This is a genomic window from uncultured Winogradskyella sp. (genome assembly GCF_947495255.1).
Lineage (GTDB): Bacteria > Bacteroidota > Bacteroidia > Flavobacteriales > Flavobacteriaceae > Winogradskyella.
The window spans coordinates 346,029-403,699 of record NZ_CANLYI010000001.1 but is presented as its reverse complement, the minus strand read 5'-3'; the positions used below and the strand labels follow the sequence as shown (position 1 = coordinate 403,699).

Here is a 57,671-nt window from a genome sequence, read left to right as displayed (position 1 = left end):
GCAGCAGCTAACATACCACCTAAAGTAAACCATTGCATGGATATGCCTGTTTCACTTAGTTTCCATAAATAAGAAGTGATGGTTGCAATGATAATAATTCCAAAAAGAGATTTAAAAAAAATGCCAGTTACGGTCATTTTTTTTGAACTCGATTTTCTGTCATCCCAGAAATAACCATTAAAAACGGGATTAGAAGTTTTGAAATTTCGTAAGGACATTAAAAGAATTTAGAAGTTGTGTTGCAACAATATATGGCACGTGTTATAAATTAAACTTGTAGCCAACAGAGAAATCAGTTGAAAAATTACCTTGATTATCTATAAACAAAGCAAATAATTCGCCGTAAACTAGAGTAATATAACCATTTTTTCCAATTTTTATGTCAGTACCAATTCCAAAAATAAAAGGTGCATCAAACGATGTGCCTTTTTTGTGAAATTTTTCTCCGTTAGAATCTTCAAAATTTGAGGCAGAAATATTTACAGCTGCTAGTTTTACCTGACCGTAAATAGAAAAGGACGATTTATTAATAATTCTATAACGATAACCTAAAGCAATTTCATTAGTAGTGTAATTAAAATCTTCGGCATCAAATGTATGTCTACCTTGTAAAAATCCAGAATGACGAGGTAAGGAGTCAGCTTCAAAAATTTCAATTTCGCCACCAATAAGAAGTACTTTTAAATTTTCCGGATTTTCTACAAATGGACTGTTTGTTAAACCACCAAATAGACCCAAACGAAATCCGACTTTAGATTTTTTTATGGCACTTGCGTAACCTCTGTTGTTAGATATATTGTAAGCATCAACATAAGATTTTAGGTCGTATAATCTAAATTTTAAAGATTCCGTTGCCTTTCCATTAGTCAATTCTTTTAGTGTAGTTTTATACTCTTCAAGGTAGTTTTTATTTTCATCTCTAGAGTTTTTTAGTTCTGTAATGGTGTTATTATTAGACTTCACAAAATATCTAAATTCACCTTCATTAACGGTCCAAAGTAAATCTAATTCACCTTCAACTTCAGTTGTAAGTTCAAGTTTTTCTCCGTTAATAGTATAGTTCTCTTGACTGTAATTAATCTGAAATGCTAAACACAGTAAAATAAATAAGTATAAATTTTTCATGCAACGTTAGGATTTGGTTACAGTAAAACTATTATAAATATTTAGTATTACGTTATTTCTTCGATGTTCTACCTTTCCAACGGTATGATTTAAAGAAAGATAGGATGAAAACACCAATATTAAAGGCAGGATAAAGGAAACTCGATATGATAAAGGAAAGCAGATAAGTTTCCTGTTTAAAGAATCGAGAAGCTTTAAAAAGTAGTAAGAAATCGATACAAAACTTTATAATGAATAAAGCAATAGCGATTTTAACAGCAATCAGATTCAATATAATTGCAGGAATAAATGCCACACAAACAAAGTTGCCAAGTATAACAACTAAGCCAATAAATTTTGTGAACCAATTATTTAATTGACTTGTTTTTGAAGCCCAACGTATGCGTTGATGAATAAGTGATTTAAAATTTTCCGCAGGATTGGTGGTTACAATAACTTGTTTAGATTTTAAATAACGAACTTTTGATGCATCCTTTTTTAAGAATTTATCAAGTAGAAAAACATCGTCACCGCTTGCAATAGTGTCGTTACCTTTAAAACCATCTAGGGCATTAAATTCTGATTTTAGATAAGCGAAATTTGCGCCATTGCATAGTATTGGTTTTTTAATACCAAAACTACCAATAGTTGCACCTTGTAAGCTCAAAAAATCTAAAGTTTGAAATCTGTTAAAAAATGAAGTTTTACCATGATAAGTAACAGGAGCAACAATACAGTTGGTTGAACTGATTTGTATTTGTTCGTCAAAACAATCTAGCCAATATTTTGGTGAAATGCAATCTGCGTCAGTTGTCACAATCCAATTATATTTAGACACTTTTATAGCTGAAGTAATCGCATCTTTTTTTGGTGAATCTGAAATTCTTTGATTGTCAATAATCTTAATGTTTTTATTTCTAGTGAATCTCTTTTTTAAAGCTATAGAATTTAGAGTGTTTTCTATTACTGCAACCGAATCGTCGTTAGAGTCATCATTTACTAAAATCACTTCAAATAGGGATTTAGGATAATTCAACTTAGCCATAGCGTTTAATAACTTCGGAAGATTGCCTGCCTCGTTTCTGAATGGAATAATCACAGAAAATTTAGTCTTAGCTGGTAAATCTTGAAGCTTAAATTCTTCTACTTTGTCAAATCCGTAAACCAATAAGCCTATAACTAATAAGTAAATAAGAATGAAACAAATAATGATTACTGTTAGCATTGCGTAATTGGTTTAGGAAGTTTAAAATTAAGGACAAAATAACTACCAATAAGACTTGGGATTACAAAATTGAGTAACCACATTAACGTTGTAATAGATAAAATGGTTAATTCATCTACGCCAAGAAACCCAAATAAGTATACAGCAATACTACCTTTTACAACCACGTCAAAAATGGCAATGGTTGGGATTATTGAAGCCAATAAATACATACTTGTAATAACCACCATGGCATTGCTGTAATTGATATCCACTCCAAAAATTTTTAAGAGATAATAAAATTGAAATGAAAAAATAGCATAGCGAATAAGAGACAATAATATAGTGATACAATGCGTTTTTAAAGGAATCGATTTTATAAAATTAAGGATAGCAGAAATTGAAAACCCTTTTATTTTATATCGTTTTTGTTTCATGCCAAATAGTACAAACAGGCCAATGATTAAAATAACCAATGCAATTCGTGATAGTTTGTAATAATTGATTTCAATGCTATAACGTTTTGTAAATAGAATAAAACCAATACAACCAAGAAGTGTGGTAATTGCCATTTGAGCAAAATTACCAAGTAGGTTAAGCATTACAATTTTGGGTCTCAATGACTTTATGTAATACATCGCTTTTGCGCCATAATCACCAATTCGGTTTGGTGTAATTAAGGAAGTTGTGAGTGCAGCTAAACTTTGGGTTAAAGCAGATTTAATGGAAATAGGTTTAATTATTTTAACTAATTGTAGCCATTTTAAAATTTCGAAAAACCAATTAAAAAGGCTTAAAAAGACTAAAAAAAGAATAGTTTTTACTGAAAAATTGCTGTTTTTCTTTAAAAATGAAACAAAATCGATAAATTTTAAATTTTCGTTTTCAATAATTTTAGAATAAATAAAATAAAATGCACCAACTACAATGCTCAACTTAATAAGTACAAAGAAGAATTGTTTAGTTTTGTAATGCATATTAACGGTCATACTGCAAATAAAATCAAAAACTTAGAGATGAGATACAATTTTAAACAATACCTTTTCTTTTTTATCATCGTTTTTATAACGTTTAATAGTGAGGCGCAATTAAGAGATACTGCAAAGTGGAAAGCACTTTTTGCGGTTGGTGTTAATTACCCAACAACAGATGGATTTGTAACAGGTTCTTATGCGCAATCTGTAAATTTTCCGACGATAAATCTAGGGATTCAACACATGTTTAAAACACAATATGGCGTAAAATTAGATTTCGGATTTAATCGTTTTAAAAACCATAAAGACACACCAGAATTTAAAATTAATTATTCTAGAATCAACGCACAATTTGTGTTTGATCCATCTAATTATATTGGTTTTTTGCCAACACGATTTCGTACTGTATTACACGCAGGACCAGGAATTACTTTCGCTAAACCCTTAGGCACTTTAAGAGATAATAAACAAACGTTTTTAAATCTACTTGCTGGCTTAGAAGTTCATTATGCTATTAACGAAAAAGTATCTGTTTTTACAGATGTTGCTTATATATATGGTGTAACGTCTTTAGATAATTATAATCCTGCTCTAACAGGTTTAGGCGCTTTTAATGGTAGTGTTTTTAACCTTACCTTTGGTTTGGCAGTTTCACTAAGCGGTTGTCAATTTTGCGATTAACCAATAGTATACATGAGTAAGGAAAAAATTATTTTAGGTATTGATCCAGGAACAACGATTATGGGCTTTGGACTCATAAAAGTTGTGGGTAAAAAGATGGAGTTTTTGCAGCTCAATGAGCTTATGCTAAAAAAATACGATGATCATTATTTAAAACTGAAACTGATTTTTGAGCGTACTGTAGAGCTTATTGATACTTATCATCCAGATGAAATTGCGATTGAAGCACCATTTTTTGGGAAAAACGTACAAAGTATGCTTAAGTTAGGAAGAGCGCAAGGTGTTGCGATGGCAGCAGGTTTGTCTCGCGAAGTTCCTATTACAGAATATGCACCTAAAAAAATTAAAATGGCAATTACCGGAAACGGAAATGCCAGCAAGGAGCAAGTCGCTAAAATGTTACAAAGCATGTTAGGTCTTAAAACAATTCCTAAAAATCTAGATTCTATGGATGGATTAGCAGCTGCAGTTTGTCATTTTTATAATGAAGGCAGAGTTGAAGTTGGGAAAAGTTATTCTGGTTGGGCAGCTTTTGTGAAGCAGAATGAAGGACGTGTAAAGAAGTAGACCGTTTGCAGTCACAATATTCAGTAAAAAACAATACATGAAATATATCTTACTAGTTTTTGTTTTTTTTCAATCCTTTATAGTTTTTAGTCAAGGACAAGTTGAAGCCAATGATATTGCGCACCAAAATTGGTATCAATCTCAAAAGATTAAAGATTCGCTAGTCGTAGAATTAATTAAGATTAACCAAAACGATTCTACATTTATTTCAACTTTTAAAGTATCAGAGAAACTCTGGGAAAGTTTTGTGGAAGAACAGTTTAAACTAAAATTCCCAGCGTATGAATCTTGGGAAACAAGACGAGAAATTTATGGAAGTCAGTTTGATATGCTGAATTATCAGTTTATGAAATTGTATTGCGATTTAAGAATTGCTACTTTATATGATTTGTTTGAAGAACAATAAATATCAAATTGAATATTAAAAACTAAATGGCAGGCATTTACATACATATACCATTCTGCAAGCAGGCATGTCATTATTGCGATTTTCATTTTTCAACCTCTTTGAAGAAAAAGGATGAACTTGTTAATGCATTAACCAAAGAGTTAGGACTTAGAAAAGAAGAGTTTAAAAACACAACAGTAGAAACCATCTATTTTGGAGGAGGAACTCCAAGTTTATTAACTAATGATGAGTTGCAATTTATTATAGATGCGGTTTATAAATATTATCAAGTCTCTGAAGACCCAGAAATTACACTAGAAGCCAATCCTGATGATTTATCTAAAGATAGAATTGTCAAATTATCAAAAAGTAGAATCAATCGCTTATCTATTGGTATTCAATCTTTTTTTGAAGATGATTTAAAACTTATGAATCGTGCACACAATGCAAATGAAGCAAAAGCGTGTTTAGAAGAAGCCACAAAGCATTTTAACAATATTTCATTAGACTTAATTTATGGTATTCCAGGTGCTTCAAATGAGCAATGGTTAAAGAATATTGAAATGGCTCTGAGTTTTAACGTGCCTCATATTTCTAGTTATGCCTTAACGGTTGAACCCAAAACAGCTTTGGCATCATTCATAAAAAAAGGAGAGATAGACAACGTTAATGATGAGCAAGCACATGAACAATTTCATTTGCTGAAGGATAAACTTGAAGCTTCAGCCTTTGTTCATTATGAGCTGTCTAACTTCGGAAAAGATGGTTATTTTAGTAAAAATAATTCTGCTTATTGGCAAGGGAAATCTTATTTAGGCATTGGGCCTTCAGCACATTCTTTTAACGGAAAACAACGTGGCTGGAATGTAAAGAATAATTCAAAATACATTAAATCTATTGAACGAAATGAATTGCCAATAGAGATTGAAACCTTAACAGAAACTGATCAATACAACGAATATGTAATGACAGGTTTGCGCACCATTTGGGGAGTTTCTATTAAAAAAGTAGAAAATGACTTTGGTTTAGACTATAAAGATTACTTAATTGAACAAGCAGAAGTTTTTATAAATCAACAATTATTGTATATTGATAAAGCGCATTTACGTGTCACAAAAAAAGGACAATTTTTATGTGATGGTATTGCGAGCGAACTTTTTAAAATTAATTAAATTTGATAGCAACCATACAATACAATTCAAGAAAATTAAAAATAGATTTATTGCAACCATTAGATATTTCAATGCCTATTAAAGGCGACTCATCTAATGTAAATGCATGGTATATTGGTCCTCCTAAAATTGAGCCAGAAGTTATAGATGGTGAAATAGTCAGTGTAGCGAATGGAGCAGTAGTGAATTTTAATACTATTAGCTTTAATCCACATTCGCATGGTACACACACGGAAACTGTTGGCCATATTACAGAAAAAGTCTATTCTATAAATAAGCATTTAACTCAGTTTTTCTTTTTAGCAGAAGTGATTACCGTAGCACCAGAAAAGTTAGGTGATGATTATGTCATTTCTAAAAAACAATTACAATTTGCTTTAGGAAATAAAAAGCGAGAAGCTGTTGTGATTAGAACCATGCCAAATACAAGAGAGAAATTGTCTAAACAATACTCTAACACTAATCCTACTTATTTATTAGAAGAGGCAGCAGAATTTTTAAAAGCAAAAGGAGTAAAGCACTTATTAATAGATTTGCCGAGTGTAGATAAAGAGCAAGATGGAGGCGAATTATTAGCGCATAATGCCTTTTGGAATACTAAAGGTAAATTACGTTTAGACGCTACAATTACCGAGTTTATCTATGTGTCTAATAAATTTGAAGACGGTTGTTATATGCTTAATCTTCAAATTGCACCATTTGAAAATGACGCGAGTCCTAGTAAACCTATTTTATATAAAATTCTGAATTAATAAAGGCATGAAAACTCTTTTAAAGCTTGAAGAACTAATGATGTTTGCTCTAGGTGTTTACCTTTTTAGTTTATTAAGGTTAAGTTGGTGGTGGTTTTTTGGCTTACTACTATTGCCAGATGTTGGTGCGCTAGGTTACTTAGTAAATGCTAAAATAGGAGGAATAGCGTATAATTTTTTTCATCATAAAGGCATAGCAATACTTGTGTATTTTCTTGGCATATATTTTGAAATAGAACTGTTAAAACTAACAGGTGTTATTTTGTTTTCTCATGCTTCTATCGATAGAGTTTTTGGTTATGGATTTAAGTATTTAGATAATTTTAAAAATACACACTTAGAGAAATTGGGAAATTAAATATTTCACTATTTTGGTTAATAATTTATCTAACTAATAGTTAAGATGTGACAATAAAAAGAGCGCAGTGTCACAATATATAAGTAGAATAAAATAATTTAAATGGAAACCTTTTTTATAATCATCATTAGTATCCTTGTCACTTTAGGTATTGTAACTATTTATAAGCAGTGGAAGACTAAAAAAGTAACTAACGAACAATCTATTTTAATATTGGATAAAATAAAACGTGTCTGTAAATTTGTAACCGTAGAAGGTGATTTCGCTGAAATTTATCATTACGAAGACGTTAAAGAGAAATTTTTAAAACTTATTTCTAGTCGAAAAAAAGCATTAGTGATTATTAATGCTAAAGCACATGTAGGTTTTGATTTGGGGAAAGTGCAAATGGTTTCAAACCCAAAAACAAAAACCGTTAATTTAACACATTTTCCGCAACCAGAAGTGTTGTCTATAGAAAGTGATATCAATTATTACGATAAGCAAGATGGTATGTTTAATAAATTTGAAGCTTCAGATTTAACAGAGCTCCATAGTAAGGCAAAGGCACATATTATGGATAAAATTCCGGAAAGTGGTTTGTATATTATTGCAAAACAAGAAGCTTTAGAGGCTATTCATCTTATAGAGAATTTAGTAGAAACTATAGGTTGGAAATTAGATTACACAGCTTTAAAAATTGAAGCGTCTGAAGTTAAAAAAATTGAAGAGTGATAGAAATATCAACAGACAAAAGTAAACTTCAAGTTGAGGTAATTCACCAATTTTTAACCGAAACTTATTGGGCAAAAGGAAGAACCTTAGATGATGTTAAAATCTCTATTGAAAACGGTTTGTGTTTCGGCGTTTATATAGAAAACAAGCAAATAGGATTTGCTAGAATTGTAACGGATTATGTAATCTTCGCTTATGTTATGGATGTTTTTATTCTTCCTGAATATCGAAAAAAAGGATATTCAAAACAATTAATGGGAGCAATCAATCTAGAACCGCTATTACAAAAGTGTAAAGTCTGGATGCTAAAAACATCAGACGCACATAATTTATACAAACAGTTTGGTTATACAGAGCTTAAAAAGCCTGAGAAGTTAATGGAACGCCTTTTATAATGAACATAGAACAATACAGAGATTATTGCCTCAGTAAAAAAGCAGTGACCGAACATTTTCCGTTTGATGATGATACACTCGTATTTAAAGTTCTAGGTAAAATGTTTGCCCTATCTTCTCTAAAACGATGGGAAAACGGAGAAGGTTTTATAAACTTAAAGTGTGATCCAGACTACGCACAAGAGCTAAGATCCAAATACGATAGTATTAAACCAGGATATCATATGCACAAAAGATTATGGAATAGTGTATATATTCAAACAGGAGAACTCTCTCCAAAACTTATAATGGAATTAATAGACCACTCCTATAATTTGGTGGTAAATGGTTTGCCTAAGAAGTTGAGGGATAGCATTTAATGGTGGTTTTAAAATAGTCTTAATTTTTAATTAAAGAAGCTTTGTCTCCATTCGTCGCCTCAAAAAGTTGACTCACCGAAAAAGAAAAATTTCACTCATAAGAACATTTAGTTTTGTGGTATAATTAATTCATATAACCTCAAACTATGACTACTTTACTTATTTATGGAACACTTTTTTTAGGACATTTATGCGTTTACTTTTATTTTAGAAACAGCTTTAAAAGTTATTTAAATCCTTCAGAAAGAAACACAGAAAAACAAGCACAACTAGAATCTAATAATAATTTTAGTTCTCAAAACTTAAAAAACAATGCTGTAGATAACAAGCTCGTTTTGTTAAATAAAAGTCTTAGACAATTAGAATTTATTTCAGAATTTGAAATGTACTTAGAAGAAAAAACACTTGAAAATTGTTCGTTAGAATTTCTTCAAGAGTTTAGCCGAATAAAAATTGAAGCCCAATTGTCTACCCTTAAAACTACTAATATGTTAAACAGTCAGGTGAAACTTGCTGCATAAGGTTTATTTTGTATCGTTTTCCATTCGTCGACACCAATCTACCATCCGTCGACAGATAGCAACATCTAACCGAATTATAAAAATGACCATGCGAAATTGAGTTAATTTGGCTAAATAAATAAAATTAAGCTATTAATGAAAACCCTTAATATTTTACTGATAGAAGATGATATGATTGAAGTGATGAAGCTCAATAGAGCAACGAATTCACTTCAATTAAATCATAAAATCACAGAGGCAAATAATGGAGAAGATGCTCTAAAAATTTTAGAACAAAAAGACAATCTTCCAGACATTATTTTGTTAGATTTAAATATGCCTAAAATTAACGGAATTGAGTTTTTAAAAATATTAAAATCCGATGATAGGCTTAAGTATATACCAACAATCATCTTAACGACATCTAATAATCAACGCGATTTATTAGAATGCTATAAAGTTGGCGTTGCTGGTTATATCTTAAAACCCTTAAAATATGAAGAATATGTTTCCAAAATCGAAAAATTATTGTCATATTGGAGCATTAATGAATTAATTACAGTTTAAAAATGAAAGGAATTGTTTTTACAGAGTTTTTAGAACTCGTTGAAGATAAATTTGGTTTAGAAATGGTTGATAGAATCATTTCTAGTTCAGAGTTAGCATCCGAAGGTATTTATACTTCTGTTGGTACTTATAGCTTTTCTGAAATGCTACAATTGCTTCAGCACTTAAGTGAAAACACAGGCATTTCTATTGATAATTTATTGTTAGTATATGCTGAACATTTTTTTAGTGTTATAGAAAAGAGTTACCCAGGGCTTTTAGCAACTTACAAGGATCCTATTGAAATGATTTCGTCAATTGAAAATCATATTCACGTAGAGGTTAGAAAAATCTATCCAGATGCAGAATTGCCAACATTTGAGGTGATTGAAAAAACCAAAGATCATCTCGTAATGGATTACACATCTAGCAGAGCAATGCATCACTTTGGACTTGGATTAATGAATAAAACATTTGAACATTTTAATTCTACAGCAACTATAGAATTAGAAAAAATAAAAGAGGACGGTACTCAGGTAAGATTCGTAATTAACAGGAATTAATGAGTCAAGAACAAGTTGAAATATTACAACGTGCTCTAAAAAGAGAAAAAAATGCCAGAAAGGCAGCAGAAAAAATTCTTGAAGAAAAATCAAGAGAACTCTACTTCACTTCTCAAAAACTTGAAAATTTATTAGACGCAAAATCATCAGAGTTACAAGGTGTTTTTGAAAACATTGTAGACGCTTATGTCGTAATGGATCTTAACGGAAAGATTTTGAAGTTTAATGAAGCTGCTACAAAATTGTTTGGTTATGATATTGATAAAGAAGAGGTCAAAATAGCAAAACTTATTTATAAAGATGATTTTCAATATGCAGTAGAATGTTTCAATAATTTGCAAACTACAGGCTTTTTTAAGGATTATGAAACGAGAGTTTATACAAAATCTAAAGAAGTAAAATGGGTACATGTCAATGGTAGTGTTGTCTTTGATAAGAACAATAAACCAATTGCAGCGCAAGGTATTGTTAGAGATATTACAGAAGAAAGAGCATCAGCAGAAAGATTAATAGAATCAGAAAACAGACTCTCTACATTAATCTTAAATTTAGATAGTGGTATTGTTTTAGAGGATGAAAACAGAAATATTGTTTTAACAAATAATAAGTTTTGTGAACTTTTTAAAATTAATGCTGAACCTACAGATTTGCATGGTAAGGATTGTGTAACATCATCAGAACAGAATAAAGTTTTATTTAAAGACCCAGAAGGGTTCTTAAACAGAATGAATGAAATTGATGTCGCAAAAGAATTAGTCATTGGTGATGAACTTGAAATGATCGATGGTACAATTCTAGAGCGTAATTACATGCCTATTACTATTGGAGAAAAGTCTAAAGGGTTTTTATGGACCTTTACAGATGTTACTTTAAAACGTACGTATCGCAAAAGCTTAGAGGTTCAAAAACAAAAATATTACAGTATTATTGCCAACATGCATTTAGGTTTGGTTGAGGTAAATACGGATGACGAAATCTTAATGATTAACCAGAGTTTCTCAGAAATGTCGGGTTATACAGAAGAAGAATTATTGGGTAAACGTGGTGGAGAAATTTTTCCAGTAGAAGGTGGTTCTGAAATTATTTCTATTGAAAATGAGAAGCGACAAAAAGGCGAGTCAAATTCATATGAGATTAAAGTAAATACCAAGCAAGGTGATATTAAATATTGGCTTATCAGTGGTGCACCAAACTATGATATTAATGGAAATGTTGTTGGATCTATTGGAGTACATTTAGATATTACTGAATTAAAAGCCTTAGAACTTCAAAAAGAAAAATTACTTCTAAAATTAGAGAAAAGTAATGATGAACTGCAAGAATATGCGCATATTGTTTCTCACGATTTAAAATCACCATTACGCAGTATAGATGCCCTAGTCAGCTGGTTAAAAGAAGATAATAAAGGAACATTAGACGAGACAAGCCTAAAAAACTTTGAACTTATAGAAGCTACTCTAGAAAAAATGGAGCAGCTCATATCTGACGTGTTAGAATACTCAAGTGTGGGAACCGATACCAATATAAAAGCAGAGGTAGACCTAAATAAAATGTTTAGTGATCTTACAACCATTCTTTATATTCCTAAGCACATTACAGTTAAAGCATTAAATCAATTACCTGTTATTACTGGTGATACAACTAAATTGCAGCAGTTGTTTCAGAATTTAATTAGTAATGCTGTAAAGTTTATTGACAAAGAAGTTGGCTTAGTTGTCATTGATTTTGAAGATTTAAAAAGTCATTATAAATTCTCAATAAAAGATAATGGAATAGGTATAGATAAGCAGTTCCATGATAAAATATTTAAAATATTTCACGCTTTAAATAAAAGCAAAGATTCCACAGGCATCGGATTATCGATAGTTAAAAAGATTGTCGATTTACACGAAGGTCAAATTTGGTTAGAAAGTCAACCAAAAGTTGGTACAACATTCTATTTTACCCTTAAAAAATAATAATGAAAACAGTACAATTAGTTAAGCACCAAAATAAAGATTGGGCTTTTGTTGGTGAAAATCAAAAGTTAACACAGCCCTTAGTTTTAGTTTTTGGAAATCGACTTTTATTAGAATCTCCTTCCATTTACAATGAAATTAAAGAACTCTTTCCAGATGGTCATATTGTTTTTGGGTCTGCTTGTGCAGAAATATCTTCGAGAACGGTGAATGAAAATAGCATTACTATAACGGCTATGGAATTTGAGAAAAGTGAATATGTAATTAAAACGAGTAATGTTTTAAATACCGATTTAGATAGTTTTAAAACAGGAAATGATCTTATTAAACAATTTCCAGAAGAAGGCTTAAAATATGTATTTGTAGTCTCAGAAGGTAGCTTTATCAATGGTAGTCAGCTTACTCAAGGTATGAGTACGTTTAATAACGGAAATCTGTTAATCACAGGTGGTTTATGTGGAGATGATACACGTTTTGAGAAAACATTGGCATCTTATAACGAAAACCCAAAAGAAGGAGAAATAGTGGCTATTGGTTTTTATGGAGAATCTTTAGAAATTACATTTTCAATACATGGTGGCTGGACGCCTTTTGGTCCAGAGCGTACCGTAACAAAATCTGAGGGAAACACACTCTATGAGTTAGATGGTTTACCTGCGTTAGATCTATATAAAAACTATTTAGGAGATAAAGCCAAGGATTTACCAGGAGCAGCATTATTGTATCCTTTAAATGTAAAATCTGAAGAAGAAGAGCAATCCATAGTGCGATCAATTCTAAACATAAACGAAGAGGATCACTCCGTTATTTTAGCAGGTGATATTGAACAAAATTCTAAAGTGCAATTGATGATGACAAATGTTGACAACATTGCCAACGCATCAGAACGAGCAGCAAAACAAGCCTTAGAGTTTAGAAAGAATAAGCCGGAAGTTGCATTGTTAATTAGTTGTATTGGTAGAAAATTAGTGCTAGATCAGCGTGTAGAAGAAGAGATTGATGAGGTTATAGAAATTCTTGGAGAAGGTACAACAGTGAGTGGGTTTTATTCCTATGGAGAAATAGCACCATTCCATGGAGAGATGGCTTGTCAGCTGCACAACCAAACAATGACGATAACATTAATCAGTGAATAATGAATTCATTACTTAAACGTCAGTTACGTAAGTATTTAAGTGAAGAATTAAGATCCAGTGAAGAATTAAAAACGTTTCTTTCTGCTGTAGATAGCTCGTACAATAATTTTGATGAGCAATCCGCAATGATTCAAAGAGCTATGTCAATTAGCTCAGATGAATTATATAGTGCTAATCGAAAATTACAAGAGGAAGCAAAAGAGCAAAAGGAATTAATTGATAAATTAAAAGACGTCATCAATACACTTAAGTTTTACAACCTTAAAGAGGAAGATAAAGCTGATGCGGTGGAATTAAAAAGTACAGATTTAGTTGATTTTATTGATAATCAAACCAAGGAGATTATTGAAATGAATAAGCAAAAAGAATCGCTTTTAAACGAATTGGCATATCAAAACCAGGAGCTTAGCGATTATGCACACATGGTTTCTCACGATTTAAAATCACCACTTAGAAGTATAGATACATTAACAGCTTGGCTAAAGGAAGACTATAAAGACGCTTTTGACGCTAATGGCGAAAAAACATTAAGCCTCATAAGAACTAATGTAGAGAAAATGGATACCTTAATTAATGGTATTTTAGAGTATTCTACAATTGGTAAAAATCAAATAGAAGTTTATGATGTAGATTTAAATAATCTGATTACTAATGTTGTGAGTATTTTACAAGTACCCAAAACTATTAGTATTATTAAAACTCATTTACCTACAATTAGAGGTGATAAATACAGGTTACAACAATTGTTTCAAAATCTAATAGGCAATGCTATTGCTTATAATGATAAGGAAAATGGTACAATAGAAATAGGATTTACAGATAAGAATCATTTTTGGGAATTCTATGTTAAAGATAATGGTATTGGAATCCAGGAAGTTTACTTCGATAAAATTTTTAAAACTTTTGAAAAGTTAGAAAATAATGGAGAATCAACAGGTATTGGTCTTTCAATAGTAAAAAAGATTGTTGATTTGTATGGAGGCAAAATTTGGTTAACTTCAAAGCAAAATGAAGGTACAACATTTTATTTTACATTAAAAAAACAACCCAATGGAACAACCTAATTTATCTTATATTAATAGCATGTCTGGTGGAGACAAAGCTTTTGAACAAAAGTTAATAGACATCATAAAAGGCGAGTTTCCTGAAGAGAAAAGTGTGTATTTTGAAAACATTGAAGCCAAGAACTATAAACTTACCGCAGAGAACGTTCATAAACTTAAACATAAAATTAGTATTTTAGGCCTTGAGAAAAGTTATGATGTGGCTGTTAACTATGAGAATAACCTTATAGATGGCAATACAGAAGGTAGAATTGAATTTGAATCTATTCTACAAATCATGATGGATTTTTTAGAGACCTTATAAGATTATTTTATGAATTGTATTATTATAGATGATGAAGCCACAGCAAGAGCTATTATTGGCCAGTTATGTAAAAATGTCCCGAGTTTAAAAGTATTAGAGGATTTCCCTAATGCTATGCAAGCCATAAAATATTTAAATTCAAACGAAATTGATTTAATATTTTTAGATATTCATATGCCAGATTTTACTGGTTTCGATTTTATAGATACAATTAAAAATCCTCCAAAAATTATCCTAACCACATCAGATCCAAACTTTGCTATTCAAGCATTTGGTTACGACTGTATTGTAGATTACTTAGTAAAACCTATTACTCCAGAACGATTTAAAAAAGCTATTGATAAAGCCGAAGCGATAAAGCCAAAGCCAACCGAAACTGCAAGCAAAGCTTCGGGTCAAGTAGAAACGAGTTCTGGTAATGACCTTTATGTAAATATTGATAGACGATTAATTAAAATTGATATCCCAAGTATTTATCTGGTAGAAGCTAAAGGTGATTATATTCAAGTAAAAACGGATGACAAAAACTACACCGTACATTCTACACTAAAGAAAATAGAAGAGAAACTTCCCGACGATTTATTTCTAAAAATACATCGTTCTTATATTATCAATGTGGATAAGATTATTGATATTGAAGATAATAGTGTGTTGATTAAAAAAGATGTAATTCCTGTGAGTCGTTCTAACCGACCAGAACTAATGAAGCGTCTTAATTTACTCTAGGTATTTAACATTTTTATACGAAATAATTCTACTGGTATTTATCATTAGAATTGATTGATGATAAAATTCAACGACATATTGTGTTGAGACTATTTGTTTGTTTTATTAACTATAGCTTGGTTTTGCCTGTTTTAAACTTTAAGATTTGCTAACATTTACAAATCGTTTCATTACCACTCGTCGACACATAATCGTATTTCAACAAGTATAGCGGTACATTCAACGAAATTAAATAAATCACCATCTTATTACCTGTATTTTTGCAGTGTAATCATCTGATTAATGGTTATTGATTTATGTTAAATTTAAGGTGGGAAGTTAGCTTTCTACCTTTTTTTATGTCCTTTTTTTAGCTATAAACACCTTGTCTTAATGTAGTTACCATTCGTCGATGCTTTTTGTTGTGCTAATCGAAAAATTAAAGAATGAGGAGACTATCTAAATAATTTTGTCATGAAATTATAACGTCCCTCATGAAAAAATTATCCCTCATAATATTAATCATTGCAGTTAACTTGTCATTGTTTTCTTGTTCTGTAGAAGATGACCTTTCAATTCCTCAAACGTACAATACAGAAGGTATTATAGTAGAATATAATCCAATAGACTATGAAATTGTAGCGCTCATTAATGATTATAGAGCATCATTAAACTTAAATCCTCTAAGTATGTTAAATGAGGCTTCAAAAGAGGCTATTGCGCATAATGCTTATATGATTAATCAAGGTACAATTAGCCACGATTTTTTTTACATAAGATCTCAAAATTTAAAAGATGCTGTAGAAGCAAAAAAGGTTTTAGAAAATGTTGGTTATGGTTTTTATAATGCAGAATCTGTTGTTACGGCTTGGTTAAATAGTTATAGTCATAGAGAGAATATTGAAAACCCAAATGTTACTGATTTTGGGATATCATCTAAACAAGACGAAAATGGTAAATACTATTTCACAAATATTTTTGTAAAACTATAGAGTGCTATTAAATATCGTTAGTAATCATTTTAATTTTATCCCCTTAAAATTGATTATTACTTAACCCTAAATTAATGTCTATAGTGTGAGGCAAAGGAGAAATCTTTTGCCTCTTTTATTTCTCAATTAAACACAAAAATATAGGTTAAAAACCATTCGTCTATAGTAATTGGTTAGCGACCGTGTTATCGCTTTGCTCAATCGAAAATTCAATTTTAAGGCCTGATTATCAGGTAAATTTGTATCAGAATATAAAATGAATATTACCATGAATAAACTTTACACTATCAAAAATCAATTACTAATTATCGCTCTAGCGTTATTTAGTGTTAACATGCAAGCTCAAGACGTGCCGTTTAATTGCGATTTTAATGCGTACTTATTTCAGTATAATGATGTTTATGCTATTGATTTAGCTTCTGGTAATTCTTACCAAGTCGCTGCAGATGTAACACCTGGTAGTATTAACGCTACTGCTTACAATCCTGCAGATGGTTTTATTTGGGGTTCATTAAGTACACCAGCAAAATCAATTGTAAGAATCGGTAAAGATTTTAACACAACTACGTATTATGTTGATGAGTTACCAACAAATGGCCGTTACGTAGGTGATGTGAGTTCAGATGGTATCTATTATTTAAAAGCAGGTGGAACAACTTTTTATAAAATAGATTTAGATCCAGAATCTGTTAACTATACACAACATCAAGCAACAGAAAATTTATCTCAAAATATTAGTATTCATGATTGGGCTTTTAATGCTGTTGATGGTCAGATTTATGCCGTTGAAAAAGCTACAAATATTTTATACCGTATTAACCCAGACAACGGTCAAGTTACTACCTTAGGTGAAGTGCCAATTTTATCTGGATTAAGTTATACGTATGGAGCCGTTTATTTTGATAACGAAGGTCGTTTTTATGTATCCGCAAATCAAACAGGAACGATATATGTTATTCAAGCCGTTCAAACTATTGAAACAACAGATGATATTGAGTCTAATTTATTCGCTTTCGGACCATCGAGTGCTAGTAATGATGGTGCACGTTGTCCAACAGCACCAGTATTGCAAGAAATTTGTGATAATGGTATTGATGATGATGGCGACGGACTTATAGATTGTGAAGACCCTTCTTGTTCTGGTTTTGGGATGTGTGATGTTATTGCGCCTCCAACATCGAGTTCTAATGCTGGTGGATTAGAAAGTAATAGCAGATTATCAGAACAAATTAATGCACGTAATTTTAAAAGAGCAAAAACAGGATATAAGTTTAATGTTGCATCAGCACCAAGAGCAATAAGAAGTATTAACTATGCTAGTAGAAGTGCAAATTCAAATTTTACATTGCAAGATTTTGTACCACTTACAACAATTAACGAAGATGAAGCTATTGAGGCGTCTCCTTCTGATTTAATTGGGATAACAAATGCTACTGAAATTTACGCAGTAGATTATCTAAAAAATAATAGTCCAGTAGCTTCGGTTTTAGCTTTAAAAACTGAAAATGGTGTTTACGAACACACCAAGTATATATGTGATCGTTTATTGGGAGCAGAGTTAATCTCAGTATCTACAATAGATATTAACGACCAACAATTTATAAAGTCGATTATTAAAAACGAAGATGGAACATTTGAGTTTGTTCTTAGCCTTTCTGCAAAAGTGATTAATAGCGATTCTAATTTTGCGGTAGAGAGTCACTGGAATTTAGATCAGTACGAGGAGAATGTTACGTTTTACAACTTCCAAATTTGGTCTAACACAATAGATGATTTATATGCCTTAGGTCAAGAAGTTTTAAACTTATTAAATATTGAAAAGCCAATAGCAAGCTATAACAATTCTGCACCTCCAACAGTTTTTGTGAGAAAAGGAAGCTATACTAATGGCGGATTAGATTTACAAATTATTAATACAAATGCAACGCAAAGTGTCGTACTAGATGCAGGTTATAGAAGTACTGAAACTGAAGAATTCGGAAACCTTAATTCTACCATTAATTTAAATGGTAATTATATCACAAATCTTAGAGTAGAAACAGGAAATCTTTTTGATATAGGATTTAGAATTGGCGATGGTGTTGCCACACCAGATGATTTATTTATGTCTGATGGTCCTTGGGGAATTGATGCTTCACAAGACGGAACAGATGTTACATTATATAATGTAACGACTAATACAAATGAATTTGAAACTACAGATTTTCCAATAGAACGAAATGTAGATTTAAGAGCAACAACAAGCAGTTATGTTGCAGCCTATAGAGCATTAACACCAAGATTTAAGGCAGTAGATGTTACGGATTATAATAGTTTTCAATTAAGTGCAAAAGGCACAGGAAATTTAGAAATCACATTTGTAAAAGAAAGTATTACTAATTGGGAAGAACAATTTAAAACAACCATTGCATTAACTGACAATTTTCAAGAATTTACAATTGATATTGAAGATTTAGAAAACAATACAACTAATGTAGCCGAGTTAAATGATGTTGTGACTATTGTCTTTACTATGGTTGCAGAAAATGGGATAACGACATCTAAAGTAATGAACTTAAATAACCTACGATTCTCTCAAACTAGTGCTTTAGCTGTTAGTGACTTCGAATCAACACAAAACCTATTAAAAGTAACCCCAAATCCAATGACAACGCACGCAACAGTAACCTTTACTGCTCAATATAGTGAGACTGTACAGTTTGTAATCTACGACCAAACAGGTAAAGTAGTTTTTACAGCGCAACATGAAGTGAATTCAGGTGAAAACAATATTAAAATTAACAGAGAGAACTTAAGCTCAGGCTTTTATTTCTGTAAAATCGTTAGTAGTCAATTTAAGTTTGAAACTTTAAAATTGATTATTAATTAACCCTTAATTAAAACCTTATAGTCTAGGCAAAAGAGAAATCTTTTGCCTTTTCTTTTTTTTAGATTTATTTTAATTCAAATTAAACCTTCTGCAATTTTATAAGTCTAATAGACTTATATATTCATACTGTGCAAAAAACTAAAGTTTTAAAACAAAAAATACATTCCCTATTTTACATACTTCTTATAGTATGTTTTTGTCTTAGTTGTAAAAATGATAAAAAAGACACTAAAGAATTGAGTAACATTAATGAAACTATTGATGTATACGATTTTGAAACTATAGAACCTCTTTTTTATACGCATACTAATAAGACTTATATTGTTAACTTTTGGGCAATGTGGTGTGCACCTTGTGTTAAGGAGTTACCTTATATTGAGGCTTATACTAAAAAGCATCCAGAAGTAGAAGTGCTATTGGTTAGTATGGATTTTCCAAAAGAAATTGAAACCAAGTTGAAACCATTTTTGAAGGAAAAAAATATTACTTCGAAAGTCGTTTTATTAGATGATCCAGATTCTAATACTTGGATAGATAAGATAGATCCCAATTGGTCTGGAGCAATTCCTTTTACAATAATATTTAATAATGAAGAACGTTCTTTTTATGAACGTTCCTTTGAGAGCTTAGAAGATTTAGAAAATCAAGTAAATAAAACCACTAAAAATTAATTAAAATGAAAAGAATAAGAGTAGTATTATCTGTGATTGCATTGTCTGCAGTTGTATTAACAGGATGTAAAGACAAGGAAAATAATCAAGATACAGCTATAGGGCAAGAAAATCATGAGCATGGACCAGACGGAAAACATCACCCAAATGATGAAAAAGGAAGGCATCATGAAGGCGATCGTAAAGGTCCACCACATGGAGGAGATAGAAAAGGACCACCAAAAGGAGGAAGTCCTGAACAAACAAAAACCTTAGAAGAAATTGGAGGTTATAAAATTGGTGAAGTTGCTACAGATTTTAATCTAAAGAATGTAGATGGTTCTATGGTGTCTTTAGCGAGTATAGAAAATGCAAAAGGGTATATTGTAACATTTACATGTAATGAATGTCCTTTTTCAAAGTTATATGAAGACCGTTTAATTGAACTACATAATACTTATGCGCCACAAGGTTATTCGGTAATTGCAATTAATCCAAATAGCCCAGAAAATGAAAAGGAAGGTTATGCAGCAATGCAAGCTAGGGCAAAAGAAAAAGGATTTCCTTTTGCTTATTTAGTTGACGAGGGACAAAAAATATATCCACAATATGGTGCTGTAAGAACGCCTCATGTATTTTTATTAGATAAAGATCGTAACGTGCAATATATTGGAGCAATTGATGATAATTCTAAATCTTCAGAAGACGTAAAAGTGAAGTATGTTGAAGAAGCTATTAAAGCATTAGAGGCAGGAGAAAAACCAAATCCTACTATTACAAAAGCTATTGGTTGTCCAGTTAAACCAAGCAGAGCATAATAATTTAAAAATCTATATTTTTAAAACAAAAAAACACAAGCCATTGGCTTGTGTTTTTTTGTTTTTATATTATTTAAGGCTACTTCTTAAAAACCGCCTTCTTCATAAATTGCCACTTAAAACGTAAGCCTATTTCAGTGAACGTAAAACCAGATGCTGTTGCAGATGCAATATTACTTCGTGTTCCATAAACGTTTAATAAACTGCGCTCCGAGAATTTGTAACCAAAGGCACCTTGTATTCTGTAAGCTGTTATTTTAGGATCATCCTCAATATATTGATAACCAAAAGCAGCAGTAGCATTGTAAAACCATTCTTTAGGTTTTGCTGTGGCTTCATCTTTAATAAGATTTACAAATACTTCATAAGCATTAAATTTTTCTGGGCTAAAATAAACTGTTGGTAATTGGTCTGCAAACGTAATATATTGGTAATTAAAACCAACTTTAACCGAAGGTTTTGGTAATAAATTATAATACAACGAAGTAAATAATAAATTTCTACTATTGCCATCGTTTTGAGATGTATGCATTAACTGTGTAAACCAACCCAAATTAAAGTTGGTGCCTAAGTTGTAGTTTGCATAATAATTGTTTTGTACCAATTCTCGGTCTAATAAATCGGCATTAAAACTTTCTATTTGCCTTTTGTAACCAATATCTAATGTTTGTAGTTTAAAGGATTTAATATTAAAAGAAATATCTGTTAAGAGTTGAGTGTAATCTTCTGTTTCTGCCTTCGCAGAGACCATACCTGCAGTTCCATTAAAAGTAATGCTAGGTATAAACTTATAAGATAAACCTAACGAAAGATTGTTAGACGTTGCGCTATTGTCTGTTATGGTATTATTTGTTGTTCTGTAATTATAGTCTCCTAATAATGCGAACTTAGTAGATAACGGAAATATTACATTGTTATTAGAAGCGAATGCTTTATTATCTCCATTATCAAAAGTATGTGATGCTTTAGACTCTAAAGTAGGAGCGAAGCTATTATTTAGTTGGTTAATAAAGTTTGTAGCATCTTTTTGTTGGTCGTAAAACTTTAATGTGTTTTCTGCTGAGGTATAAGCTTCATCAGTATAACCTAATGCTTTTAGTACATTCGCTTTTCCGAGGTTACCATCAAAAGAAGTACTATCGTTTACTAATATTTGGTTGTAATCGGTTAAACTCTTTTTAAAATTACTTTTGTATATATTTAAAGTAGCACGTAATGTTAAGACCCAGTTTTTGTTTGGGTTTTCAGTAACCAAAGTATCAATTAAGTTTTTCGCATCTTTAAATTTTTTGTTCCAGATTAGTGCTTGTGCATAACGCTCAGTTGTTTGTTTAGTGATGTTTTTGTCTGTGTTTTCATTTATGCTATTAAAAGCTTCTGTACTTATACTAAGCGCTTTCTTTTCTTTACCATTAAGATGTTCAACTAATGCTAATCCGTTTAGTGCAATAATTTTATGCTCTGGTTGTTCAGCTAATCTATTGTACATGGTTTTTGCACTGTCTAGTTTATTCCAAATTAAATAAAGATTTGCTAAGTTTAATAACGTGTCTTTATCGTCACCATATAACTCAAGGTTTTTGGTTAATAAAACTTCAGCTTTATCATAATTTTGTGCTTGTTGATTTTGGTAGGCATAACCTAAATAGATATACTTTTTAGAGACCATGGCATTTGGATTGCCTGGAGAGACGTCTAAGGCCTTGTTCACCATTGCTAATGCATCTTCATATTCTTTTAAATTAGAAAGTGTATTTGCATAACCCAATAGTGCAGCAAAACTTTTTGGGTCTTCTGTAACTAAACCATTATAGTAAACTTTAGCATCTGTAAAATTGTTGTTCCATAACAATGATTCTCCGTAATTTAGTTTTACTTCAAAATCATTAGGATAATCAGCTAATAGATTAGTAAATAATTCATTTGCTTTAGGGGCCTTTCCGTTAAGACCAATAGCACGTCCATAACATAAACGTGCAGTTTTATTGTCTGGATAGTCCTTTAATATACCATCGAAGAATGTTTCTGCTTCAGCATATTTTCCAGTTTCTAAATAAGTAAAACCTTCTTTCATATCTTGAGCAAAAATGAATTGAACGACAAATAAGGCAAGTAAGAATAATAACTTTTTATAAGACATAATATATTTAATTAATTACAAGTGCAAGGTAGCCAATCGTCTTGGATGGTTAATCTGTAGTAACTTACCACTGGACTATACAAACTGCCCTTTCGTACTTGGGGAAAAGTTCTGGACTCTTATATTATTAAATATCTCTATCTGTAATGAATTGCTATCTGACCAAGTTGACCAACAATTTTCACGGAATCCTTCATGGATAATTTAGAACCATCAGCATGAATCCATCTCTTTAATGGTTGCTCGCAGATATATGAAATAGCTTTTTTCTTTCCGTAGTGTTTTCGCATTCTAATAAAGATTTCAACATCAAAAATCCAGCGTGTAATAAATTTATCTTTAAACATAAGGTTAACGATGTCCTTATCCATAATTTTCGCACCACATTGTGTATCATTAAAAGGCATACCTAGTATGGTTCTAATTATAAGATTGATAGTTTTACTTATAATTTTACGAGCAGATTCTTTAGTAATATCAGCACCCATTCTACTCATTCTAGAACCACTAACGATTTTAAAATCTGAATGTTCAATAGTTTTTACTAAATCATCAAAATCTTTAAAATCTGTAGATAAATCGGCATCTAAATAGCCAATGTAATCTAATTGTGGGTCTTTGGCTAAATGTAGAACACCTTGTCTTACTGCTTCGGCTTTTCCACCATTTTGTTCACAGTCGTAAACAATAATATTATTTTCTCTTCCTTTTTTTAATGAATTTAAAACCTCTAAAGTTTTATCTGTACTACCATCATTTACAAAGCATAATAAGTAACCTAAGTTACTATCAATAAAGTCTAAGAATTCTTTACTAGAGAGTCTGTCTTGTTCGTTATAACAAGGAATAACAACACCAACACAACGTTCTTGAAGCATTTGGTCTTTTGTTATTTTATTTTGTACTTTATTGGTCTTTATACCAAATATTCTATTAATTCTTACAGTAACCTCGTTGAGAGAAACGGGTTTTTTCATGTAATCATCAATACCTAAATCAAATCCATCGATTACAGTATCCTCATTAGTATTACCTGATAGTACTAAAATTTTAGTGTCAGATTTTTTTTCGATTCTAATTGTCTTTACAACCTCTAATCCAGACATGCCATCCATATTAATATCCACGATAACAATGTCTGGCTTAAAAGAGTCAAATAGAATGAGCCCTTCTTCTCCAGATTGCGCACATTTTATTTCAAAGCCTAAATCGCTTAGGTGTTTTTCTAATGATAACAATATTAATTGTTGATCATCAATAGCTAGTATTTTAATCATCTTAAGTAGGTTTTTTTAGGGTTACTTTTTGAGGTAAATGGTTGTGATTGAATTGATTTATGCGGTAAATGTAGGATATTTTTGAAAGAAAACTATGGTTAATACGATATTTTTACCGATTAAATGCTATATTTGTCTGTTTATCTGTAGGAAAATTACTTTTTGGCTATTTGTTTAAATAATGTTAAAAACGAGTTGAGTCCTATAGTTATATGGAATTTATAATAAAACGACACCATTATTACATTCGTCTAAAGCAAAGCGTAGCTGAACGAAATTTAATCTCCCTCCATTGATTCTTAATAGATATTTGTACAAGAAACCAAAGTAATATTTATATTAAACCCTAGATTATGTCATTTAAAATTAAAGAAAGTAATAGAGTAATTTCTACCTCTATAACAAAGCAATTTAAAGGTCACATAGGTTTCTTATTAATACATAATAATGCTGTAGGAGCATCATTAAAAAATTTAACTCATTAAGAAAGTTATGCAAATTTTAGCAATTTTAAAATCTAAAAAAATTACACCAGAGCAACTCTTTATGTTGAGTGTATTAGCAGTAAATGGTGGTAATTATTTATATAACTTAATTCTTGGTCGTGTTTTAGGACCAGCACAATTTGCAGATGCTGCTGTATTAATTACTTTTTTATTGGTATTGAGCTTTGCAGCAATGACATTTCAATTAGTAACAGCAAAATTCTCAGTGCTTTTTGAAAATGAAATTTTTGAAAGTTTCGTTTCTAAAATTTATAAAAATTCACTTACGGTTGGTGTAATAATGGGATTACTTATCATAGTATTCGCTGGTCAATTACAAAGTTTATTTAATACATCATCTTCAAATATGTTTGTTGTATTTGGTTTTGGTGTTCCGTTATACTTCTTAATGAGTGTAAATCGTGGCGTTTATCAAGGAAAAAAAGCATTTAAGTCATTGTCTATTACCTATCAAAGTGAAATGTTAAGTCGTTTGATTATTACCTTAGGACTTATTTTGATTTTCAATATTCAATCGTCTGTAGTAATTGCGGTTGGTATATTAGCTTCATTTGTATTTGGATTATTTCCATTTAAATTTCCTAAAATCATCTCAAAGAAAGCTTTAGTTTTAAGTGAAACGCATTCTAAAGAAATTAAAAGCTTCTTTGTAATCACAGCTTTTTATGAGTTAACACAAATTATAATTAATAATAGTGATATACTTTTAGTAAAACATTATTTTGAGTCTTATGAAGCTGGTTTATACGCCTCTTTAGCGCTAATAGGACGAATAGTGTACTTTATAGCTTGGATGTTTGTGATGTTGTTATTACCAACTGTAGTACAACTTAAAAAAGAAGGTAAAGAAACAGCACCTACACTTTTTAAGTATGTTGGTTATATTGCTGCAATATCAATTACTATTATAATCGGTTGTTTAAGTTTCCCAGAAACCATAATCACATTATTATTTGGAGATAGCTATATTGCTATGGCTCCATTATTATGGAAATATGCCATTGCAACATCTATGTTTGCTATTTCAAATATTTTCGCTTATTACTACTTGTCTATAGATAAATATATTCCTGTTGTTATTTCTGGTGTATTTGGTATGCTACAAATGGGATTAGTTATTTTCTATCACGACAGTTTAGAACAAGTTGTGCATATGCAAATAATAGCCATGTTATTATTGTTAGCTATTCAATTAGCCTTCTTTAAATACGATCAAATAAAAACTAAAAATGACTTAGCATAATTTAAACGGTCCTTAATCTACAGATATGGTTGCCTTTTCTAACGGTGACGGTTTAAAACAGAATAAAATTACAAATTCGACATATAATCAATAAATCACAAATCATGAAATTAGCAATCGTAACAGCATATCCACCAAGTAAAGTTACTTTAAATGAATACGCATATCATTTAGTTAAGCAGTTTAGAAAAAATGAAAAAGTAACAGAACTTATTTTATTAACCGATAAAACAGAAGGAGCAAAGGATATTGAGTTTAATGAAGCTGACTGTAAAATTACAGTTAAAGAATGCTGGTCTTTTAATAGTTATAAAAACATAGTATCAGTAACAAAAGCTATCAACCAAACTAAGCCAGATTCAGTATTATTCAATCTACAGTTTATGAAATTTGGAGACAAGAAAATTGCTGCCGCTTTAGGTTTAATGTTACCTCTTGTTTGTAAATTAAAAAAGATTCCGAATATCGTTTTACTTCACAATATTCTTGAAGAAGTAGATTTAGGAAGTGCTGGTTTTACGTCTAATAAATTAATGCAAAAAATTTATGGATTTATTGGTACAACCTTAACAAAACTAATTTTACAAGCAGATACAGTAGCCGTTACCATGCAAAAATATGTAGATATTTTACAAGATAAATATGGTGCTAAAAATGTAAAATTGATTCCACATGGTACATTTGAAATTCCTGCGGAACCAGATTATAAATTGCCAGAAGGTCCGTTACAAGTCATGACTTTTGGGAAATTTGGAACCTACAAAAAAGTAGAAGGAATGATTGAAGCTGTTGAGTTAGTGAGAGCATCAACAGGGTTAAATTTAGAAGTGGTAGTTGCAGGAACTGATAACCCAAATGTGCCAGGCTATTTAGCAAAAGTACAAGAGGATTACAAGCATGTACCACAAGTAAGATTTACAGGTTATGTTGAGGAATATGAAGTACCTATTTTATTTAATGAAAGTGCAGTGGTTGTTTTTCCTTATACATCTACAACAGGTAGTTCAGGAGTTTTACACCAAGCCGGAAGTTATGGTAAAGCTGTAATTATGCCAGATTTAGGAGATTTAGCTTTATTAGTGCAAGACGAAGGTTATAGAGGTGAATTTTTTGAGCCTACAAGTGTTGAAAGCTTAGCGAAAGCTATTGAAGCTATTGTGACTAATGATGCCTATAGATTAGAATTAGCAAAAACAAATTATAAAGCAGCTACAGCACACCCAATGTCTCAAATTGCTAATTTATATTTAGAAACTTTCAATACTATTATCGAAAAGAAATCGACTAGAATAGCTACAGCTTCCGCATAACAAAATAAATATTAAGTTAAACACATAAGTTTTGTTGCTATAGGTTACAAATATTACTGTTTAAAATTATATATCATCCAAGAACGTAATTGTAAATTATAAACTGCAATTTGTTCCTGGATTTTTTTTGTATCAATTTTTTATGGTAAATATCATTCAGAGCGATAGCGAAGAATCTCAAATTATATAAGATTCTTAGGTTATGCTTCTCTCTGAATGATAGTTCGTTACTTTATCTAAAATAGATAAATCGACACTTTTCTTCCATTCGGCTACAGTAAAAGTTGTCCCATCGAAGTTTTAAAAATAGAGCCCTATAATAGCCCAAATTTGCAATGTAATTAATTAAAACATTTATAAATCCATTATTATGAAACTTGCAATTGTAACAGCATATCCACCAAGCAAAGTCACTTTAAATGAGTATGCTTATCATTTAGTAAAACAGTTTAGACAAAAAGAAGATGTAACAGAACTTATTTTATTAATTGATAGAACTGAAGGAGAAAAGGATATTGAATTTAAAGAATTTGGTTGTAAAGTTACCGTAAAAGAATGTTGGTCTTTTAATAGCTACAAAAACTTGTTTTCAGTGACTAAGGCTATTAGCAATACTCAACCAGATGCTGTGTTATTCAACTTGCAGTTTATGAAGTTTGGAGATAAGAAAATTGCAGCAGCTTTAGGTTTAATGTTACCGTTGGTTTGTAAATTAAAGAAGATTCCTAACATTGTATTATTACATAACATCCTTGAAGAAGTTGATTTAGGAAGCGCAGGATTTACGTCTAATAAAGTAATGCAGAAAATCTATGGGTTTATAGGGACCAGTTTAACTAAGCTTATTTTAAAAGCTGATGTAGTTGCTGTAACCATGCAGAAATATGTTGATATTTTAGAATATAAATACCTTTCACCTAATGTGAAATTAATACCTCACGGAACATTTGAAATTCCTAATGAACCGGATTATATGCTTCCAGCTGGACCATTACAAGTCATGACTTTCGGAAAGTTTGGAACCTACAAAAAAGTAGAAGGAATGATTGAGGCTGTTGAGCTTGTAAGGAATAGAACTAACTTAGAATTAGAGGTTGTTATTGCAGGAACAGATAACCCAAATGTGCCTGGTTATTTAGCTAAAGTACAAGAGGATTATAAACATGTACCTAATGTAAGATTTACGGGTTATGTTGAAGAGCATGAAGTGCCAAAACTATTTAATGAAAGTGCTGTGGTAGTTTTTCCTTACACATCTACAACCGGAAGTTCAGGAGTTTTGCACCAAGCCGGAAGTTACGGAAAAGCAGTAGTAATGCCAGATTTAGGAGATTTAGCACTTTTAATTCAAGATGAAGGTTATAAAGGTGAGTTTTTTGAGCCTACTAGTGTTGAAAGTTTAGCGTATGCTATCGAAGCAATTGTTACAAATGAAACTTATAGATTACATCTTGCGAAGTCTAATTACAAAGCAGCAACAGCACACCCAATGTCACAAATTGCTGATATGTATTTAGAACAATTTCAAAAAATTATTAACAATAAAACAAGTCGTGCAGCTGTATTCTCAGCATGATAAAAACATTAATTAAACAGTAGTAATCTGCCTATTCAGATTGAACCTACACTACTGTTTAGTTATATAATCGAAAACAACTTTTTTTGCCCTAATTAATTACAATACCTACTAAGAATTAGAATACCCTAAATTCTAGCTATAATTAATAAGAATGCAGAGCTGGAGAATCTTTTGGAAATAAGGTTAGGCAGAAATAAGAAAGATTCTTCACTGTGTTCTTAATAATAAAAACATAATTATAAATAAACGAAATTGAATTACCCTTTTTACCCCAAATAATTACAATACCTACTAAGAATTAGAATACCCTAAATTCTAATTAAAATTAATAAGCATGCAGAACTGGAGAATCTTTTAGAAATAAGGTTAGGCAGAAATAAGAAAGATTCTTCACTGTGTTCTTAATAATAAAAGCATAATTATAAATAAACGAAATTGAATTACCCTTTTTACCCCAAATAATTACAATACCTGCTAAGAATTAGAATCCCCTAAATTTTAATTACAATTGATAAGAATACAGAGTTGGAGAATCTTTTAGAAATAAGGTTAGGCGGAAATAAGAAAGATTCTTCACTGTGTTCTAATTGAAATTTTATTCTGAAAAATATCTAATTATTCTCATTGAGAACTAAGAATGACTAAAATATCTTAAGTGTAAAATAATCATTTAGTGTCGAGGTTCTTTGCCTTGCAATCTATATAGCATAATTACTTTTAATGTTATAAAAACATTAATTAGAAATATATTTAAATGCATCTTTTTTTGTCCCATTTTTATCAATAAACCCAAAACGTTTTTGGGTATTACGACGCCAAGGACGACTACCTACAACATCTGTTGGCACATCAGTAAAATCATATAATGTCCAAGACATAAATTGCAAATTATTAGCTGCAATTTGTTCTTGGATTTTTTTATGGTAGTTCGCTTGGTCTTCATCAGATGAGCCAAAAGGTTTCCAAAAACCAGAATAAGAAGACAATCCAAATTCCTGAAGTACTAAAGGTTTATTTGGTATTTTGGTTTTCATGGTTTTTATGGCATCGTCTAATTTTTCTAAATCTTCATAATAATGAAACGATACAAAATCTACCTTATCTTTTAAAATCGAAGCACTTTGCGTGTTAGACCATCCAATGGTAACAGGATGCACATTGTCTACTGATTTCACTAAATCAATCATATTATCTAACCAAGCAATCACAACGGCTTTTTGTCTAGATTCAAAATCTAAATTCGGTTCGTTTTTAATATCCCAAGCTAAGAGTGCGTTATGGTCTTTTACAGCTGTAACGATGGCTTCTGCGTGACGTTGATTTAACGTCCAACTCATTACTGAATAATCGCCGTAAAAATCAAATAACGTTAAAACAACTTTTAAATTATGAGCATCTGCTGCATCTAAAGTCTGTTTAAGCTTCTCTAGTTTTTTAGGATTTACATGTTCTTTTCCAAAGTCTTCATATTGCACAAACAGTCGTACCGAATTTAAACCGGCATCTTTAATAATTTTAAAGTCTTTAGAAATGGTATCTACGGAAAATTCATCTCCAAACATATTCCAAGGATTGGCTTGTGGATAGTAGTTAATGCCTTTTATATTTAAATTGTCTACTGAAATTGGTTCGGTCTTATTATCATAAATATTAGCGTCTTCCTTAACCATATGCCTAATACGCCAAAACCCATCTTCTAATAAAAATACAATTTTGTAGTTGGATGTTTCTGTTGTTTCTAAAACTAATTTTTCAGCTTTAAAAACACGTTTGTATTCTATAACATTTCGGTCTGTAATAACAGCTAACTGTCCATCTTGACTAAAAAACTCTAAAGTAGGATTGTGCTTAAGTGTGGTTGCTTCAATAGTTATATTTTCAGCTTTATTTAATTCAATAAAACTATATAAATTTTCTCTAGCACTGTCGGTGTAGTAATCTTTAATACCTGCGGTTTTATTGGTGTTATATGCAATTTGTTTTACATACCAAGCATCTAAATAATCGCTTTGTAAAGCGTTTAAAGTTTGGTTATCCATTGGTCGGCCTTCGTTTTTTAAAGGTTCCCAACTAACTTTTGGTAAATATTGTTCTACTTTCTGAATTTCGGTGTGCAACATGGTGCTTCGGTCTGCACCTGTATTTAGATAACTAAATAATGCGCTTACACCAGAAATGATTAGGGCTACAATCATAATATATGAGGCAATTAATATGGTACGCGTTATGTTTTTGCTAAGACCTACCATAGTTTTTTTGTTTTAAATTCTTTTGATATTCCGGCAGTTTCAATGGTGAAATCATAGTTGCCATGGTTGTAAATAGCGGACTTTAATTTGAAATTAACATAACCATTAAATGAGGTTTTGGTTAATGTTTCAATACGCGAATTATTTTTGTAAATATGAAGTTTTACATGCAATCCATCCGGAATCATTTGTTGCATAAAGCTTTGTAATGGTCCAACGGTTATCAACCTGTTTTTTTCAGAAAAAACAACATCAAAATCTTTAATAACTTGTTTGTAATCCACTGAAATACTATTACTCTCAGACATGCCATCTACATAGGCTTTAACGTTCCAATTATCTTCATAATCTGGATGAATCATTTTTGAAGTTGCAATGCCATCAATAGTTGTACCAGTGGTTTTTAAAATATTTTGGTTTTTGTTTTTTATAAAAAACGTCACAAAAGTGCCATCACTGACTACATTGTTTTGTTTGTCTTTTATAATTGAAGTGGTAAATGTGGTTATTTGATTTCCATCTGCATAATCATGTGGTCTGGTTGCAGAAATTTTGAAATCTGTAGGGATTGCAGGCATGACATTAATGGTGAATTCTTTAGAATTAATACCAATACTTTCAGATGAGACTAGCATGCGTCCACTTTCTTTTTTAGAATACATATTCCTCCATGAAATTAAATTCTTCGTATAAATGTCATTTGTTTCTTCTGAAGCTAAAAATTGATGTTTTGCTTTTACCAAAGTATTAGTTGGTACAGGATTGTCTAATGAATCTGTTGGAATTACAACTAACATGGTGTAATCTGTTTCGCCAGCTTCAATACTTGGTGGACCAATATAGGTTTCTAACGTTGCCACTTCTGCTTTTGGGTTGATGTTTAATTGACCTGAAAGCGGATTGGTTGCATTCAACAATTTCCAATTTACGACACCTATTTTTTTTGTAATGTTTTCAGGAATATAAAATTCTAGAATATTGTTTTTTAATGTTGAAGAAATTACGGTAGAACCATAACTGTTAGAGCAATATAATAAAGGTTGTTCCTCTTTAGAAGCCGAAAATTTTAAAACAATGCTACTGCCAACTTCAAACTCAGTTTGTGTGCTTAGTAATTCAATTTTAATTAGCGTTTCATTTTGTTGAACAACAGCAAATGATGATAATAAAATCAAAGCTAGAATAAACAAATATGTGCGTTTTAATATCATTAATTAGGACTTCCGATATACGTGTTAATTTCTATTTTAATATAACTAAAATCAGGATGGTCAATGGGTTGTAATTGCGCATTGGTATGATTTAATATTCTATTTGGTACTATTTTATCTGAAATGTCTTCATTAGGCAAGCCGTTAACAAAAATATTTTTCATGCTACCGTTAATGATTTTCACTTTGCCATCTTTTAATATAGTATATTCAAAATCTTGCTTACGTTGTTGTCTTACGCCTGCTTTTACAAATAAATGGTCTACCCAAACCATGTTTTTGTTTTCGTCGTAATACGTTATTAATAGTTGAGGTATGGTTATTTCCTGGATGCCACTATTAAAAAGATTGCCATTCATGGTTTCTTTATTAATATTGATATCGCTTAAAACTACGTTTTTATACAAATCAGAACCAGAGACATTTCCTGCTACCTGTAAGTTAAATTTAGTGGGTTGTTCTTCAAATTCTATAGGTGTAAATTCATCTGGATTAAACGTATCTGGAATAGAATCTTGGGTTCTAGACCATGCAATGCCTTCAAAGTTAATTCGGAAACTACTAGATTCTTTAGGCATCAATTTGTGCTTCACATGATACTTAGCATTATATGTTGCGAGTTCCTTATTGTCATCGTTATATAGTGTTCCTTTTAAAATAACATCTGCAGGTACATTATCTATATTTTGCACTTCACCAATAATAGCATAGCTACCATCATATTGCACCAATTTTGCTGAAACGACCTCTAAAACGGGTTGTTTTAAAATGTCTTCGTGATGAGTTTGTTCGGTAGTAATACGTCGTCTTCCTTGGTTAAAATACTGTGTTGTATTGTCTGAATATAATTGGTCTGGCGGCAAATCGTTTTTTAAATCGTCTGGGTGTAAATACCATTTCCCTTTACGTTTGGATAACGTTTTATAGTCAACTTTTTCAATTTTTTCTAAAGGTGTAATCCATTGGCTTATCACTTTTGCAGAGACCGTACTATCGTTATGTTTTGTAATTTCGGTTTCTATGGCATCCATTTTAGCATAGCTACTTAAGAGTCCATCTGTCACAGAAATTTCTAACATGTATTGCGCAATAGGAATAGTATTGTTTGGGTCGATTAAACTATGTGCTTTTTCAAACTCTTTAAAATCTAGAGCATCATAATACGCAATTATTGCATTTTCTGGACTACGTTGTGAGTCGTTTTTTAAATAGAATAAATAAATACCATAAAACACAATGATGGCTAAAATTAGCGACCAGATGTGTGTGATTCGTAATACCGTTTTATTAAATTTTTTATAGGAAACAGAAAAGTTTAAAAAGTCTGGAAGTGGTTTAATGCGTGTTTTCAGCATGTTAACCCAAAGCATTTGTATGTTTAAAATAAACGCAATCAGAACGGTTAAAAATGGCACAATTCCCCAATGAATCTTTAGCCATTTAGCAACATCTTCTTTAGGTAAAATGGATGAAACAGGTGGAATATTGAGACGTTCCCAAACCATAATGCCGTTTTCTAATTGTCGCAAACGTTGCCAACCACAGAAGTAGAGGATAGGGTCGTAAAACTTGTCGTTAGAAAAAATGTATTTGAGGTTGTATTTTTCTGGTGTGGTTAAAAATTGCTGAAGTGAACCAATACCTGCAACACCTTTAAATTTAGAATTTTCTAATCGCTCAATTGGTCGTGTAGTTAATTCTGGTAATCGCCTTGCAGAATGGTAATTTCCATCTACAGTCATAGCATTGGTTTGAGCACTCAACCAAGCCATTTGGTCACCAAAACCTAAAGTTAAAAATCGCCATTTATCGTGGTCATCTTGATTTAAGAAATTCACAATAGGCAACATCTTTATTTTCTGTGGTTGCGATGGTCTAAAGTAGTTTAAACTCATGGTAAATACGACCATAAATACCATTAAGCCAGCTAAAATGCCGCCAATAATTCTGTGGTAAACTGCTCCAAACTTCTCTTGGATTAATTCTTTTAAATCGCCTTCCACAAAACGATAGGCAAATTCTCCCATTAACGGAATGGATAAGATAGAAGCCCAAAGCGTAAAACGGTCTAGCGTTAGAATGTTGAATGCGGTTTCACCTAACATTTTTAATGGAATAGAGGTTGTGCCTCCTGTTCCTAAAATGGTGCAAATAGTAACCGATAAACCAAAAAACAAGTAACGTTTGCTATAGTATCTGTAAAATATATATGGTAGCAATACCAATAAGATTCCCCAAGGAATAAGAAAGAAAACTAATCCGGAAGATGTGATTTCTAAAAAATTATCTCTAGAACCATGTGGAATTGGAACCTGAGTAATTGGGTTGGCTTTAGAGTTTAACCAATAGGGAAAAATGCAACCTATAATTAAAACTAGAGATAACATCCCAAAGCTCACAATACGTTTAAAGAGCTTGAAAAAAGTATTCAGAAATAGTTTAAAATTCACTTCATTCATTGAGTTCACCTGCTCTCTAGAAACATCCATAATTACCATACCTATTAAAGGAAAGATGAAAAAAACCATTCCAAAAATGGGTGTCACATGATGCGAAGTCACGGTCACAGCAATTAGAGATAATGAAGTTGCTAAATACCATTTCTTGCCTGTTTTTAACCAAAGATAGATTTCTGGTAAGGCATGCATTAATACTGAGACCCCAACAATGCTTGGTAATTGCCCAAAAATATGCAAGGTTTCTACAAATGATGATGAAAATACTGCTAATAGAGAGGCGTAGCCTGCAACGGTTTTATTGCCTGTCATTAATAAAGAGAAACGATACGTTCCTGTTATAAAAAGTACAATAGCTATTAGTGCAACGCTAAACATCCCAAACTTTAAGCCTCCAATCATAGAGAGTAGTCCTATAGATTGATGTACTAAAGGTGGATAACTCTGTACGGTAAAACCTGTGTACCACTCATAATTCCATGGTTCAAACCAACTATTAGCATAGTGGTCTGCAAAGAATAAATGGATTAAGGCATCGTAAGTCGTTTCCAAAGTAAAAAATATGGAACTACCATGAAATGCTAATCCTAAAAGCAGCGCAGATATTAAGTATTTATTTGAGGTTTCCTTCATTAAAAGCCTAAGCTATATTGATATGGTAAAGATATATAATTTAGATAGTGGTTCTATTTTTAATTGTCTATAGCAATCTACCATTCGTCTACACTAAAATATAGGTTCGGCTAAATTTAAATTTTAGAGCCTTCTTCTCAAGTACTTTTGACCTGTAAATAACGAACAAATACAATTATTATGAAAGTTTTAGCCATAGATGACCAACAATTAGTTTTACTTCCATTAGAGAAAAGATTATTAGAACTAGGTTACGAAGTAAAGATAGAAACTGATGCTTCTAAAGGATTAGAATTATATGAATCTTTTAGTCCAGATTTAGTTATTGTAGATATTAACATGCCTAGAGTGTCAGGATTAGAAGTGGTTAAGTATATCAGAAATACTAAAAATGATGAAACACCAATAATGATTCTTTCAGGTAATACTAAAGATGATACCATCACTCAAGCTTTTGAACTTGGTATTGATGATTATATGAAAAAGCCTTTAAGCTTAAACGAAATTAGTGCTCGTGTAAAACGCTTAATTGGTACGCCAGAAACTAAAAATATCATTACAAAAAGTGATGTAATGATTCAAGAACGTTGTGTTGGTGTTGTTATTCCATGTTATAATGAAGAAGAACGTTTGTTAAGTGATGAGTTCTTAACTTATATCGATAAGAATTCTGGTTACCATTTGTGTTTTGTAAATGACGGAAGTAAAGATAAAACCTTAGAAGTTTTAAAAGACTTACAAAAAGGAAGAGAAGATTTTATCACTGTATACGATTGTGAGAAGAATGGAGGAAAAGCTGAAGCGGTTCGTTTAGGAATGTTACACATGGCTAAAAAAGAAGACTTAGACTACATCGGTTTTTTAGATGCCGATTTATCTACAGACTTAGCAGATTTTGATGATTTAGTAAAAACTATTGAAACTTCAGATTTTAAAATAGTAAGTGGGTCGCGTATCTCTAGAATGGGAGCAAACATTACTAAAGAATCTGCACGAAAAATAATCAGTTTAACCATCAACTTTATTATCAGAAAGATTTTAAAAATGGATTTTAAAGACACGCAATGTGGTGCAAAAATTTTCCATAAAGATGTTATTGATATTGCCTTTGGCGAAAAGTTTGTAACGCAATGGATTTTTGATGTAGAAATCTTTAAAAGAATGAGTATCCACTTCGGGTTAAAGAAAGCAAAAGCCATGTTATGTGAGCAACCATTAAAAAGATGGATACATGCTGATGGATCTAAATTATCTATGAAAGATTCCGTAAAGATTGTTGGTCAATTAGGTCAAATAGCTTGGGTGTATAGAAATAAAAAACAAAACACAAAAGCAGCAGTTTCAAACAACTTAAAAGTAGCCTAATTACAACCTTTATTAAATCCCTAAATCATGAAAACCGGTATTATTATAATCTTTCACAATAACGAAAAAGAAATGGATATTGATTATTTCATTCATCAAATTAAACAGACTAGAAATTTAGAACTGTGCCTCGTAAATAATGATAGTAAAGATAATACCTATGATTTGTTAAGGGATGTAAAGGATGAATGTGATAATGTTTCGGTAGTTAATGTTAGAAAATTTAAGTCTGATATGTCTGCCGTAAAAGCAGGAGCAAGATTTATGTTTAACGAGTTTAATTTAAAGCATTTAGGTTATGTTTCTACCAACATGTTAAATATTAAATACCATGGTTTAAATGGCTTAATAGAGGTTATAACTGAAAACCAAGATGCTATTTTAAATTATAATATGAAGACTTTAAAAAAGAAGCAAACCTTATTTCAGAGCGTATTCTCACTACTCGATTATTTAAAAAAAATAAAAGAAAATAACATTTTCATCAAGCTTCAGTTTCAAACAAATCTTTAAAAGAAAAAAATTATGCAAGCATATCCGATAAAATTCGCACCTATACTAAAAGAGAAAATTTGGGGAGGAGAAAAACTTTCTGAGATTTTAAATAAAAAAACAGATTTAAAAAATGTTGGTGAAAGCTGGGAGATTTCTGGTGTTGAAGACAATATTTCTACAGTTGCAAATGGGCTTTATAAAGGTAAATCTTTAAATGATTTAATTAAACTTCATAAAAGTGAATTTTTAGGAAAACAGAATATTGATGTTTTCGGAGAAAATTTCCCATTATTAATTAAGTTTTTAGATGCTAAAACTAATTTATCTGTACAAGTGCACCCAGATGATGAAATGTCAAAAGCGAAGCACAATTCTTTTGGCAAAACTGAAATGTGGTATATAATGAATAGTGATGAAGATGCTGAAATTGTATTAGGCTTAAAAGATAATGATATAGATAAAAATGTATTAAGTGAAATTAATGCTTCTAACGTTGATGAAATTTTTAATACAGAAAAAGTAAAACAAGGCGATAGTTATTTTATTCCAGCAGGAAAAATCCATGCCATTGGTGCAGGTGTTTTAGCTGCAGAGATTCAACAAACAAGTGATATCACATATCGTGTTTATGATTGGGACAGAACTGATGCTGCTGGTGAGCAAAGAGAACTACATACAGTTTCTGCAATAGGAGCAACTAAATCTTTTCCTTCTAACGGAAAAAGTAATTATCAGTTAGAAGAAAACAAAACCAGTAATTTAGTCGATTGCGATTTTTTTACCACAAATATTTTTGAAGTTAAAGCAAATCAAAAAAGAGATTATAGCTATTTAGATTCTTTTGTCATATTTATGTGTGTTGAAGGGACTGCAGAAGTAACCGTTAATAATCTAACAGAGGTTGTAACTATGGGCGAAACTATTTTGGTTCCTGCAAATACAGATTCAGTTGAGTTTAATTCTCAAGGGTCAAAACTACTTGAGGTATTCATATAAACAAGATTAACAATAGTTGTAAATGGCTTTCTAAAAAATGTCTAAAAGTCTTAATTAATTTTACATTTGCATAATACTATATATATTATGTCATTAGAAAGAGAATTAAAACAACGCAGCGGCTCTAAATGCGAGCTTTGTGGAAACGAGGAGAATTTATCTGAGTACACCGTTTCAGATATAAAGGAAAATGGGTTAAAAACAGCATTATTAGCATGTAAAACCTGTACAGAACAGATGGACGATGCAGATGCCATTGATCCTAATCATTGGAGATGTCTTAATGATAGCATGTGGAGTGAGCACGATGCCGTGAAGATTATGGCTTGGCGTATGCTTAACAGAATTAAAGCTGATTGGACGGAAGATTTGTTAGGTATGATGTACATGGAAGAAGAAACCTTAGAATTAGCAAAAGCTTCAGGAGATGGTGACGTCGATGAAAATAAAGTTATTCATCGAGATGTCAATGGTGTTATTCTAAATCATGGAGACTCTGTTGTTTTAATAAAAGATTTAAAAGTGAAGGGTTCTAGTATGGTTGCTAAACAAGGTGTTGCTGTTAGGAATATTAGATTGGATCGAGATAATGCAGAATATATTGAAGGGAAAGTAGGTCCTACCTTAACTGTAATTATTACTAAGTATGTAAAGAAAATTTAGTCAGAATTTTTCTTATTAAAGAAGTCAAAGCTTAATGGTATTAGAAAAAACATAAAAAGGTATTTTTCTGTTACTAAGCCATATATGGTAAGTGCTGCCAGTATTACCATGATGATTATTTTGTACTTATACTTCATGCTATAAAATTAATCACTTATTTTTAATTCTTCAAATTATAATCTAAGTGTTAGAAATAAGACCAACATGTGAAAATTGTAACAAATCATTGCCTCATGATTCTAATGAAGCAATGATTTGTACTTTTGAATGCACATTTTGTATGTATTGCGTATCATTGTTAAAAGGAGTCTGTCCTAATTGTGGAGGAGGATTTGAAAAACGACCAATTAGACCTTCACAACTGCTTCAAAAATATCAGGTTTCAACGGTAATTGTTTACAAGCCTGTAGATTTAAAAGTACATCTTCAAAAGTTTAATTCTTAAGTGTTATATGGTTAATTTTTCTGACAATTTATTTGTTTTTACGACGTAGTTTATCGAAAAAATATACAATGCACTTCAAATAGTCTAATCTAAATCACGGTTTATCGATTAAATCCTTGAGACCCAAAGAATAGACCGATATTGAGGTTATCCCTCTAAATAATAACACCTTTTATACTGATTAATAGCCCGCAATTAGTATTAACGCTTAAACATTATTTATTATGGATTTAGAAATAACAAACAGTAATAATCGTTACCAAGTAAAAGGAACTTTAAATAAAGTAAATTTAAAGACTTTCAATTTGTACTTTGCTAATATCTTCGATAAATTAGATGAAGTACTATTAGATATTGAAGGTGTAAGAAGTATTGATAGAGCAGGTGTAATGGCTTTGGCTAGATTGCATAACGAATCTATCACTAAATCAAAGATATTATCTATAACTGGCTTAGGGTGTAAAGAATTATATCAGCATTTTAAAACAGAAAAACCAAAACAAGAAACATCAAACAATACAAATATTGCAACAGGCAGTGTTGTAGCTGCTTAACTCTGAGTTTACCGTAATTATATAATAAAGTGTTTCCCAGGTATTTGTGGTGATAGATGAATGTTTCGGATTCACTTTATTTTTTAACTCAACTAATCTTGCTGAAAAGTGAGATTTTTGCTTTTCTAAGTAACTTAACTGTTTAACAAGACATGTCAGCAACAATTTTCCAGCTACCATTTATTTTTTTAAATATGATTATAAAAACACCATTAGTATTGCCAATTTGGCGTGTTAAATGATATTCTCCCATTACCCAATAGTTATCACCTTCTATTTTAGAGATATCATTAATCACAAATTTAAGTGTACCACTTTCTGCTGGTGTTGGGTACCCTTTTTTATAATTAGTTAATGTTTGTTCCCAACCTCTAGTTATACCTTTACTACCATAAAATTTGAGGGAATCACTTTTCCAATAACCTTGCATAAATCCTTCTAAGTCGCGATTATTCCATGCTTTTTCTTGGTTTTGCATTACATTAAGAATTCCCGCTTTCGCAGTTTTTAAAGTGTCTTCTTTTGGTTTTGTATTACAGCTTAATAATATAAAGGCGAAAATGAGATAATAGAATTTCATTACTGTTAAGATTTTTTCTTAAAAGTAATGATTTTGAGACTTTGTATAATTTTTTAGTATTAAAATCTAAATTTTAGAATCTAAACTCAAATATGTTTTTGCCAATAAGATTATAGAGCACTCTTTTGTTTCTCAAAAAAAGCATCTGCCTGATGTTGCATTAACTCTCTCGCTTTTTTGCGTTTGTAGTTCATTACTTCCTCTTCATCTGCAATTTCAGTATAGACTTTGTTATTAATATCATTATCCGTCTTTAAGAGAAGTTTACGCTCTGCAACCTTTTGCATGGTCCAAGTTTGAATCGTCGTTTCTTGATCTTGTAGTTTAAAATCAAATTCACCTTTAGAAGCTAAAAGCTTAGCAATTATTGGCGACGTTTCAATAGCTAAAAACAGCAGAAAAATAAAGAATGATGGTAACCAAGGTAATTCACCTAAGGCTGTAATCCTTGCCATTAAACCATCAAAATTATCAATAACCGGTTGTGATGTTGCTACGTTATTGGTATAATCGGTTTGTAGGTTTGCTATCTCAGTTTCTATGGCTGTAATTTTAGCTTTATTCTCTGTTTTTAATTGTTGTAAATCTGCTAAACCAGTATCGTGCTTATCTCGTTTTTCTTTGTAAACGGGTCCTTTTCCTAAAAGTTTCGAACCAGCAGTGCCTTCAGCTTCCGAAATGTAAGTATCGTATAAAGCATTAACTTCAATTTCTTTTCTGTCAATTTGAGATTGTAAACCTAAAATTTGACCTTCTAATTCTGTAATTTTAGGGTTGAATTGTTCTGCAATCTGGTTCTGATTTGCCAAGGTTAAATCGTTCTTTTGCTCTAATAAAACTTGATTAATTTCTTTTTCAAAAATCTTTAATTCTAATGGTTTTGAAATGACAATTGCAATTATCACAGCTAAGAAAATCCTTGGTGTAGCTTGAAGGATTTCATCAATAATATTGTCTCTTTTTTTTATTGTAGATACAATGTAACGGTCGAGATTAAAGATAAGTAAACCCCAAATTAATCCGAAGAATATAGAAGAATATAAATTATCAAAAACAGTGTAAAGTGCATAACTCGCTGCAATGGTTGCCATAACAGCTGTGAAGAAAACAGTGGCACCAATACCAGCATATTTGTTTTGTTCTCCTATGGAACAGTCGTTTAAAATATCCGTATCTGCTCCAGAGCAGAGGATGAAAAATTGTTTTAACATAAAGCGTTCGATTTTGATCGACCTGAATAATCGGGTTGATTGATTACTTATAAGAACGCTAAATGTTAGGTTTTGTTACACTTTTGTATAAAAAATGAAAGACCTCAAAGCTTTTTAAAAAATTTGAGGTCTTAAATAATTGTAATTTGATATTAATATTTAATCAGTGATAGTAATAACCAAAGGTTCAATTTTAATATCCGAACCATCTTTAATAGCAAAAATCACAAGTTCAGAATCTGCTTTTGTATTCTTTAAGTTTGATATAGCTAAAGCATCTATGTTATTACTTTTAATAAGTTGAGTAGGTTTAAACGGGATTTTTAATTTAAACTCAGTAACCTTTCCGTTTTTTGTCTCTAGTTTTATATTTTTAAATTCATCCCTTGTCATAGATGTCTTTCCTGATTTGATTGTTTTACTGTTAACAATCGGGAAAATGCTTTCTTTTTTAGTAGCTATATCTTTACCTACTTTACCATTAATAATTGGTTGAGTATTTTCTTTAGGACTAGATAATTTTACGATATACTTACCGTTGTCATCTAATTTAGTCATCATCTCAGTACTTTTCCCTTTATTGCTTTTAGCAATAGACTTGGCTTTTTTTGCTGAGATTTTTTTATTATCTAAATAAAAGGTTGCACCTTGTTTTTCCATGTCTTCCATATATTCTAAGAATGATGGGTTTTTTGGAGATGATGGAAGTGTAGGAGGAGGAGGTGGCAAATTATCCATTTTTACAACTTTACCATAACGGTTAAAATATGTAGTTTCTCTATCTTTTGAAACATAATATAATTTTTCTCCATTTATCTCGGTAAAACCTGTTACTTGGTCTTTGTTTGTTGCTCCATTTGCGTTTTGTGCTTTGTTGTATGCGTCTTGTGCTTTTTGCATTTCTGCCTTTTGCTTTGCAGTAGCGTTTATGGGTACAGGTGGTGGTGGTGGAATTTTATTAATATCTGCAACGCTTCCATAATTATCATAGTAGGTGGTTTTTCCATTATTTTGAATGTAATAATAAGTAACACCATTAATTTTGATTGGACCTGATTTTTGATAATCAGAATTCCCTAAATTTGGTCCACCTTTATCAGAGGATTTAATTGGTTTTGGTGGAGCAGGAGGAGCAGGTGGAATAATTGAATCATATGAAGCGTCTACTTGTATCACTTTAAAATTATACGCTCTAATTAAAGTTCTTACTTCTTTTAATGCTTTCTCCGAAGCATCAGTTGGGTCATATTTTACAAAAACGGCTTTAGAATTGTCAAATGATTTCGCTAAGGTTTTTAGTTTTGTTTCTATACTTTTTAAAGAGCCTAATTTGTCATCTACTAAAAGTTGTCCTTTTCTATTTATTAGAACTGTCATAATAGGTAATTGAGGAGATGCATCTTCTTGTGTTACATTAAAGTCATACTTTCTAATTAAGCTTTTTACTTCTTTTAAGGCTTTCTCAGAAGCATGAGTTGGGTCGTATCTTAGCAATACGCCATTAGAACTGTCATAAGATTTTGCTAGTACTTTTAGTTTTGTTTCAAGGGTTTTAAGAGTACCTGCTTCATCATCTACTAATAGTTCACCATTTCTATTGATGAGGATTACCATGATTGGTTCGTCTTGTTCTAAAATAGTTTTGTTACTAGTTATTTCATCATTTGGTGATATTCCTAGTACAGTAATTAAAAAATAGTCTGTTTTTTTATGTAGTTCGTTTAAATTATCTAAAAAAGGTTTTGAGCAATTTTCCGTATTTAAGTCAAATATAATTCGTTCAAAATCCTCTTGTGACCAGTTTTTAGTAATTTCATTCAAGTCTTTTACGTAAGTATTAATACTAGATTTTTTTTCGCCAATGAAGAGTGTATTATTAATAGCCTTCATGGTTATTATTTTTTCAGTTTCACCTTCTTCATGGTTAGGTATTGTACTTGTCATACCCAATTGATTGACGGCTTGTTTTTGGTTTTCTGGTAAAGAAAAACTTAAATCAATCCATGTTGTGCCTTTAATCCCATTAAGGTCTACACCAGATTCACTTGGTTTAATTGAGAATGTAAACTTGTCTGTTTCTAGAGTTTTAACATTAGAAAAGCCGTAATCATTAATGATATAAGGTTCTGAATTTGGTTGAAGTATTAAATGACTCCATTTACACCCGTTTTTGCATCTAAGTTCTAATAAATTTCCTTTTTTTTCTACGGTTACTAAAAAGGAACTTTTTTCATTTGCTGATTTCCCAACATATTCTCTTTCTGCAAAACTATAAAATAACAATGCCATAATAGGCAATAGAATTAAAGTACTTAGCCAAATTCTGGTTTTTGATGTTTGTGTTTTCATAACTGTAAATCGTTTTTTGATTGATGAATAATTGATGGCACTCGATAATTGCTGATTTTGAGTGTTTGATGAAAATTGTAATAAAATATTTTGATAAACTTTAGCATCTGAACCTTGTTGTAAAACGGCTTGGTCTGCTAAAAATTCGTGATTAAGTTTTACATGATGTTTTAGAATGTAGATTAAAGGATGAAACCAAAATATAATTTGAAGTAACTCTAGAATAATAATGTCTAAACTATGTAATTGCTTCGCGTGTGTTTCTTCGTGAAGCATTACTTCTTTTGGAATGTTATTAGATTCGTATCTTGTTTTATTAAAAAAGATGTATTTGAAATAGGAATGTGGAATTATATTTTCATGCAACAAAACATAGATAAAAGAGCGTTGATGTATGTTTTCATTTTTAGAAATTCGTTGTTGCATTTTTATAAGGTTTATGACAAAACGCATTGCAAGTAGCAAAGCCACAAATCCATAAATAAACCATAATGTGTTTTTTAGAGTAAAGAAAGAAGGTTCTTCAATAGGAATAATTTCTGGGAACGCTGTAGGTAAAAAAGCAGGAGCGATGTCATTATTTGTAATTACAGGTTCTACATATTCTGTTATGGTGAAGTTAGGAATGGCTAATGACAGAATTAATGCTGCTAACAAATAAAAACGCTTAAATTGATGCATGGTTTGGCGTTCTAAAAACAGAACATATACTAACCAAAATACGGCTAAGCATGCCGAAAATTTTAATAGATACGTTTCCATAATTATTTGTTTTGAATTTCTGTATCAATAATTTTCTTTAAAGCCTCTAACTCTTCTTTAGTTAAGTCTGTTTTACGTGTAAAAAAGGAAGCAAACTGAGAAGCGCTATCATTAAAGAATGTTTTAATAAGGCCGTTAACATGCTTAGAGAAATAGTCTTCTTTTTTTACTAAAGGAAAATACTCTCTAGATTTTCCAAAGGTTTTATAATCTACAAAGCCTTTGCCAATCATGCGCTTAAGAAGTGTTGCGATAGTTGTGGTTGCTGGTTTTGGTTCTGGATAGACCTCTAATAAATCTTTCATAAAAGCTTTATCGAGCTTCCAGAGATGTTGCATTAGTTGTTCTTCGGTTTTTGATAGTTGCATGCTCTACGTCTTTAGAATTAACTCTACAAATGTAGAGTATATATTTTAATTCTACAAATGTAGAGTAAAGATTACTGCCATTCAAATTATAAAAAGAATAATTAAGTGTACATTTTAGAAACCACAAAAAGCCTTATGATTATCATTAATCATAAGGCTTTCGGTTATTTTACTAAGCTGTTTTTAAGTCGCTTATTTATTTTGATAATTCGGTAAAGTATTTATAGAAATAAGGAATTGTTTCAATGCCTTTTAGGTAATTCCATACTCCAAAATGTTCATTTGGTGAATGAATAGCATCACTATCTAAACCAAATCCCATCAAGATTGTTTTACTATTTAGTTCTTTTTCAAAAAGAGAGACAATAGGAATACTTCCTCCACTACGTTGCGGAATTGGTGTTTTACCAAAAGTTTGTTCGTAAGCTTTAGAAGCTGCTTTATAGCCTAAACTATCAATAGGTGTTACATAACCTTGGCCACCATGATGAGGTGTCACTTTTACGGTAACTCCTTTTGGTGCAATATTTTCGAAATGTGTTTTAAACAATTCTGTAATCTCTTCCCATTCTTGGTTAGGCACTAAACGCATTGATATTTTTGCAAATGCTTGACTTGCAATTACTGTTTTTGCGCCTTCGCCTGTATAACCTCCCCAAATACCGTTAACATCTAGTGTTGGTCGTATAGAGTTACGTTCGTTCGTAGAATAACCAGCTTCTCCATAAACGGCATCAATATCCAAAGATTTTTTATAAGCTTCTAATGAAAATGGAGCTTTAGCCATTTCGGCACGTTCTTCACTCGAAAGATTTTCAACCTTATCATAAAAACCAGGAATAGTAATATGATTGTTCTCATCGTGAAGTGACGCAATCATCTTTGTTAACACGTTTATTGGATTTGCCACAGCACCTCCATATAAACCTGAATGTAAATCTCTGTTTGGTCCAGTGACTTCAACTTCAACATAACTTAAACCTCTTAAGCCTGTTGTTATGGATGGCACATCTTGTGCAATCATTCCAGTGTCTGAAATAAGGATAACGTCATTCGTTAACTTCTCTCTGTTAGCTGCCACAAATTTTGCTAAATTAACACTACCAACTTCCTCTTCACCTTCAATCATAAATTTTACATTACAAGGCAATTCGTTATTGGTTGTCATGTATTCCATGGCTTTTACATGCATGTACATTTGGCCTTTGTCATCACAGGCACCTCTAGCAAAAATAGCACCTTCAGGATGTAAGTCTGTTTTTTTAATAACAGGTTCAAAAGGAGGCGAATTCCATAAATCTAATGGGTCTGGTGGTTGCACGTCGTAATGACCATAAACTAAAATGGTTGGTAAATTTTTATCTATTATTTTTTCGCCATATACAATAGGATAACCTTCGGTTTCGCAAATTTCTACATGGTCACATCCGGCTTTTTCTAGACTAATTTTAACGGCATCGGCAGTTTTTAAAACATCGCCTTTATAGGCAGAATCTGCACTAATAGAAGGAATTTTTAAAAGATCGATAAGCTCGTTTAGAAAGCGATCTTTGTTGTCTTGGATATAAGATTTTATGGATTGCATAATTATGTTTGATTTTAATCAAAAATATGAATTTATAGAGGAATAAATCAGTCTGAAGCTAACTTTAAGAAATGATTAGTAATTCTTAAAAAAATCTTATTTGTATATTCAAACTATTGTTTATATTTGCATCCCAATAATTATTGGAAAGTTGCAGGCGTGGTGGAATTGGTAGACACGCTAGACTTAGGATCTAGTGCCGCGAGGTGTGAGAGTTCGAGTCTCTCCGCCTGTACAAAATAAGAAAGCTAACTTTAACGAGTTAGCTTTTTTGTTTAATACATTGAAACAATATTTGGATGTTTTTACATTCGAAGCCTTATTAGTTTTAATCTTTAATTAATTATATTATTGATGAATATTCTAAATAAAATAATAACGTTTTAAGAAAGTTGTTGTTTTGTGAATTTTCTTATAAATTACAACATGAATATTTTTAATATAAAAGGTAAAGTTATAATTATAACTGGCGGCTATGGTGTTTTAGGCTCTAGTATAGCAAAACATCTTGTTGAGTCTGGTGCTAAAGTTGTAATTTTGGGTAGAGATGAATTTAAAGCAAAAGCATTTGCTAAAAAACTTTCTGTTACTAATGCAATAGGGTTAAAGGCAGATGTTCTTGATAGGGAAAATTTGCTTTCTGTTAAATCTCAAGTTCTTAATTTATGGCAGAAAATAGATATACTTATCAATGCCGCAGGTGGTAATATGCCAGGAGCAACACTTGCACCAGAGGATTCATTATTTGATATCTCTATAGAAGATTTTCAAAAAGTAACTGATTTAAATTTAATGGGCACCGTTATACCATCTTTAGTATTTGGTGAATATATGTCAACGCAAGAAAACGGTTCTATAATTAATATATCTTCCGTAGCTGTTGCACAAGCTCTAACTAGAGTAGTTGGCTATTCTGCATCAAAAGCAGCCATGGAAAACTTTACACGTTGGATGGCTGTTGATATGGCTTTAAAATTTGGAGATAAAATAAGAGTAAATGCAATCGCACCCGGATTTTTTCTTGCAGATCAAAACAGAAAATTATTAACTAATGATGATGGTTCTTTAACTCAACGTGGAGAAACCATTATTAAAAGTACACCCATGAAACGTTTTGGTAAATCTGAGGAATTAAATGGAGCAGTACATCTTTTAGCAAGTAACGCTTCTAAATTTATGACAGGAACTGTAATCCATGTTGATGGAGGTTTTGGTTCTTTTAGCGGAGTTTAAAAAATGAGAGAAACATTTAGATGGTTTGGCCCTTCAGATACCGTAAGTTTATCTGATATAAAACAGTCTGGCGCAACAGGTATTGTAACTGCATTGCACCATGTGCCAAATGGAGCAATTTGGTCAATTAAGGACATCCTAACGGTAAAAAATCAGATTGAAAAAGCCGGTTTAGAGTGGGTATTTATTGAAAGTATTCCAATTCATGAAAATATAAAGCTAAGACAAGGGGATTACTTGAAACGTATTGAAAACTATAAGCAGAGTTTAAAAAATATAGCCCAATGCGGAATTAAAAATGTATGCTATAATTTCATGCCAGTGTTAGATTGGACACGCACACAACTATTCTGGGAATTAGAAGATGGAAGTACAGCATTACGGTTTGATAAAGTTGAAATGGCAGCGTTTGAAGCTTTTATAATAAAGCGAAAGGATATAGAAAAAAGCTATAGTAATACTATTTTAGATACTGCAGAAAAACGCTTTTTGAATATGTCTTCTGAAGAAAAACAAGGTTTAGAGGATAGTATTTTAAAAGGACTACCAGGAACTGTTGACGATCTCACTATTCCAAAATTTAAAGAGATGATTGCGCAGTATGATAACATATCTCATTTGGATTTAAAGTCAAATCTGTCTTATTTTTTAAATACAATTATTCCGCTTGCAGAAGAATTAGGAATTAAAATGGCAATTCATCCAGACGACCCTCCTTTTGACATTATGGGATTACCACGCATTATAACTTCTGAAAGCGATTTAGATGATTTGGTTGATTTTATAGACAGTCCTTCTAACGGAATAACATTTTGTACAGGTTCTTTAGGTGCAAATCCTAAAAATGATTTACCTAGAATGATTGAAAAATTTAAAGACCGAATTCATTTTCTTCATTTAAGAAATGTAAGGCGTGAACCCAATGGTAGTTTTTATGAAGATCATCATTTAGAAGGTTCTTCCGATATGTATGAGATTGTTAAAGCCGTTTTAAAGATTGAAAAAGAACGTAACATTTCGTTGCCTATGCGACCAGATCACGGACATCAAATGTTAGGGGATTTAAAAAATAAAACAACTTATGCAGGTTACTCTGCAATTGGAAGGTTAAAAGGCTTAGCTGAATTAAGGGGTTTAAGTATGGGTATTCAAAAAAGTGGTGTTATATAAACAAAAACTGATACGTCTAATTATTCGCTTTTAACCATTGCTCACACGCTTCAGTCCAAGCGTGATTTCTTTGCTCTCTACCTAATCCAAAACCATGACCTCCTTTTTCGTAAATATGCATTTCAGCAGAAACATTATAATCTTTTAACGCTAAATAATATTGAATACTATTTTCTACAGAAACAGATTTGTCATCCGTTGCATGCACTAAAAAAGTTTTAGGTGTGTTAGCATCGATTTGAGTTTCGTTAGAATAATTTTCGATGTCTTTATCTGAAGGTGATTCTCCCAATAAGTTTTTTCTTGAACCTTTATGAGTTAAAGAATCTTTCATTGAAATTACTGGATATATCAATATTGAAAAATCTGGCTTTGCACTAATATTATCTTCAGCGTTATAAACTTTTTTGTCATATTGAGTTGACAATGTTGCTGCTAAATGTCCGCCAGCAGAAAACCCCAGAACACCTATTTTATCGCTTTTTAATTGAAATTTTTCTACATTAAGTCTTACATAGCGCATGGCTTCTTGAGCATCTTGCAATGACCCAATACTTTTATCTTTCATAATAGTATCGTTTGGCAATCTATATTTTAAAACAAAAACTGTAATACCAAGTGTATTTAACCATTCTGCAACTTTGTAACCTTCTTTGTTAATCGCCAAATGATGATAACCTCCTCCTGGAAAAATAATCACAGCTATTCCATTAGGCTTTACTGGTTGAAACACTGTCAGTGTTGGTTGGCTAACTCGTTCAATACTCGCAACCACAGAATCTGTGATTATTAGTATTTCTTTAAATTCAGGATTTTCTATTGCATTTGGGATTGTGTCATTCCATAATTGAATCACTTCACGGTCTAGTTGCGCAAAACAACTCTGTATAAAAAAGTAACTTAAAAAGAGAGTGTATTTATAAGATTTCATGCTAGTTAGTTTTTATCATTTTGAAGTTATCAAAACCTTCTACATTGTCTTTTAATGCATTTAAAGCTAATTTAGCTACTTCTGTAGCACCTAAAACCGATAAATGTGTATTATCTTCTTTACCTTCTGGATAATATGGGATTTCATTTGGCTGATAATGCAAATGTAATTTCTTAGAGCCTTCCACACCATAAGACTCTTCCAATCTTTCAGTTAAATATTGAAGATCTATTAATGGAACGTTGTAGGCTTTGGCTACTAAACGAACTTCTAACGGATATGCTCCATGAGTATCCAATAAAGTGCCTTCTTTATTAAATTTTCGCCTTACTATAGATGTAAACAACACAGGAATTGCGTTTTTTTCTCTAGAGTCTCTAATAAATTTTATTAAGTTACTTCTATAAGCTGTATGCGGATTAGTGTAACGCTTTGGGTCTTTTATTTTTTGATCATTATGTCCAAACTGAATAAATATATAATCGCCTTTTTTCATTTGTTTGTAAACAGAATCCCATCGTCCTTCAGCTATAAAACTTCGAGTACTTCTTCCATTTACTGCATGATTTTTTACAGTGGCATTATTGTTTAAGAACTGAGGCAATAATTGACACCAACCTCGTTCTGGATTCTCTTCATGATTTGGTTTATCTGCCATAGTAGAGTCTCCAATTGTGTAAATAGAAATATTTTGTATTCGTTGATTTGATTGAGATTCTGTTTTATCTTTTTTACATGATTGACAGATAATCAAAATCAAAAAGAATAAAACCTTATAATGTTTCATACCATTCTTTTTTTGAAGCTTTTTTATACTTACCGAGTATATTCTTTAAGGTATATTTTTTGGCTTCTTGCTTTTTTAATTGATGTGACCATACTACTCTTTTTTCTGGTTGAAATCCTACATTATGATTTTTATACTCACCATAAAAGGTTGTTTTTTTAGCTTTTGATTTAGACCAATTGTGCCATCCTTCTGATAAAATATGACTTCCTAAATCGCAATTTATAAAGACTGTTTGAGCATATATTCGCCAAGGTCTTCCTAAATAGACTTCATCAATATCTTTATCTGCTGTAAGCTTGCATTCTTTAAATACGTAACCAAATAATGAATCTTTTGGTGTTGAAGCTGCTGTGATGTACGAATTCTTTTTACTATGTATTTCGCAGTTTTCAAAAAAAGCTGTTGCACTGCCGAATATAAAATCTGTAGTACCCTCAATATAACAGTCTTTGTAATACTGTCTTCCTTTACCTGATGCATACAAGGTATCTTGATTACCTAAGAGTTTGCAGTTTATAACAGCAACTTCATCTGAAAATACGGATAGAGCCACTGCTTGACCAACTTCACCAGATGAGTTTTCAATGGTAAGGTTTTTTAAAATAACATTGTTGGCTTCTATTAACAGAGTGTAAGTATAAAAGGTGCTATTTCTACCTAATCCAACCTTATTAAAATAATCGTCATAAGTAATAATTGTTTTGTCTTTGCTTTCACCTATTAATGATAGGTTTGAATTCCATTCGTGAACTTTAACTTTTTCTTTATATATACCATTTTTAATGAAGATTGTCACTCTTTTATATGGAAATGACTTGGTATTGTTTATAGCCTCTTGAATAGTTTCATAGTCTCCACTTCCATCTTTTGCAACAACTATATTAAATTCGTTTTTTGGCTTTTTAGTCGTTTTTAAATTGTGTTTTAATTTCCATTCAGGATATTTATTTAATACTAGTTGCGGATCGTTTTTGTACCAAGCATATCCATTTCTGCGTTCATCTCCAATTTCGGTTAAAGAGGCTTTTTTAATGCCGTCTCTGTCACAAAAGAAAGGTGTATTATCCTCCAATTCCATAAAACGCGCCCAAATTGCAGATGCATTCTCATCAGGAATCATTCTTTTGTCAATAATTTTTCCCACGTCATTATAAATTCGGTCTTTTCTTAATCCTGTGATTTTTACTTTTCCGAACCATGTTACAGCACTATTTACAGCATTAATTATTTCTTTTGATGGGTTTTCTATAGACATTAAAAGTAAAACGATATGAGCTGATTCTGATCCACTTAAAGACGGTAATTCATAGGCTCTTGCTTTTGCAGGCAACAGTGTGTTTTCATCATGCTGAGCGCACCAAGCCGTTAATACTCCATTTTGCTTGTATTGTGTTTTGAGTATACAATCAACACCCTTATTAAACGCTATGGTTATTTTTTCTAATTGTATTTTTGTTGGCTGAATAGAGTAGTAGTCAGAATTATCTTTCAACTTTTTTAAAAGATTCATGATGTTAATCATAGAATCATCATTGTAAGTAATATGTGTGCTATAGCCTTTTTTTAGAGGATAAAATTGTGGCCAACCTCCATTGTCATATTGCGCTTCTAAAATATAATCTACTGCTTTTAAAAAGGCAGTTTTATAAATTTCATCTCTTGTTTGAGCATATATTTTTGATAAAAATAACATTTCTTGAATTGTGGCTCCATTATCTGTTGTAGTACCTTCATTCGTCTGTTTTTTAACTAGAAGTTCTTGTTTTTGAGTTTCGGAAAGCGAATGATGCATTTGCACATTTTTGGGCCATCCACCAATATCACGCTGATATAATAGAACATTTTCCGCAATTTGCTTGGCTTTAGGTGTAGCAAACCAAGCGGCTTCTTTTTTATGAATTATATCTCGCCATGACTTATCATGTACTTGAGCATATAAATTTAAACAAACGCCTAACGTGATTGCGAAAAAGAAAATCCTTTTTACGTTTTTCATCCTCATCATTTTTAATTTAAAGTTAAACTAGTTAACGGTACTTTAGTGTATTCAATATCTTCTTTATTAGTTGCATAAGATATGTAGAGATTGTTCTTCCAAACAAATGACTTTGGATAATGATAGCCCAACCTTTTGTATTTTCCTTCGTAACGCAACGATTGAATATCTTTGCCTCCTCTTCTTATGATATACGAGGTATTAAATAATTTCCCTTCATAGCTTAAAGTAACCGCTAAAGGCATCCTCGTTTTGTTATTTACAGGATTGTTAATTATATACGCTATACCTTTATTAAAATTGCCTGCACTTTGCTTAGATCGAGAGTCTGGCATATTTGTAATTACGGGAACTGTCCATGTTTCTCCTCGATCTTTACTTACCGAAGCCAAATTATAATAGGTGCTACTTTGATCTCTAAATACCATTACTAAATTATTGTTTCCTTGTAGGAACCAACTGGGTTCAATTTCTCGCGAAACATTATTTTTTACTGAATTATTAGAAAATTTTGGTCGTTTCCAACCACTTATACCCAAAGGGTCATCGGTATAAATTGGTGATGCAATTAATCCAGGTTGAAAATGAGCAGCACCAACAATACGACCATCTGGCAAGGCATGAGGATCTTGTTCAAAAACACCATTTAGTGGAGTGCCATTAGCCATTAAAACAGGTTGTTTATCTGTCCAATTCACACCGTCAACACTCGTTTTGTAATATGTAAATCCTCCTTCAGGTATAATATCATTTGGCCACTCATTGATATAGGCCACCAAACTATCACCATGTTTCCACCAACCACCAGAAGTACAGTAACCATTTGCTAAGGTTTCAGATAAAACTTTGGGTTCAGACCAATTTTTTCCATCATCACTTTGGCTATAAGCAAGCCAAGTGTCCATTGAGTCTTCATCTTTTGAAGAACTTTGCCATTGACAATAAAAGGTATTTTTAAATACCGTCATCACAGCTCCATTACTGAAATGATCTGTAGAATCATTTGGTTTAAAAATAGTAACTGTTTCTATTCCTTTAGGAGCTTTAAGCCCTAAATCATCGTTTTTATCTTGATTAAAAATTACTATATCTACTTTAAAAGGAACTTTTATAACCTGATCGTTTTTGCATGAGAGAAATAACACAACTAACGACATTGCTAATATCATAGACACTATTAAAGACTTGTTTTTTATCATTTTTTGAATCTTATCCAATCAATATCTAAGCTTCCAGAATCATTTATAATCCCTTCACGAAGTGCCAAAAATCCTATTTTAGAACCAATCCATCTCCCTTCTCTAGCTTTAAAAGTTTTCCCTATGGATTTGAATTTTTTATTATCTAGACTGTAGAAAAACTCACAAATTCCACCTTTACTAACTTTAACTTGAAGAAAAACCGTATAAGTATCTATTTTAATTTTATCGCTTTCAGTTTCGGCTTTATTTTTATCAGAATCTGCACATATTACTTGAGACAAGTATAAATTCCCCTCTTCTTTTTTCAATCGAATATAACTGTAATCTAATCCCATAATTAAGAAACCTACTTCTTCATTATCATGTCTTGAATTAAAGCTCATTTTTGTAGTTGCTGTAAATTTTTCTGCTGGAAATTTTTGTAATAATAAGTTTGAAATAGAATGTAAATTAACAGCATCTTCGGGTTTTGGTCTACAATACATGGTAAAATGTCCCATTGATGTTGGAAATCCGTAATAGACTTCTGGATTTGCTTGCCATTGCCATTGCAAACCTAATTTGGGTTCATTAAATTCATCAGAATCTGGTGGTGTAACAATTGGATATGTTTTACCAATATTTGGTTTTTTATAAGTTAAAACAGGTTCTCCAATGCTATCATTATTTTGGTCAATTCCTATTAATGGCCAGTCGTTTTCCCATGTCATAGGTTGTAAATGAACGATACGTCCATAAGCATCTTTATCTTGAAAATGAAAAAACCAATTTTCACCAGTTTGTGTCGTTACCCAAGCACCTTGATGCGGACCATTTATAGCTGTGTTTCCTTGATGTAAAACCTTTTTCTTTTCATATGGTCCATAAACAGTTTTTGATCTTAAGATAGTTTGCCAACCTGTAGAAACTCCTCCTGCTGGTGCAAAAATGTAGTAATACCCATTTCGTTTGTAAAATTTTGGTCCTTCAATAGTAGATTCGTTCTTATGACCATCAATAATCAATACCTCATCGTCATTGGTTTTGGTGCCATTTTCGTTCATTGTTGCAATAACCAATAAGCTTTTAATTCCTGCACGACTACCAGCAAAAGCATATGCTAAATATACTTTTCCATCGTCGTCCCATAGTGGTGTTGGGTCTATAAGGCCTTTTCCTCCTTTAACTAAAACAGGTTCTGACCAAACGCTCTTTGGATTTTTGGTTTTAATCATATAAATTCCAAAATCTGGGTCTGGATAATAGATGTAAAATTCTTCATTATGATATCTAATACATGGTGCCCAGACACCTTTACCATGTTGTGGTTTGTCAAAAACCTCTAATGGCACTTGTTTTGGAAGTGCATAATTGACCAATTCCCAGTTTACTAAATCTTTTGAATGTAAAATAGGTAAGCTTGGTGAAGCGTTAAAAGAAGAAGCTGTCATATAGTAATCATCTCCAACTCTAACGACATCTGGATCTGAAAAGTCTGAATGTAAAATTGGATTTGTATAAGTTCCATTACCATTATCGGAAGCCCAAACTTCTGAAACTGGTTTGTCTTGAGCAGAACTGCTTAAAACGTAAATTAAACTGATAATAAATAGTTTGGTCTTCATAAATTAATCACTTTTTTTTCTTGGTTACTTTGAATGGCTGCTTCTATAACTTTAATAACATTTGTGGCTTCTTCGGCCGACACTGGTAATGGTTTATTGTTTATAACCGCTTCGTTTATACCATTATAATAAGCCATATAATCTCCTTGTTCTGTTTCAATAAGTTCTTTTTTTGATTTTCCGTCTTTAAGGGTATGAAGTAGTCCTCTTTCGGATTCAGGTTCCATTCCCCAATTAGCAGTGTTGGGTTTTATCTCTTTTTGAAGTTCGGTTTCCTGAATGTCTGCTTTTGATTTTACAAAAGAACCTGTTGTACCATGAATGCTATATGCAGGAAGCGGTTCTCTAACAAAATAACTCGATTTTAGAGATACGTAATGTGAATGGTAATACAGTTTTACATCAAAATAATCTCCTACTTCAGAATTATCTCTGAATGAATCTAGAGTAGCAAAAACACTGTTAGGCATTCCAAACAATTGTAGTGCTTGGTCTATGATATGTGAACCTAAATCGTACAAACTACCAACACCTTCGGTTGGTGTTTCTTTATGAATTTTATAGCTTAGTTCTGGATCAAATCTATCGTAATGAAATTCGGCTTCAACAATATTTCCTAAAACGCCTTGTTCTATGACTTTTTTGACAGTTTTAAAATCACTATCCCATCGTCTATTCTGAAATACTGAAAGTTTTACATTTTGCTTTTCTGCTAATGCAACTAGTTCTTCAGCTTCTGTTGAAGTTACTGTAAATGGTTTTTCAACTACGACATGTTTACCCGCTTCAAGACACTTTTTTGTATACTCGTAATGCGTAATATTTGGTGTGTTAACGATAACTAAATCTATGGCGTCATCTTTAAGCAATTCTTCCAAAGATCGAAACGTTTTAATATTTGAGTATTTTTCTTTGGCTAAATTTTTGGTGCGTTCAAAAACAGCATATAAATTAAAATCTGGGTGTACATCTATAAATGGACCATGAAAAACCCATCCACTCATTCCGAAAGAGCATAATGCTGTATTTATTAAAGCCATATTCATATTATTTAGTTCTCTATACGATTTTTTCCTCCTTCAAAATCACTCGAATAAAGACTTAAAATTTATTTTACTTGTTTAATTCTAAAGCTGCCATAATAAAGGGGCCAGTTCCTTTAGGGTCATTAGATCTAATTATTTCTCCAATATAGTATTCAAATGTGCCATCTCTATATGGATTCCCTCCTAAACCTGCGACACCACAACATTTGTTAAGATTTACAACTCCATTGTCTTCAACGGTAATGAATAAATCTAGAGTGCCTTGAAACGCCTTATTCGCATTCTCTAAATAGGTGTTTGGTAAGTATCCTTTATTAACTCCTTTTGCTAAAGTGTATGTAAACATACTTGTTCCTGTTGCTTCTAAGTAGTTTCCTTCTCTTTCAGGTAAATTGAGCACTTGAAACCATGTACCACTTTTATCTTGGTATTTTACGATAGCTTCGGCATATTGGTTGAGATATTTAATAATTCTTGCTCTTCCTTGATGATTTTCTGGTAAAAAATCTAACACATCTACTAATGCCATGCCGTACCAACCCATTCCACGAGACCAAAAATTCTCTGAAAGCCCTGTCTCTTTATTAGCCCATTTTTGATTTCTACTTTCATCCCAACCATGGAAGTATAATCCTGTTTCTGAATCTCTACTGTATTTTTCAATTAAGTCAAATTGAAGAACAATTTTATCATAAACCTTGTTTGCTACTGCAGTATTCATATAGTCTTTAGCATATTTAGCATGAAATGGTTCAGCCATATATAAACCATCTAACCACATCTGATATGGATATTTTTTTTTATGCCAAAAACCACCTTCTGAAGTTGTTGGTTGACCTTCTAATTGTTTATGAAGTGTATCCATTACTTTTTTAAAACGAGGCTCTTTAGTTTTGTTGTACACATAGTAAATGATATCGCCAGCTTTTATCATATCTAAGTTGTAGTT

Annotated in this window: 54 protein-coding genes and 1 tRNA gene (2 of these 55 cut by a window edge); 34 read left to right on the top strand and 21 right to left on the bottom strand. The window is 31.5% G+C overall.

Features of this window, described 5'->3' with window-relative positions:
• The 4 genes in view from Q0807_RS01735 to Q0807_RS01720 are tightly spaced (at most 52 nt apart) and all read right to left on the bottom strand, a layout consistent with a single transcriptional unit that may run on beyond the window.
• Positions 1-218, bottom strand: partial view of a Bax inhibitor-1/YccA family protein gene (locus Q0807_RS01735; protein WP_299105656.1) — the 5' portion only. It extends 520 nt beyond the left edge of the window; the window shows 218 of its 738 coding nt (coding positions 1-218); it begins with the start codon at positions 216-218; the stop codon falls past the left edge of the window.
• A gap of 43 nt (positions 219-261) precedes the next feature.
• Positions 262-1,125, bottom strand: coding sequence for a hypothetical protein (locus Q0807_RS01730; protein WP_299105654.1), 864 nt, complete (start codon positions 1,123-1,125; stop codon positions 262-264).
• Between the two features lie 52 nt (positions 1,126-1,177).
• Positions 1,178-2,329 carry a glycosyltransferase gene (locus Q0807_RS01725; protein ID WP_299105652.1) on the bottom strand — a complete coding sequence of 384 codons (1,152 nt, stop codon included), beginning with the start codon at positions 2,327-2,329 and terminating at the stop codon, positions 1,178-1,180.
• The gene (locus Q0807_RS01720) at positions 2,323-3,285 is read right to left on the bottom strand and encodes a lysylphosphatidylglycerol synthase domain-containing protein (protein ID WP_299105650.1); all 963 of its coding nucleotides are present in this window, start codon (positions 3,283-3,285) and stop codon (positions 2,323-2,325) included. The genes Q0807_RS01725 and Q0807_RS01720 overlap by 7 nt, the downstream gene beginning before the upstream one ends.
• Before the next feature lie 39 nt (positions 3,286-3,324).
• On the opposite strand from Q0807_RS01720, the gene Q0807_RS01715 reads away from it, so the two are divergent.
• The 21 genes from Q0807_RS01715 to Q0807_RS01615 all read left to right on the top strand — a co-directional run bounded on the left by Q0807_RS01715 (position 3,325) and on the right by Q0807_RS01615 (position 20,773).
• Entirely contained in the window at positions 3,325-3,963 is a 639-nt protein-coding gene (locus tag Q0807_RS01715; protein WP_299105648.1) for a cell envelope biogenesis protein OmpA, read from the top strand.
• Between the two features lie 12 nt (positions 3,964-3,975).
• Positions 3,976-4,530 (top strand): crossover junction endodeoxyribonuclease RuvC, encoded by a 555-nt coding sequence (gene ruvC, locus Q0807_RS01710; RefSeq protein WP_299105646.1) that lies wholly within the window; start codon positions 3,976-3,978, stop codon positions 4,528-4,530.
• Positions 4,531-4,567: 37 nt separating this feature from the next.
• Positions 4,568-4,936 carry a hypothetical protein gene (locus tag Q0807_RS01705; protein ID WP_299105645.1) on the top strand — a complete coding sequence of 123 codons (369 nt, stop codon included), beginning with the start codon at positions 4,568-4,570 and terminating at the stop codon, positions 4,934-4,936.
• A 26-nt stretch (positions 4,937-4,962) separates the two neighbouring features.
• The gene (gene hemW / locus Q0807_RS01700) at positions 4,963-6,090 is read left to right on the top strand and encodes a radical SAM family heme chaperone HemW (RefSeq protein WP_299105643.1); all 1,128 of its coding nucleotides are present in this window, start codon (positions 4,963-4,965) and stop codon (positions 6,088-6,090) included.
• A 2-nt stretch (positions 6,091-6,092) separates the two neighbouring features.
• Entirely contained in the window at positions 6,093-6,842 is a 750-nt protein-coding gene (locus tag Q0807_RS01695; protein WP_299105641.1) for a cyclase family protein, read from the top strand.
• Between the two features lie 7 nt (positions 6,843-6,849).
• Positions 6,850-7,200 (top strand): DUF4260 domain-containing protein, encoded by a 351-nt coding sequence (locus Q0807_RS01690; RefSeq protein WP_299105638.1) that lies wholly within the window; start codon positions 6,850-6,852, stop codon positions 7,198-7,200.
• 102 nt (positions 7,201-7,302) lie between these two features.
• The gene (locus Q0807_RS01685) at positions 7,303-7,914 is read left to right on the top strand and encodes a DUF4230 domain-containing protein (protein ID WP_299105636.1); all 612 of its coding nucleotides are present in this window, start codon (positions 7,303-7,305) and stop codon (positions 7,912-7,914) included.
• Complete coding sequence (locus Q0807_RS01680; protein WP_299105634.1) at positions 7,911-8,309, top strand: GNAT family N-acetyltransferase; 399 nt, start codon at positions 7,911-7,913, stop codon at positions 8,307-8,309. Before Q0807_RS01685 ends, Q0807_RS01680 begins: the two co-directional genes overlap by 4 nt.
• Positions 8,309-8,668, top strand: a complete 360-nt coding sequence (locus tag Q0807_RS01675; RefSeq protein ID WP_299105632.1) for an MmcQ/YjbR family DNA-binding protein — start codon at positions 8,309-8,311, stop codon at positions 8,666-8,668. The genes Q0807_RS01680 and Q0807_RS01675 overlap by 1 nt, the downstream gene beginning before the upstream one ends.
• Positions 8,669-8,814: 146 nt before the next feature.
• The gene (locus tag Q0807_RS01670; protein WP_299105630.1) at positions 8,815-9,189 is read left to right on the top strand and encodes a hypothetical protein; all 375 of its coding nucleotides are present in this window, start codon (positions 8,815-8,817) and stop codon (positions 9,187-9,189) included.
• A gap of 135 nt (positions 9,190-9,324) precedes the next feature.
• A complete protein-coding gene (locus tag Q0807_RS01665; protein ID WP_299105628.1) occupies positions 9,325-9,735 on the top strand; it encodes a response regulator in 411 nt (136 codons plus the stop codon).
• 2 nt (positions 9,736-9,737) lie between these two features.
• On the top strand, positions 9,738-10,277 hold the full coding sequence (locus tag Q0807_RS01660; protein WP_299105627.1) for a heme NO-binding domain-containing protein: 540 nt from the start codon (positions 9,738-9,740) through the stop codon (positions 10,275-10,277).
• A complete protein-coding gene (locus Q0807_RS01655) occupies positions 10,277-12,235 on the top strand; it encodes a PAS domain S-box protein (RefSeq protein WP_299105624.1) in 1,959 nt (652 codons plus the stop codon). Before Q0807_RS01660 ends, Q0807_RS01655 begins: the two co-directional genes overlap by 1 nt.
• A gap of 2 nt (positions 12,236-12,237) precedes the next feature.
• Complete coding sequence (locus tag Q0807_RS01650; RefSeq protein ID WP_299105622.1) at positions 12,238-13,371, top strand: FIST signal transduction protein; 1,134 nt, start codon at positions 12,238-12,240, stop codon at positions 13,369-13,371.
• Positions 13,371-14,435 (top strand): ATP-binding protein, encoded by a 1,065-nt coding sequence (locus tag Q0807_RS01645; RefSeq protein WP_299105620.1) that lies wholly within the window; start codon positions 13,371-13,373, stop codon positions 14,433-14,435. The genes Q0807_RS01650 and Q0807_RS01645 overlap by 1 nt, the downstream gene beginning before the upstream one ends.
• A complete protein-coding gene (locus Q0807_RS01640) occupies positions 14,422-14,739 on the top strand; it encodes an Hpt domain-containing protein (protein ID WP_299105618.1) in 318 nt (105 codons plus the stop codon). Before Q0807_RS01645 ends, Q0807_RS01640 begins: the two co-directional genes overlap by 14 nt.
• 9 nt (positions 14,740-14,748) lie before the next feature.
• Positions 14,749-15,465 (top strand): LytTR family DNA-binding domain-containing protein, encoded by a 717-nt coding sequence (locus tag Q0807_RS01635; protein WP_299105616.1) that lies wholly within the window; start codon positions 14,749-14,751, stop codon positions 15,463-15,465.
• A gap of 473 nt (positions 15,466-15,938) precedes the next feature.
• Complete coding sequence (locus Q0807_RS01630; RefSeq protein WP_299105614.1) at positions 15,939-16,436, top strand: CAP domain-containing protein; 498 nt, start codon at positions 15,939-15,941, stop codon at positions 16,434-16,436.
• Between the two features lie 268 nt (positions 16,437-16,704).
• The gene (locus tag Q0807_RS01625) at positions 16,705-19,305 is read left to right on the top strand and encodes a T9SS type A sorting domain-containing protein (protein ID WP_299105613.1); all 2,601 of its coding nucleotides are present in this window, start codon (positions 16,705-16,707) and stop codon (positions 19,303-19,305) included.
• Between the two features lie 236 nt (positions 19,306-19,541).
• On the top strand, positions 19,542-19,976 hold the full coding sequence (locus Q0807_RS01620; protein ID WP_299105611.1) for a TlpA disulfide reductase family protein: 435 nt from the start codon (positions 19,542-19,544) through the stop codon (positions 19,974-19,976).
• 5 nt (positions 19,977-19,981) lie between these two features.
• Complete coding sequence (locus tag Q0807_RS01615) at positions 19,982-20,773, top strand: thioredoxin family protein (protein WP_299105609.1); 792 nt, start codon at positions 19,982-19,984, stop codon at positions 20,771-20,773.
• Positions 20,774-20,852: 79 nt separating this feature from the next.
• Here Q0807_RS01615 and Q0807_RS01610 read toward each other — a convergent pair whose 3' ends face one another.
• On the bottom strand, positions 20,853-22,913 hold the full coding sequence (locus tag Q0807_RS01610) for a tetratricopeptide repeat protein (RefSeq protein WP_299105607.1): 2,061 nt from the start codon (positions 22,911-22,913) through the stop codon (positions 20,853-20,855).
• A gap of 137 nt (positions 22,914-23,050) precedes the next feature.
• Entirely contained in the window at positions 23,051-24,187 is a 1,137-nt protein-coding gene (locus Q0807_RS01605) for a response regulator (protein WP_299106104.1), read from the bottom strand.
• Between the two features lie 356 nt (positions 24,188-24,543).
• Between Q0807_RS01605 and Q0807_RS01600 the strand changes: the two genes are divergently transcribed.
• The 4 genes from Q0807_RS01600 (at position 24,544) to Q0807_RS01585 (ending at position 28,825) form a co-directional block, all read left to right on the top strand.
• Positions 24,544-24,675: a hypothetical protein gene (locus Q0807_RS01600; protein ID WP_299105606.1), complete on the top strand. Its 132-nt coding sequence runs from the start codon at positions 24,544-24,546 to the stop codon at positions 24,673-24,675.
• Positions 24,676-24,682: 7 nt separating this feature from the next.
• On the top strand, positions 24,683-25,939 hold the full coding sequence (locus tag Q0807_RS01595; RefSeq protein WP_299105604.1) for an oligosaccharide flippase family protein: 1,257 nt from the start codon (positions 24,683-24,685) through the stop codon (positions 25,937-25,939).
• 104 nt (positions 25,940-26,043) lie between these two features.
• Positions 26,044-27,249 carry a glycosyltransferase gene (locus tag Q0807_RS01590; RefSeq protein WP_299105602.1) on the top strand — a complete coding sequence of 402 codons (1,206 nt, stop codon included), beginning with the start codon at positions 26,044-26,046 and terminating at the stop codon, positions 27,247-27,249.
• A 370-nt stretch (positions 27,250-27,619) separates the two neighbouring features.
• Entirely contained in the window at positions 27,620-28,825 is a 1,206-nt protein-coding gene (locus tag Q0807_RS01585) for a glycosyltransferase (RefSeq protein WP_299105600.1), read from the top strand.
• Positions 28,826-29,562: 737 nt separating this feature from the next.
• On the opposite strand, the gene Q0807_RS01580 is transcribed toward Q0807_RS01585, so the two are convergent.
• From Q0807_RS01580 to Q0807_RS01570, 3 genes are read right to left on the bottom strand one after another with little or no spacing between them, the layout of a single operon-like run.
• Positions 29,563-31,077 carry a glycoside hydrolase family 2 TIM barrel-domain containing protein gene (locus Q0807_RS01580; protein WP_299105598.1) on the bottom strand — a complete coding sequence of 505 codons (1,515 nt, stop codon included), beginning with the start codon at positions 31,075-31,077 and terminating at the stop codon, positions 29,563-29,565.
• Positions 31,071-32,288 (bottom strand): hypothetical protein, encoded by a 1,218-nt coding sequence (locus tag Q0807_RS01575; protein ID WP_299105595.1) that lies wholly within the window; start codon positions 32,286-32,288, stop codon positions 31,071-31,073. The genes Q0807_RS01580 and Q0807_RS01575 overlap by 7 nt, the downstream gene beginning before the upstream one ends.
• The gene (locus Q0807_RS01570; protein WP_299105593.1) at positions 32,288-35,377 is read right to left on the bottom strand and encodes a hypothetical protein; all 3,090 of its coding nucleotides are present in this window, start codon (positions 35,375-35,377) and stop codon (positions 32,288-32,290) included. Before Q0807_RS01570 ends, Q0807_RS01575 begins: the two co-directional genes overlap by 1 nt.
• A 180-nt stretch (positions 35,378-35,557) precedes the next feature.
• Here Q0807_RS01570 and Q0807_RS01565 point away from each other — a divergent pair, with 180 nt between their 5' ends.
• The 6 genes from Q0807_RS01565 (at position 35,558) to Q0807_RS01540 (ending at position 39,895) form a co-directional block, all read left to right on the top strand.
• Positions 35,558-36,742, top strand: coding sequence for a response regulator (locus Q0807_RS01565; RefSeq protein ID WP_299105591.1), 1,185 nt, complete (start codon positions 35,558-35,560; stop codon positions 36,740-36,742).
• A 27-nt stretch (positions 36,743-36,769) separates the two neighbouring features.
• Complete coding sequence (locus tag Q0807_RS01560; protein WP_299105589.1) at positions 36,770-37,255, top strand: glycosyltransferase; 486 nt, start codon at positions 36,770-36,772, stop codon at positions 37,253-37,255.
• 12 nt (positions 37,256-37,267) lie between these two features.
• Complete coding sequence (locus Q0807_RS01555; protein WP_299105587.1) at positions 37,268-38,233, top strand: type I phosphomannose isomerase catalytic subunit; 966 nt, start codon at positions 37,268-37,270, stop codon at positions 38,231-38,233.
• Positions 38,234-38,320: 87 nt separating this feature from the next.
• The gene (locus Q0807_RS01550; protein ID WP_299105585.1) at positions 38,321-38,896 is read left to right on the top strand and encodes an alkylphosphonate utilization protein; all 576 of its coding nucleotides are present in this window, start codon (positions 38,321-38,323) and stop codon (positions 38,894-38,896) included.
• A gap of 184 nt (positions 38,897-39,080) precedes the next feature.
• On the top strand, positions 39,081-39,341 hold the full coding sequence (locus Q0807_RS01545; RefSeq protein ID WP_299105583.1) for a DUF1272 domain-containing protein: 261 nt from the start codon (positions 39,081-39,083) through the stop codon (positions 39,339-39,341).
• A 224-nt stretch (positions 39,342-39,565) separates the two neighbouring features.
• The gene (locus Q0807_RS01540; RefSeq protein WP_299105581.1) at positions 39,566-39,895 is read left to right on the top strand and encodes a hypothetical protein; all 330 of its coding nucleotides are present in this window, start codon (positions 39,566-39,568) and stop codon (positions 39,893-39,895) included.
• 142 nt (positions 39,896-40,037) lie between these two features.
• Here the strand turns inward: Q0807_RS01540 and Q0807_RS01535 are convergent, their stop codons facing one another.
• The 5 genes from Q0807_RS01535 to Q0807_RS01515 form a co-directional block, all read right to left on the bottom strand.
• Entirely contained in the window at positions 40,038-40,475 is a 438-nt protein-coding gene (locus Q0807_RS01535) for a nuclear transport factor 2 family protein (protein ID WP_299105579.1), read from the bottom strand.
• Between the two features lie 110 nt (positions 40,476-40,585).
• The gene (locus Q0807_RS01530) at positions 40,586-41,686 is read right to left on the bottom strand and encodes a DUF4407 domain-containing protein (protein WP_299105577.1); all 1,101 of its coding nucleotides are present in this window, start codon (positions 41,684-41,686) and stop codon (positions 40,586-40,588) included.
• Positions 41,687-41,845: 159 nt separating this feature from the next.
• Positions 41,846-44,797 carry a M56 family metallopeptidase gene (locus Q0807_RS01525; protein ID WP_299105576.1) on the bottom strand — a complete coding sequence of 984 codons (2,952 nt, stop codon included), beginning with the start codon at positions 44,795-44,797 and terminating at the stop codon, positions 41,846-41,848.
• A 2-nt stretch (positions 44,798-44,799) separates the two neighbouring features.
• On the bottom strand, positions 44,800-45,165 hold the full coding sequence (locus Q0807_RS01520; RefSeq protein WP_299105574.1) for a BlaI/MecI/CopY family transcriptional regulator: 366 nt from the start codon (positions 45,163-45,165) through the stop codon (positions 44,800-44,802).
• Positions 45,166-45,361: 196 nt separating this feature from the next.
• Entirely contained in the window at positions 45,362-46,750 is a 1,389-nt protein-coding gene (locus tag Q0807_RS01515; protein ID WP_299105572.1) for a dipeptidase, read from the bottom strand.
• Between the two features lie 153 nt (positions 46,751-46,903).
• On the opposite strand from Q0807_RS01515, the gene Q0807_RS01510 reads away from it, so the two are divergent.
• The 3 genes from Q0807_RS01510 to uxuA all read left to right on the top strand — a co-directional run bounded on the left by Q0807_RS01510 (position 46,904) and on the right by uxuA (position 49,153).
• Positions 46,904-46,985: transfer RNA gene (locus Q0807_RS01510), tRNA-Leu, on the top strand.
• Positions 46,986-47,176: 191 nt separating this feature from the next.
• On the top strand, positions 47,177-47,983 hold the full coding sequence (locus tag Q0807_RS01505; protein WP_299105569.1) for an SDR family oxidoreductase: 807 nt from the start codon (positions 47,177-47,179) through the stop codon (positions 47,981-47,983).
• 3 nt (positions 47,984-47,986) lie between these two features.
• Complete coding sequence (uxuA, locus tag Q0807_RS01500; RefSeq protein ID WP_299105566.1) at positions 47,987-49,153, top strand: mannonate dehydratase; 1,167 nt, start codon at positions 47,987-47,989, stop codon at positions 49,151-49,153.
• 16 nt (positions 49,154-49,169) lie between these two features.
• Here the strand turns inward: uxuA and Q0807_RS01495 are convergent, their stop codons facing one another.
• The 7 genes from Q0807_RS01495 to Q0807_RS01465 all read right to left on the bottom strand — a co-directional run.
• A complete protein-coding gene (locus tag Q0807_RS01495) occupies positions 49,170-50,084 on the bottom strand; it encodes an alpha/beta hydrolase (protein WP_299105564.1) in 915 nt (304 codons plus the stop codon).
• A gap of 1 nt (position 50,085) precedes the next feature.
• A complete protein-coding gene (locus Q0807_RS01490; protein WP_299105562.1) occupies positions 50,086-50,871 on the bottom strand; it encodes a rhamnogalacturonan acetylesterase in 786 nt (261 codons plus the stop codon).
• Positions 50,858-52,870: a pectate lyase gene (gene pelA, locus Q0807_RS01485; protein WP_299105560.1), complete on the bottom strand. Its 2,013-nt coding sequence runs from the start codon at positions 52,868-52,870 to the stop codon at positions 50,858-50,860. Before pelA ends, Q0807_RS01490 begins: the two co-directional genes overlap by 14 nt.
• A gap of 11 nt (positions 52,871-52,881) precedes the next feature.
• The gene (locus Q0807_RS01480) at positions 52,882-54,069 is read right to left on the bottom strand and encodes an exo-alpha-sialidase (RefSeq protein WP_299105556.1); all 1,188 of its coding nucleotides are present in this window, start codon (positions 54,067-54,069) and stop codon (positions 52,882-52,884) included.
• Positions 54,066-55,676 (bottom strand): glycoside hydrolase 43 family protein, encoded by a 1,611-nt coding sequence (locus tag Q0807_RS01475; RefSeq protein ID WP_299105553.1) that lies wholly within the window; start codon positions 55,674-55,676, stop codon positions 54,066-54,068. The genes Q0807_RS01480 and Q0807_RS01475 overlap by 4 nt, the downstream gene beginning before the upstream one ends.
• Positions 55,673-56,716 carry a Gfo/Idh/MocA family oxidoreductase gene (locus Q0807_RS01470; RefSeq protein ID WP_299105550.1) on the bottom strand — a complete coding sequence of 348 codons (1,044 nt, stop codon included), beginning with the start codon at positions 56,714-56,716 and terminating at the stop codon, positions 55,673-55,675. Before Q0807_RS01470 ends, Q0807_RS01475 begins: the two co-directional genes overlap by 4 nt.
• 73 nt (positions 56,717-56,789) lie before the next feature.
• Positions 56,790-57,671: the 3' portion of a glycoside hydrolase family 105 protein gene (locus Q0807_RS01465; RefSeq protein WP_299105548.1), read on the bottom strand. It continues 339 nt past the right edge of the window; the window shows 882 of its 1,221 coding nt (coding positions 340-1,221); the start codon falls outside the window, past its right edge; the stop codon is at positions 56,790-56,792.

Bases quoted from the DNA above. Each gene is read 5' to 3' on its own strand.
- Q0807_RS01505 (WP_299105569.1), top strand. From the start codon at position 47,177: ATGAATATTTTTAATATAAAAGGTAAAGTTATAATTATAACTGGCGGC.
- Q0807_RS01590 (WP_299105602.1), top strand. From the start codon at position 26,044: ATGAAATTAGCAATCGTAACAGCATATCCACCAAGTAAAGTTACTTTA.
- Q0807_RS01640 (WP_299105618.1), top strand. From the start codon at position 14,422: ATGGAACAACCTAATTTATCTTATATTAATAGCATGTCTGGTGGAGAC.
- Q0807_RS01600 (WP_299105606.1), top strand. From the start codon at position 24,544: ATGTCATTTAAAATTAAAGAAAGTAATAGAGTAATTTCTACCTCTATA.
- Q0807_RS01495 (WP_299105564.1), bottom strand. From the start codon at position 50,084: ATGAAATCTTATAAATACACTCTCTTTTTAAGTTACTTTTTTATACAG.
- Q0807_RS01555 (WP_299105587.1), top strand. From the start codon at position 37,268: ATGCAAGCATATCCGATAAAATTCGCACCTATACTAAAAGAGAAAATT.
- Q0807_RS01540 (WP_299105581.1), top strand. From the start codon at position 39,566: ATGGATTTAGAAATAACAAACAGTAATAATCGTTACCAAGTAAAAGGA.
- uxuA (WP_299105566.1), top strand. From the start codon at position 47,987: ATGAGAGAAACATTTAGATGGTTTGGCCCTTCAGATACCGTAAGTTTA.
- hemW (WP_299105643.1), top strand. From the start codon at position 4,963: ATGGCAGGCATTTACATACATATACCATTCTGCAAGCAGGCATGTCAT.
- Q0807_RS01665 (WP_299105628.1), top strand. From the start codon at position 9,325: ATGAAAACCCTTAATATTTTACTGATAGAAGATGATATGATTGAAGTG.
- Q0807_RS01660 (WP_299105627.1), top strand. From the start codon at position 9,738: ATGAAAGGAATTGTTTTTACAGAGTTTTTAGAACTCGTTGAAGATAAA.
- Q0807_RS01685 (WP_299105636.1), top strand. From the start codon at position 7,303: ATGGAAACCTTTTTTATAATCATCATTAGTATCCTTGTCACTTTAGGT.
- Q0807_RS01515 (WP_299105572.1), bottom strand. From the start codon at position 46,750: ATGCAATCCATAAAATCTTATATCCAAGACAACAAAGATCGCTTTCTA.
- Q0807_RS01635 (WP_299105616.1), top strand. From the start codon at position 14,749: ATGAATTGTATTATTATAGATGATGAAGCCACAGCAAGAGCTATTATT.
- Q0807_RS01550 (WP_299105585.1), top strand. From the start codon at position 38,321: ATGTCATTAGAAAGAGAATTAAAACAACGCAGCGGCTCTAAATGCGAG.
- Q0807_RS01480 (WP_299105556.1), bottom strand. From the start codon at position 54,069: ATGATAAAAAACAAGTCTTTAATAGTGTCTATGATATTAGCAATGTCG.
- Q0807_RS01615 (WP_299105609.1), top strand. From the start codon at position 19,982: ATGAAAAGAATAAGAGTAGTATTATCTGTGATTGCATTGTCTGCAGTT.
- Q0807_RS01520 (WP_299105574.1), bottom strand. From the start codon at position 45,165: ATGCAACTATCAAAAACCGAAGAACAACTAATGCAACATCTCTGGAAG.
- Q0807_RS01595 (WP_299105604.1), top strand. From the start codon at position 24,683: ATGCAAATTTTAGCAATTTTAAAATCTAAAAAAATTACACCAGAGCAA.
- Q0807_RS01725 (WP_299105652.1), bottom strand. From the start codon at position 2,329: ATGCTAACAGTAATCATTATTTGTTTCATTCTTATTTACTTATTAGTT.
- Q0807_RS01705 (WP_299105645.1), top strand. From the start codon at position 4,568: ATGAAATATATCTTACTAGTTTTTGTTTTTTTTCAATCCTTTATAGTT.
- Q0807_RS01530 (WP_299105577.1), bottom strand. From the start codon at position 41,686: ATGTTAAAACAATTTTTCATCCTCTGCTCTGGAGCAGATACGGATATT.
- Q0807_RS01475 (WP_299105553.1), bottom strand. From the start codon at position 55,676: ATGAAGACCAAACTATTTATTATCAGTTTAATTTACGTTTTAAGCAGT.
- Q0807_RS01670 (WP_299105630.1), top strand. From the start codon at position 8,815: ATGACTACTTTACTTATTTATGGAACACTTTTTTTAGGACATTTATGC.
- Q0807_RS01570 (WP_299105593.1), bottom strand. From the start codon at position 35,377: ATGAAGGAAACCTCAAATAAATACTTAATATCTGCGCTGCTTTTAGGA.
- Q0807_RS01730 (WP_299105654.1), bottom strand. From the start codon at position 1,125: ATGAAAAATTTATACTTATTTATTTTACTGTGTTTAGCATTTCAGATT.
- Q0807_RS01575 (WP_299105595.1), bottom strand. From the start codon at position 32,288: ATGATATTAAAACGCACATATTTGTTTATTCTAGCTTTGATTTTATTA.
- ruvC (WP_299105646.1), top strand. From the start codon at position 3,976: ATGAGTAAGGAAAAAATTATTTTAGGTATTGATCCAGGAACAACGATT.
- Q0807_RS01655 (WP_299105624.1), top strand. From the start codon at position 10,277: ATGAGTCAAGAACAAGTTGAAATATTACAACGTGCTCTAAAAAGAGAA.
- Q0807_RS01625 (WP_299105613.1), top strand. From the start codon at position 16,705: ATGAATAAACTTTACACTATCAAAAATCAATTACTAATTATCGCTCTA.
- Q0807_RS01715 (WP_299105648.1), top strand. From the start codon at position 3,325: ATGAGATACAATTTTAAACAATACCTTTTCTTTTTTATCATCGTTTTT.
- Q0807_RS01580 (WP_299105598.1), bottom strand. From the start codon at position 31,077: ATGGTAGGTCTTAGCAAAAACATAACGCGTACCATATTAATTGCCTCA.
- Q0807_RS01585 (WP_299105600.1), top strand. From the start codon at position 27,620: ATGAAACTTGCAATTGTAACAGCATATCCACCAAGCAAAGTCACTTTA.
- Q0807_RS01645 (WP_299105620.1), top strand. From the start codon at position 13,371: ATGAATTCATTACTTAAACGTCAGTTACGTAAGTATTTAAGTGAAGAA.
- Q0807_RS01650 (WP_299105622.1), top strand. From the start codon at position 12,238: ATGAAAACAGTACAATTAGTTAAGCACCAAAATAAAGATTGGGCTTTT.
- Q0807_RS01560 (WP_299105589.1), top strand. From the start codon at position 36,770: ATGAAAACCGGTATTATTATAATCTTTCACAATAACGAAAAAGAAATG.
- Q0807_RS01675 (WP_299105632.1), top strand. From the start codon at position 8,309: ATGAACATAGAACAATACAGAGATTATTGCCTCAGTAAAAAAGCAGTG.
- Q0807_RS01690 (WP_299105638.1), top strand. From the start codon at position 6,850: ATGAAAACTCTTTTAAAGCTTGAAGAACTAATGATGTTTGCTCTAGGT.
- Q0807_RS01490 (WP_299105562.1), bottom strand. From the start codon at position 50,871: ATGAAACATTATAAGGTTTTATTCTTTTTGATTTTGATTATCTGTCAA.
- pelA (WP_299105560.1), bottom strand. From the start codon at position 52,870: ATGAAAAACGTAAAAAGGATTTTCTTTTTCGCAATCACGTTAGGCGTT.
- Q0807_RS01535 (WP_299105579.1), bottom strand. From the start codon at position 40,475: ATGAAATTCTATTATCTCATTTTCGCCTTTATATTATTAAGCTGTAAT.
- Q0807_RS01565 (WP_299105591.1), top strand. From the start codon at position 35,558: ATGAAAGTTTTAGCCATAGATGACCAACAATTAGTTTTACTTCCATTA.
- Q0807_RS01720 (WP_299105650.1), bottom strand. From the start codon at position 3,285: ATGCATTACAAAACTAAACAATTCTTCTTTGTACTTATTAAGTTGAGC.
- Q0807_RS01470 (WP_299105550.1), bottom strand. From the start codon at position 56,716: ATGGCTTTAATAAATACAGCATTATGCTCTTTCGGAATGAGTGGATGG.
- Q0807_RS01610 (WP_299105607.1), bottom strand. From the start codon at position 22,913: ATGTCTTATAAAAAGTTATTATTCTTACTTGCCTTATTTGTCGTTCAA.
- Q0807_RS01630 (WP_299105614.1), top strand. From the start codon at position 15,939: ATGAAAAAATTATCCCTCATAATATTAATCATTGCAGTTAACTTGTCA.
- Q0807_RS01525 (WP_299105576.1), bottom strand. From the start codon at position 44,797: ATGGAAACGTATCTATTAAAATTTTCGGCATGCTTAGCCGTATTTTGG.